This is a genomic window from Methanomicrobiales archaeon HGW-Methanomicrobiales-1 (genome assembly GCA_002839675.1).
In the GTDB taxonomy this organism is placed as follows: Archaea; Halobacteriota; Methanomicrobia; order Methanomicrobiales; family Methanospirillaceae; genus Methanoregula.
The window spans coordinates 286,626-344,296 of record PGYM01000003.1; the positions used below are offsets into that span (position 1 = coordinate 286,626).

Below are 57,671 nucleotides of genomic sequence, written 5' to 3' on the forward strand. Positions count from 1 at the left end.
TCCTCAAAAGTGGTTGAAGTCCTCTCGAACATGGGCGCCGTGATCCGGATCGAGCGCCTCCCCCACGGCGATTACGCGATTGGCGACCGCATCCTCGTCGAGCGCAAGACCGCGAGGGACTTCGTCGATACGCTGATCAACCGCGACCTGCTCGGGCAGGTAAAGGCGATGGCGGAATCGGTGACCCGCCCGGTGATGATCATCGAAGGCGGGGACCTCTATGCCCAGCGGGACATGCACCCGAACGCGATCAAGGGCGTGCTTGCGGCCCTGACGGTGGATATGGGTGTCTCAATCCTCTTCACCCGCGACGAGCAGGACACCGCCCAGATGCTCTTTGTGCTCTCGAAGCGCGAGGACGGGGAGCGGGGCGAGCGCAAGGTGCACCCGCACAAGTCCCATCACTCACAGAAGGAGGAGCAGGAGTATATCATCTCGGCGTTTCCGGAGATTGGTCTCCGGAATTCCCGGTTATTGTTAGCTCACTTCGGGTCTATCCAGGGGATTGTGAATGCTTCTGTTGAAGAGCTGGCAGCGGTGAAGGGGATTGGGGAGAAGACGGCTCAGAAGATTTTTGATTTGTGCCGGAGGGTGTACGGGTAGGGATTTTTCTTTCAAACCAAGAGGAATGATATTTTCTAAAAAAAAAGAAATTTTCAATGTGGAATTGATAGGACTGCACTCAGCACAACCAATAGAAGTGCCAGAACAATTGCTCCAGCTACTAATCTGATTGCTGAACTCATTCCTTCCTCTAGTGAAGTCAATACATCTATTAGCAAAACTTCCTCACGTTTACGTACTGATAGTCTCATCGTCAAGTGGCAAAGTTTATTTAATGGAAAACAGAAACGTAAGCGTTCAACTTTAGGTTCTGTATTCTCATGAATACTGAGTCCGAAAGGATGTGCCATGCATCCTTTCATCATCCTCCTGATTATTGCTGATATTTTTATTATTATATCATACTGTATTTTTGATGGTTATACTCATTCTCATACATGGGGAAAACAATCTATCCTTTTTATGAATGTCATAATGTTTATCATAATGGTTTTGAAATTACTTTCATGCAAGGAAAAATATTTTTACAAATTTTTTAATTGAAAATTTTTTATTTGATAATCAAAATTTTCTCTTAATTATGATGAACCCCTCCGCCCCCGCGGCGGTTTCAACGACTAAGAATAAAATCTCCCTGCCCCGCCGTGCCCTGAAGCGGCCCTGAAGCGGGGAGCCCTCCTTAGTATTCCACCATTTCAACCATTCTTATGATTATATTAGATCATATCCGGTTCACAGCAGGACACCCCCCCTCCAATCTAAGAGGGGTACCCCCCTCTCAAAAGTACGAGGGGGGGATACCCACCCCCCTCTCCAAAAACCGGGAGGGGGACCCCCTCCCCCCCTGTCTTGGACAAGAGGGGGTACCCCCCCATTTCCGGCATCCGCATGGCCCCCGCTTCCCGTGGAGTCCCGTCTGAAAACCCGGTTACCGGTCCGCGCCGGGAAGGGGGGTACCCCCCACTCAAAAGTTCGAGAGGGGGTACCCTACCCCCCTGTCCAAAAAATGAGGGGGGGTATACCCACCCCCTCTCCAAAAAGCGAGGGGGGGACCCCCTCCCCCCTTGTCTCGCGCAAGACAGGGTACCTCCCCCCCCTCCGGGTGCTTGTACCGGGCTATTGCTTCGCGTGGAGTCACGCCGGAGAGAGGTTTTTGTGAGGGGGGGTCATGAGGGTGGGATACCCCCTCTCTTCCGTACGAGTGGGGGGGACCCCCTCCCCCTCTCAAAAAATGAGGGGGGGTCCCCTGCCTGCCCTACCCCCCCTCTTGCCCGGGACAGGGTACCACCCCCTCCCCCCCTCTGAAATTTGAGAGGGGGTACCTATCCCCCCCGCTTTTGGATTGGGTACGCTTTCCGGAAATTTTTGAGCACAGTGATCACAGGAAATTGAATCCTTTGAACTTGCCCGGGTCGTTACCTATGCAAACCGTTAATGTGTCTGTAGTGAATCATGCATAGAACTTCAATTAAAAACGCGTGTGTTATCATGACAAAGACAAACATCGCTGAAAAAGGAGCCATCATCCAGAGAGACCTTGAGACATTCTCCATCTCCCCTCACATCCCCGGCGGCTTTGCCGACCCGGCCCAGCTGAGGAAGATCGCGGACGTGGCAGAGAAATATAACGCGAAATTCGTCAAGCTCACCGGTTCCCAGCGCATAGCCATCATCGGCATAAAGGAAGATGACCTGGACAAGGCCTGGGCTGAGTTTACCGATCAGTCAAAGGCCATCGGCCAGACCATACGCAGCATTAAGATCTGCCCCGGCACGCGGGCCTGCAAGAAAGCCCGGCAGGACAGCCCCGCTCTCGGGTTTGCCCTTGACAAAGAGTTCTATGGCAAGTCCGCGCCGGCCAAGTTCAAGATGGGCGTCTCGGGATGTCCCAACTGCTGCAGCGATTCGTGGATGAAAGATATCGGGTTTTTCGGCACCGATACCGGGTATACAGTAATCGCTGGCGGCAAAGGTGGAGGCAAGCCGAAAGTGGGCCGGGTAGTAGCAGAAGGCCTGACTGAAGACCAGGCATTAATACTGGCAAGGAAGGCGATCGCATTCCACCAGGCGAATGGCAAGTTCCGCGAGCGCCTGGGTGATACGATCGACCGGGTCGGTTTCGACACGTTTGCAAAAGCCGTGCAGTGAGACGTCCTGCGGGATGTCCCGGTCACCTGACCTTTTTTTTTAACCGTGACAGGGTGGTGAACAATGATCCCGGTACGGGCAAACAGTCCCCGATGAGATCATAACATCGTTTATCCGTGGTAACACCACCTGGATAATCATTCACCCGTGCCCCTGTCGATAACGATCTCATGACCCGTTGCTCAATCACCGGCCGCGTCGCACACATCGCACCCCACCATCGGGCTCACCGCTCAGCGACAGGCAATTGCTCCATCCGGTTGAAAAAAGTTTTATCCCTTCGGCGGGTTTTGGGGCCGTAACCACGAGAAGTATTATTTACTCCCCCTCATGAATAGTCTCCTTATACATAACCGGCGGAGTCTGCCTGCATGAATCGTTCCTTCCTGTCTGACCTGCAAAAAAGGCCGCATATACTTGTAGTAATTATTGCCGCCATTTCCATCACCGTCCTGATCCTGAACGGTTACGGGCTCATGATGGGAATAACCAATGTTCTCCCGCACCTGTTTTACATCCCGATTATTCTCACATCCTACTTCTTTCCCCGCCGGGGGATACTCTTCTCGGTTATCATTTCGGCAATCTATTGCAGTATGGTATTCATCATCAATCCCGTCATTTCCGGGGAACTGTTATCCGCAGGGGGGCGGGTCATACTGTTTGTCCTGATTGCTGCCGTTGTCTCGTTACTGACCATCCGCCTGCAGGAGAGTGCGATGCAGTTCCAGGGCGTAGCTGAGCGGAGTTCCGATATTATTATTCTCACGGATACAACCGGAACCGCGACGTATGTATCCCCCTCGGTTAAGAGAATCCTGGGCTGGGAACCTGCTGAAATGATCGGGAAACAACCCCTGGATTTTATCCCCCCCGATAATCTCAGCCAGTTACTGGCATCCGTCTCGGATATTACCGGAGATAGATCTTCGGTTGAGATTACGGTCCCGTTCCAGAAAAAAAATGGGGAATATTCGTTCCTGGAATTTTTTGGAGCACCGATCATTAAGGATGGATCGGTTGCGGGAATCCAGGTGATTGGGAGAGATGTCACGGAACGCAGTCGGATAGAAGAAGTTCACCGCGAAACCAACCGGCGTCTTGCAGAGATCATTGATTTCCTTCCGGACCCGACGGTTGTAATCAACAAGGCGGGCATTGTTGTTGCATGGAACCGCGCCATGGAGCAGATGAGCGGGATTCCGGCATTGGATATGATCGGCAAGGGAGGACATTCGTATACGGCATGGATTTCCGGGGACACGGGTTCTATCATCCTCGATTATGTCCTGCGACAGGATATTGAAGGAATTAAAACTGCGTATAAGAATGTCCATTTCGAAGGGAATACGGTCAAGACCGAGAAGGATATTACCCGTGTGGATGGCACTCACTTCTCGCTCTGGATAAGTGCAACCCCGCTGATTGACCAGAATGGAGAGATTACCGGTGCGATCGAGTCTGTGCGGGATGTTACGGACCAGAAAAAGATCCAGCGTGCATTGCAGGAATCGAATGCGTACCTGGATACGGTAATCAATACTCTTGCCGATCCCCTTTTCATCAAGGATCGCAGGCACCGGTTCGTCAAACTCAACAACAGTTTCTGCCAGTTTTTCGGGCATACCCGCGAGGAATTGCTGGGAAAAACCGATTACGATTTTTTCAAAAAAGAAGAGGCGGATATTTTCTGGGAGAAAGACGAGGAGGTCTTCCTGACCCATAGTGAGAATGAAAATGAGGAGGATGTCACTGATTCGCTGGGAATCACCCGCACGATCATTACCAAAAAGACCCTTTACTCCAATACCGCCGGCGAGGAGTTTATTGTCGGGATCATCAGGGACATCACCGAACGCAAACGGGCAGAAGCCGCTCTTCGCATCACCAATAAAAAACTCAACCTGCTCTCCGGTATCACTCGCCACGATATCAAAAATCAGCTGATGGCATTGAATTCCTACATCTATCTCAGCGAAGAGTCGGTTAATGATCCGGATGAACTGAAGAAAATTTTTGCAAAGGAGGAGATGATCGCAGAAGCCATTGCCCACCAGATCAGTTTCACCAAAGATTATGAGGACCTGGGGGTCAAAGATCCCGTATGGCAGAATGTAAGCACGCTTATCACGAGAGTGATCCCCCGGCTTCCGGTGCGGAATATCCGGATTGATGCCGGAGATCCGCATCTGGAGATTTTTGCTGATCCACTGCTCGAAAAAGTATTCTACAATCTTGTCGATAATGCCCTCCGGTACGGGGGAGAGCAGATGACTTCCATCCGGCTGATGAACCGGGAGGACAACGGGGTCCTGATCCTTACGGTCGAAGATGACGGGACGGGCATTTCTGCCGGGGATAAAACGCAGTTGTTTACCCGGGGTTTTGGCAAACACACCGGTCTTGGTCTTTACCTTTCCCGGGAGATCCTTGCACTGACTGATATCACCATAAGAGAGACCGGCACACCGGGTTCAGGTGCACGGTTCGAGATCACGGTGCCGAAAGGTACCTATAAATTCACACCGGCACCGTGATGTGAACCGGCAGAGATCCAGATTTTTTTACAAACTCCGGCACAGGGATCTTTCAGGAATAATCCCTGTAGTGGAGAAGGGACCCGATTCCCTGCTCCTGATGCAAATCACCACCGGTGTTGATAGTAGAGTTGACACGGAGAGCCTCGTATTGCAGCATTGAGGTGATTCACGATGCGGGTATCAGCAATGCTGCATCAGATCCCTGCATGAGCGTGTTCCCCAGGACGCTTGGGGATGTTGAAAATCTAAAATGTCCAAAAAGAGTGGAGAAAATTTACAGCCTGCAAAGAATCTCTAACGATTCCGTGCCGGCTTTTACCGCGTTCATCAGGAGAAGCACATTCTCGGGGTCCTTCTCGTTCTGGATGCGCTCGCAGAGGGAAAGGACTGTCATTGCCAGTTCATCGGTCAGCAATCCTCCCTCCTCATTGCAGGTGCAGGAATCCTCGTCGTGATCCCCTCCACAGCCACAGGTTTCGCCCTGTTCGTGGTGATGGGCATGGTGCGCATGGTGCGCTCCGGCCTGTTCAGCGGAAACCTTTGCATCGGAAATCATTGCGGACTTTTCGGCAGGTGCGTTCTCCGCACAGACGACACAGAGTGTCTTTCCCTTCACTTCAAAGAGCGGGCAGCCGCAGGTTTTGCAGGTCTTTTCGAGCATTTTACCCCCTTTGAGGAGGTATTCAGCCATAATTTCATCTTCTTTGCGCACTGGCATACAGTCACCGTCGATTTGATATTTAACCTATATATGCCGGTCCCACATATTAACTACAGGTACACAGGTAGGTGTTCCCATGCCAAACCCTGAAAAAACTATGGAAAACTGTATCCTGATGTTGCAGCACATACAGGAGGACAGCTCGATCCCCAGAAATATCCGGCGCGTAGCTGACGAGACCCGGACGCTGCTAATGAACAATACCAAGGCGATGGGCCTGCGCGCAGCCGAAGCCATTTCAAAAGTTGATGAAATCTCCAATGATCCCAACATGCCGATCCACGCCAGGACCCGTATCTGGGAACTGGTGTCCCAGCTCGAAACAATCCCGCTGGATTAAAAAAATCTCTTCTATTGTCTTTCTTTTTTCAGATTCATTTGCCATCGTCTTAACGTGTACCGGGTCATTATCGTAAAACCGATATACGGGCGGACCATACATCGTTATGAGTATGGCTTATGGCATTTGAATGGGATCCGATCCTCTTTGTCAACCTAGTATTGTGCATCATCATCGTACTGCTCGGTCTGCTCTGCTACCGGAGAAATCCCGAACCCCTTCCCTTGTATATCGGTGCCGCGTTCGGCCTTTTTGGCATCTCGCATGCCGCAACCCTGCTCGGGTTTAAGGTAGCGCTTACCCTCCCGCTCATCGTGATCCGGACCCTTGCGTATATCCTGGTAATCTATGCACTCTGGACCCACCTCCAGACCAGTCTCATTATCAAAGAGGGGCAGCAGGCCTGGGCTGAGTACTTCAAAGATGAGCTCCGCCAGCCTTCCGAAGATGCGAATGTTCCGGAACAGAAAAAGTAACGTCTTTGTTTAAATCCGGTATTCACGAAAAAGACCGTTTTTTTGCAGCGGGTGGAATGCCTCGTCCCGCATTCCCCGGGCCATGATCTCTCCTGTGCAGGATAAAATTACCCCCACTTCCTGAGATAAAAACCCAAGCACATAAATCCATTCTCTTCCCAGTACGGAACAGGAAGATTATGACGGGAGAAATTAACGGAAGTAACGGATCCCATCTCCTGAAAGGCAGGTTGGAAGCGTTATCGGATGGTATCTTTGCGTTTGCGATGACGCTCCTTGTCATCGGCCTGAGCGTGCCGGATAAGGCGACACTGGTATCCTCAAATGCCTATGCGCTTCAGGTTCTCCTCAACCTCTATTCCGGTTTCGTGCACTATGCTATGGCGTTTCTTATCCTCGGGGCGTTCTGGCTCAGCCAACACATGCAATTCCATTCCGTAAGGACTCTCGACAAGAGATTCATCTGGATTAACCTCGTGACGCTCATGTTCGTTGCCAGCCTCCCCTTTTCATCATCCTTTTCCGGTGCTTTTTCCGGTGTCACGGTTGGTGCAATGGTCTTTGAGTTGAATCTCCTCCTTATCGGTATGGGCATGTCCCTCCAGTGGTGGTACGCCACGGATGGCAACCGGTTGACAGAATCCACGCTGACACCGGCCTACATCCGGAAAATTCGTTTCCGGAACCTCGTTGTCCCCGCGGTTTCATTTGTAGGCATCCTGTTCGCACTGGCGGGAAACACCTGGAGTACAGCAATATATATGACGCTTCCTTTCGTCTTTTATGGTGTGGAGTACATTTCCGGGTGACGGGAGGGACGGGAGAACTCCGGGCCCGGATCCTCAGGAATTCCTGTGGGGCCCTCTGGGAACGGTATGCACCGGTGACTCCGGCAGAATGGTGAACCTGCGTATGAAACAAAAGAATTATTCACCCGCAAATCCTTGTTTCCTTCCACAATGAACGTTATCACACTTATTACCGCATTTGTGCCATGGATTGCGTTCAGCCTTATTGCTGATGCTCCCCTCGGTAATCCGCTGACGAGTCTGACCCTTGCCTTTATCATCGGTATTGTGCTTACCCTTCTGACGAGTTACCAGCAACTGCGACGGGGCTACATCCTCTCCGTTGTCACTATCGTGTTCTTTGTCGTGTTTTTCCTCCTTATTATCGGATTAAAACAATACTGGCTTGCGAACTACATCTCGGTACTCTCGATGCTGCTGCTTACGGTCATCTGCTGGGCAACGATGCTGTTCCATTTCCCCTTCACCCTCCAGTATTCAAGGGAAGGTGTGGAACCCGAGCGTGCCAAAAGTGCACCATTCATGCGGGTAAATTATATCATCACCGCGGTATGGGGAATTGCATTCACGCTCAGCTTTGCGATAGATGCCTTCCTGATGTTCCGACCTGATCCGGGTCTTATGTTCTGGGACAACCTGAAATGGGTCTTTATGGTAATTGCGATCGTCTTTACCATGTGGTATCCGGATTATGTCCATAAACAGAGGGCATTGAAGCTGGCTTCGGATATCAAAAAGACCGAATAAAAAAAGGGACTCATCTCATCCCCCATACCTTTTTTTGGCAGACTCAGGAATAATAAAAACGAAAAGTGTGCGGTCAACTCTGTGGTTTTAATCCCGCAAACCTCTCTTGAAAATTATCCTGTTTTTGTTTTTTTCCCGTTAACAATAGAATATTAAAAAAATCTTACCGCACTTCTGTTTTTTTGGATTTACCAGCTTTTCTTGAATGTCCCGTCACAGGTCCATGTCCGTCGCCACGACCGGGAACAGCCGGTGCGGATCTCCCGGAGCCCGGCATCCCGCATCAGGGTCCGGATCTCGGATAGGGGCATCCCATGCCAGGGGTTTGCCGGTTCGCGGATGATGAGCGTGCCTTCCGGCCGCAGGCATTTTGCGAGCGCACTGACGATATCTATCCTCTCCGTGGGCGCGATATCGTGGAGGACAAAGTGGATGATGACGGTGTCGAAATGGTTTTCGGGAACCGGCATCCGCGTGATATCGCCCTGCAGGTATTCGATGTTGGGAAAATCCTTCAGCCTTTGCCGGGCTTTTTCCATCCAGTACGATGAAATTTCCACACAGGTCAGGGCACCATCCGGGGTGAGCATGCTGGCGAGAGCACGGGACAGGCATCCCCCGCCGCTCCCGAACTCGAGTACCCGCTCCGAGCCGGAAAGTCCCAGATTTTTTACATACTTTGGGTGGTAAAACCGGGAACGGATCCGGTAATCGATCAGCTCTTCTTCGATGATCCTCAGGAGTGGGAAGTGAACGGGATCCATGGTGGTACCTTTATTCGCGTGATAATGCTTGGATTCACCCGGTTAAAAACCTGATGAACCGATAAGGAAAAAAGAGGTGTTGTTATGCTGGTTGGGGGAACTGCTCCGGAGTCACGAGCGAAACCGGTCGCTGGTAAATCAGGACATCCCCGGTTGAAGCGGTCATCGAGAGCTGTACGCCATCCACATTGTAGGCCATGATGTTTCCCAGGATATTCAGGTACATGGTTTCCTGGTTTGCAAGCGTTGAGCAGTACTTTTTACTGGAGGATACGTTGCTGATGCTTATCCCCAGCCCTTTCGGTGTTGTCTGGCCGGTGAAGGCGTACGATGCATAGTAGTTGTTGCAGCCATCATATCCTGTCAGGGTCCCGTCTGGCATGAATGTCAGGGAGATCTGTGTAATAGGCGTGGTCACTGCGGTACCGTCCTGGACTCCCATCCGGGTGACAATCCAGTCCCCTGCCAGATCGGCAGGTACTGCGGGTGTTGCCGGGGTAGTTACAACCATTGTCGGGGGCAGCGTAGCAGGAGTGGGTTGTGCTGCGGGCTGGGTGCTTGTGCAACCGGTAATCATAATGGCTGCAATCACTAAAAATGCCAGTAATACGACGAATTTTCTCATACGTGAAATGGGTATTTCCTCATATTTAAATTATCATCAGGAGCCACTCGTTCCGGGAGTTTTGAAGGGGAAAAAAGATTCAGAGATCCTTTACCATCAGGCAGATCTCACCCTCAAGCCCTTCAAAGACGGCACTTTCCCCCATGAGGAACGATGCATACGGGATCGAACCTGCCCGGGTAAATCCGCACTGCGAAAATGATCGGCAGGACCGGGGTCCGGTGCAATCGGCAACGACCGTCCGGAACCCCCGGTCCCGGGCGAAAGCAACCACGTGGCGGATGAGGGCAGTTGAGACCGAACGGTTCCTGAATTCGCGCCGGGTGCCCAGCTGGTAGACATGCAGGGCCATGCCGGGTGCAATGGATTCAACGTCCAGGAATTTTTCTTCCAGTGCACTGATGAGCTGTATGGTTGCATCAAACCGGGAGAGATACCCCTGCATCTCCGGCCCGAGTGCACTGAGTTCCATCGTGAGATCGTGACAGAAGATAAACCCGATCACGTCACCGCTCTTCTCGTCGCGTGCAATGAAACTCAGTCCCTCAGTCTCACAGAATTGCACATAGGTACGGGCAAATGGCAGGAAGTCCTTCTCAATAATCCTGTGCCAGCGGGTCGTGGGTTCGTCCCGGACAAAGACTTCCGTGTAGAGACGGGCCGCTGCTTCGACCGTGTCCGGGCCGAGAGGAATACAGGTGAATGGTGCCGGATCTTCCCGGGCGTTTTGCTGCCGGTGCGGCAGAATGTTGTCAGGACATATTCGGGTTTGATCGGCCATCTGTGTTTTAGTCTTTGAGCCGGCACTTTGCATAGTTTTCGGGGTTTCGTGCAGGGGGGTCCGTTTATGATCTGGTTCGCCACAGCGGGGAAGTAGAGTGACGGTTCAAAACCGCACGTATGGTCAGGAGATGGGTTTTTCCTCTCCCGATGACCCCCGGCACGCGGGAAAAATAGTTTTCATCTGAAGGGAATCTATAAAAAAAGTTAGAAGTTCGGTTCGCCCGAGGAGGCGGGATTATAGCGCCCTGCCGGTACCGGAGTCTGGGCGGGTAACGGGGTTGACGTGGGTACTGGTGTCACAACGGGTGTTGGAGTGGGCTGGATTTCGGATATGTGCATATGGTCGGTGCGTCCCGGCAGGTTGATGCGGTCAGGTTCATTATCCCCGCAGAACGTCACCATGTAGGAAGTCAGGGTATTTTCGTCTGCATTCTTGCACTGGAAGGTCGAGGCATCGTCATCATAGGCATAGCTGTACGATCCGATCAGATACTCGTGGAAGAACTGGGCAGTCTGCATATCCTTGGGCCATGTCGTAGGATCGCACTTGGTATTTCCGTTAATACTGTAATCCTGTGCTGATCCATAGGGTGGTTTACAGCAGTATTCTTTCCACCGGGGATCGAGGGGGTTTGGTGGCGAGGCCGCGGAACAGGCACTCCATATCGCCTTCATCGTGCCATCAGAAATCTTGGCAAGCCGGGAATAGCTCAGGCCGGTTGAGTTAAACAATGGGATCAGGTCAGTCTTTGTCCCGGCCTGCCCGCAGTCAAATTTCGCATGGTTTGCATCCAGGGGAATCTTCTGGCCGGTTCCCGGTACGAGTTCGATGAGCATGGGGACATTGAAGCCATCGACAATACTCACATCGTATGTGTCATGCCCATTCTCGTCAAAATTGATCTCCCCTTTCGTTGCCGGGGGGGTGACACCCTGTCCTGCGCACTGGGTCTTGCCCTTGCCATCGGTATATACTCGGCAGGTTTGCCAGCCGCAGTCCAGATCATCATCACTGCCCGTGCAGCCCGTGCGTCCCCAGAATGCTCCCTGCCAGTTCCTGACTACTGTGGAGGTATGCGTTCCGGTTTTTGCATCAAGTTTGAATCCTCCTCCGTCAACAAGAGGTGTTCCCTGATCGCATTTGAAAAAATTACCCTCGCCCTTTGGACCTGCACAGGCAAGTCCATCGCACTTGGTTGTCGGGTTGCAGCCAATAGCTGTTGTTCCGGTCCCGTCAAACATGCAACTGCACCCGCCATAGACCTTGTCTTTTCCTACAGGGTCTGGTCCGGGAGGTACACCAATAACTTTGTATTGTTCGCCACCTTGGATTGCAACCCAGACGGGATACGAACAATGGTTCTGCCACTGGATACTGTGATCCGCCGCACTGGCCGGGGTGACCAGAAGTGCTGCCAGGAACACGAGACAGAGAATTAGCATTTTCCTCATTTTTAAAAACCTTACCTTTTGAGATTGGCACCTGCCTTTTTGAGCATTTCGTTTTTTAATTGAAATGCCGTGGAAAAATGCCAAGAATGAAATATGGGAAGGGAAAATATCAACAGATCCTATGAAAAGAGCCGGTTTATCTGCTGTTGTTCTTCTTTGCGTTCTCCTCTTCCTCGGGGGGTGTATACAGGTGATTATCAATCCTCCCGGAACACCGGGTGTCGTGGCGCCGGTGGTCACAACAACTACGCAACTGCCCGTTGCCGACGATACACCACTACCGGTAGCAACAACAAATCAGAAAGATGCCTCCGTTGCTACCTCAACGCACGATCCCCGGTTCATTGTCCCGGTCGGCGATACCAGCCGGGTCGGGCACCGGATTTTCACTTTTAATTATGCTTCGGAATATGGCGGTTCACACGAGTATAACCTTAAGGTACCCATCAATATGTCGGTATACTATGGCGCAAAACAGATGAAGATCGGCTTGCCGGCCAACTCCATGAATCCTGAGGAGATCAAAGCCTACATCAACTCGTTTGAGTCTGACCCGGCAATGAATGAGGTCTATGATGATGTTTTAAAGGAGCTGCGGAATGCGCGCTACCGTGATGGGGGATATCTGTCGGACGATGAGTACCTGGAGCTCATCGTAGCTTTTGTCCAGCAGATACCTTTGGTGGAAAACCCATCTCCCTATCGCAAGTACCCTGTCGAGGTTATTTATGACAAATCGGGCGATTCAGATGAAAAAAGCCTGCTCCTGGTTAACCTGCTCGCCCGTGAAGGCTATGATGTCTCCCTGATGGTTTTTGAAGATGAGGGGTACGAGACCACCGGTATACGAGTCCTTGAACAGGTCCCCGATTCCTCTTTAAAGTTATTTTCCAACGGTAAAAAAGATTATATTTTCATTGACGCGAGCCTGCCTGCGTTTATCGGAAGCGTGCCGAGAAAACCGGTAGATTTTGAGAATGTCGATGACCCGACGATTTACCCTGTAGGGAATGGAACGAAGAGCTATGGTCCGGTGAATTATGTCTGGAAGGTTGTAGCAGATCTCCACCGCATGGCCGAGCTTGGCAAGATCGATAAAACCACGGTCATCAACCGCTGGGACAGGACCGGAACCTGCTCGTGGATCAAGAACTCCAAGTTGCTCAAGGACACCACGTGTTACTGCTGCGATATGTAAAAACTCTTTTTTAAAATCAATATCCCTGTTTCGTAATCATCTGCTTCCGTAGGACCGAACATGTTTCCATGCTGCGTGATAGTTGTCGAACCCGGTTTTATCCTCATCATATATGCCCATATCCTCGCGGTGGAACGGTATACGATCCTCTCCCACCGGACAGACTTTGAGGCAGATTCCGCAGGGAGAAATGGAGCGTTTGTGCAGGGCTTCGGATCGGGTGGCACACGTAATCTTGTCAGTAATTCCCTCCGGGTATTCCGGCCCCGGGATCGCGTTGACCGGGCAGGCATGGACACACCGCATGCATTGTGTGCAGAGTGATTCTTCCATGATGGGATCAGGAGTGATCTCTGCGGTCGTGAAGACGGAGGTGAACCGGACCCGGGGACCGAACTGCGGGGTCAGCAGCACATTATTGATCCCGAATGTTCCCAGGCCGGCGAGGTAGGCTGCATGGCGGTGGGAAAAGAAGACAACCGGTTTTTCCTTCAGTATCCCGATCGATCCGTACCCGTCCCGGGGGAGGCTGACCGAGGGAATACCCTGTGCGTTTAAGGATGCAGCAATACGGAACGCACTGGTGTCCAGCAGCGTATTGACTGTATGGTACAGTTCATGGTACCAGATGGAAGGAGCCGTCTCGACAATGGGAAGGCTGACCGGGATGCCGATGACAATCACGGTCTTTACTTCCGGCCAGATTGCCTGGGGCCGGAACTCGCGGGGAACCCAGGGTTCGAAGGGTAGTGTATCCCAGCGCTGGGCAGAAGCAAATCCCACGACTGGGATATCCAGTTCAGCACATTTGCCGCAGACCTGCTCCCTGATTATATTGCTCATTATTTTACTGTGCGTGGCGGGCGGGGATAATAACTTGTGCCGGATGAAATCTGCGTTATTCTCCGGTAACGGTGCAGATGACTGTTCTCTCCCGCCCGGCATTGACATCCAGTTCCAGCAGCACGATCTGTTGCCAGGTGCCGCATAACAGGTTACCGTTCTCAATAGGAATCGTCAGTGATGGTCCCACCAGTGCTGCCTTTACATGCGAGCGGCCGTTGCCGTCACCCCAGCGGGTATTATGGGCATAGTCTGCATTATCCGGAGCAAGAACGGACAGGGCTCGTTTGAGATCCTGCAGTACCCCGGGTTCGAACTCGATCGTGGTCAGTGCCGCTGTCGAGTGCTGCACAAAGAGATGGACCAGCCCCGTGCTGATCCCGCTCTCCGTCACGATTTTTTTCACCTGGTCCGATAGATCGATCACATCGCCTTCACGGTGTGTTGTTACGTGCAGGGTTCTGGTAAACATGGATACATCCCAACAGATCCTCTTTTCTCATCGGACAAAATTATTCCCCTTGTCCAAAGGAGATCCGCGTGTTCCTCTGGCAGGTGCCCACTCGCCAAACCACCGGTGCTCAAACAAGTATGCAGACCGTTCACTGCATGCCAGCAACCGGCTGCACCAAAAAGATCACGAAAAACTGATACGAAAAAAAAGAGATTATTCGGATTTTTCTGATCCGTTTGTTTCAGGAGCAGACGGTTCTGCCGTCACTTCTGAATTGTTCTCACCATTGTCAACTTCGGGCTGGACAATGGCGACACCCACGACCCGGTCTTTGTCATCCAGGCGTATGGTCCGGACACCTTTGGTTCCGCGCCCGATGATCCGTATCTCGCTGACCGGCATACGGATGACGACCCCTTCTGCGGTCATGACAATGATCTCATCGGTATCCAGGACAGCACGCGACTCAATCACAATGGCATTGCGTTCGAGCTGCATGTTCTTGACACCCATCGTGCCCCGGCCATGCCCGCGGAAGTCATCAAACTCCGTCCTCTTCCCGAACCCTACATCGGATATGGTGAGGAGGTGGTCCTTCTCGACTAACGTGAGGGCAACTATGGTATCCTCGCCCCGGAGTTTCATACCCCGGACCCCGGATGCATTGCGCATCACGGTGCGGACGGTCTCTTCATGGAACCGGAGACTGTAGCCGAAGCGGGTAGACAAGACGATCTCCTTAGAACCGTCAGTTGCAATGACATCGACTAACTGGTCGTTCTCCTTGAGCCGGATGGCATTGGTCCCGACTGAACGCGGGTTGGAGAATTCTGTCTGGGGGATCTTGATGACCTGTCCGTACCGGGTGGCAAACAGCATGAACCGGTCTTCCCTGAAGACCCGGATCGGGATGACCTTGGTCACGATCTCGTCTTTTAAGTTCAGGAGATTGACGATCGGTTTGCCTTTTGCAATCCGTGAGCTTTCGGGGATCTGGTAGACTTTGAGCCAGTAGACCCGGCCGATGTTGGTAAAGCAGAGCAGGTAATCTTTCATCTCTGCCGCAAAGACCCGGTCCACCCCGTCATCATCCTTGGTGGTCATGCCGGTGATCCCGTGACCGCCCCGCCGCTGCTTGCGGTAGGTATCGATGTCCATCCGCTTGATGTAGTTGGCGGTAGTGAGCGAGATTAAGACCGTCTTGTCCTCGATCAGGTCCTCGTTGGAGAGATCGCTCGTATCTATCGCGATCTCGGTTCTCCGGGCATCGCCGAATTTGGCCGCAATCTCACTGGTCTCGCGACGGATCTCGTCTTTGATGTTGGCTTCATTCGAGAGAATGGTCTCGAGCCGTAAAATCTCGGCTTCAAGTCCTTTCTTCTCATCATTGATCTTCTGCTGCTCGAGTGCTGCGAGGCGGCGGAGCTGCATCTGGAGGATTGCATTTGCCTGCAGTTCATCGAGCCCGAACTGGGTGATCAGGGCCAGTCTGGCATTGTCAACCGAATCGGATGCCCGGATGGCTTTGATGATCAAGTCGATCTTGGAAAGGGCGATAAGGAGACCGATTAAGATATGGACTTTATCCTGCGCTTTCTTTAAGTCAAACTCCGACCTGCGCCTGATCACTTCGATACGGTGGTGGACGAAGTTCTTTAGAAGGCCGTGGAGGTTGAGTACCTTTGGCTGGTTTTCGACAATCGCAAGATTGATCGCCGAGAAACTGGATTCGAGTGCGGTCAGCTTGTAGAGCTGGTTTAAGATGACCGCTGAGATCGTGCCCTTGCGGAGCTCGAAGACAACCCGGATGCCGTCTTTGTCCGACTCGTCGCGGATATCGGAAAGGCCGTCGATCCGTTTCTCTTTGACCATCTCGGCAATGTTGGTGATCCACTGGGCTTTGTTGACCTGGTACGGGAGTTCGGATACGATGATACGGTCGCCCCGGTTGCCCCCTTCACTCTCTTCGATGGTGGCTACCCCTCTGACGACCACGCGACCCTGCCCGGTGGTGTAGATGTTTTTTACCCCTTCGGTGCCCATCATGACCCCGCCCGTCGGAAAGTCGGGGCCGGGCATGACCTTCATGATCTCTTCAACCGGGATTTCCGGGTTGTCGAGGTAGAGGTTGACCGCTGCGCAGACCTCCCGCAGGTTGTGCGGGGGCATCTTGGTTGCCATACCGACGGCAATACCATCCGTGCCGTTGACCAGCAGGTTGGGAATCTTTGAGGGGAGGACGGTCGGCTCTTTCAATGACTCATCGTAGTTCGGGATGAACCTGACGGTATCTTTGTCGAGATCCTCTAAGAGCGCTTCTGCATACGGGAAGAGCCTGACCTCGGTGTACCTGCTGGCTGCAGCAGAATCACCATCAACCGATCCGAAGTTACCCTGCCCCTGTACCAGCATGTTGCGGTACGAGAAGGGCTGTGCCATCTTGACAATCGTGTCGTAGATAGATGCATCGCCGTGCGGATGGAACTTACCCATCACTTCACCGACCACCCTCGCACTCTTCTTGGTGGGTTTGTCGCTGGTGTTGCCCATCTCCCACATCGCAAAGAGCGAGCGGCGGTGAACGGGTTTGAGACCATCGCGGACATCGGGGATTGCACGCCCGATGATGACACTCATTGCGTAATTGATGTACGATGTCTTCATCTCGTGTGCGATACTGATAGGTTCGGTGCGGTGGGTTTCCGGGCCGCTTGCGGGGGGGACTTCAGATGTCAAGGTTGGTCACCTCCTTTGCATGGCGGATGATGAAATTTTTCCTGATCTCCACGTCCTTTCCCATCAGGGTCCTGAACATCTCGTCTGCCTCTAATGCATCCTCAATGGTTACCTGCTTGAAGACCCGGTACTCCGGGTCCATGGTGGTATCCCAGAGCTGCTGGGCGTTCATCTCACCAAGACCCTTGTACCGCTGGACAGAGACGCCTTTGTCGCCCATGGCGGCCGATACGATCTGCATCTCTTCTTCAGTCTGTACCCATTTCTCTTCCTTTCCTTTCGAGATCCGGAACAGGGGGGGCTGGGCGATATAGATATACCCGGCTTCGACCAGTTTGAGCATGTACCGGTAGAAGAAGGTTAAGAGGAGGGTACGGATGTGTGCGCCGTCAACATCGGCATCGGTCATGATCACGATATGGTGGTAACGGGCCCGTTCCTGGTCGAACTTCTCGCCAATCCCCGTACCGATTGCGGAGATGAGCGTCTGGATTTCTGCGTTCTTCAGGATCTGGTGCTCGCCGGCTTTTTCCACGTTGAGGATCTTTCCCCTGAGGGGTAAGATGGCCTGGAACTTGCGGTCCCGTCCCTGCTTGGCTGAACCGCCTGCAGAGTCACCTTCCACAATATAGACCTCGCTCTTGGCCGGGTCGCGTTCCGAGCAGTCGGCGAGTTTTCCGGGAAGTCCGGAACTCTCTAAAGAACTCTTGCGCCGGGCAAGGTCGCGGGCATTTCTTGCGGCTTCGCGGGCCTTGGCTGCCGAGAGGGCTTTTTCGATGATGATCTTGAGCACATTGGGGTTTTCGTCGAAATATTCGCTCAGTGCTGCATAGACCAGCGAGTCGACCGTGCCCTTGACGCTGCTGTTTCCGAGCCGCATCTTGGTCTGCCCCTCGAACTGGGGGTTTGCCATCTTGATGGAGACAACCGAGGTTAGCCCTTCACGGACATCTTCGCCCCGGAGGGTGATGGTTGAGTTCTCCTTGATCAGGCCGTTTCTCTTTGCCACCGTGTTGATCGTCCGGGTGATGGCGCTGCGGAAACCTTCGAGATGCGTTCCACCATCCTTGGTATTGACCGAGTTGACGAATGAGTATATCTTCTCGTCGTACGAGGTCGTGTACTGCATGGCGACTTCGATCTCGAGTTTGTTCTCCAGGTCCTTTTTCGAGATATCGATCGGAGACGGGTGGAGGCACTCCAGCCCGTCGTTTAAGTATTTGACAAACTCGACAAGCCCGCCTGCATAACAGTAGGTGGCGGCATCGCCGGACCGCTCGTCCGTGATGGTGATGCTGAGGCCCGCATTGAGGAATGCGAGTTCCCGCATACGGTGGGCGAGCACATCATAATCGAATGTAGTGGTCTCAAAGATGGTGGCATCGGGAACAAAGTGGATACGGGTGCCGTTCATCTTTGCACCGAACTGCGCAAGGAAGTTGAGGCGGCTCTCGCGCTCGGATTCGACCGGATCGATCTCCGGTGCAACCGAGAGATCCTGCTGGCCGCTTGCATGGGTATTTACCGGTACTGCTGTCCGGGAGAAGGGGGCTGGTTCCCCATACCACTGCTGGTACCGGGCAAGCAGCTCATTGAGGGACTCTTCCCGCGTAGAGAGCGGGGAGGTCATGATGCCTTTGGCAAAACGCATCTCGTAGACATTGCCGTCTCGGTAGACATGGGCGGAGAGCCAGTTGGAAAGTGCGTTGACTACCGAGACGCCGACGCCATGGAGACCTCCGGAGACCTGGTAGCTCTCCTTGTCGAACTTGCCTCCTGCATGAAGAACGGTCAGCACTACTTCAAGAGCGCTCTTGCCAGTCTTCTCCATCCGGTCGACCGGGATACCCCGGCCGTTGTCCTCCACCTGGAGGGAACCGTCTTTATTGATGATTACCGAGATCCGGCTGCAGTGTCCGGCAAGTGCTTCGTCGATGGAATTGTCCACAACTTCGTAGACAAGGTGGTGAAGACCCCGGGTATCGGTACTGCCGATGTACATAGCCGGGCGTTCGCGGACTGGTGTGAGCCCTTCAAGCACCGTGATATGGGATGCGTCGTACGTGTCTGTCAAGTAAAACCTCCGTTAAAAAAATGAAAAAAATAGTGTTGAAAATTCACAATAAATATTGGCTGTTCAATGACTTAAAGGATAGGCGTAAAAATAGGTTTCTTCTATATAAATGCTGCCCCCATTACCGGAACTGCCCGATTTCGGCATCCTTAATCCCCAGTTCACGGTCGATTGCAACGACGAGCCGGTTGAGGGTGAGGATCACTTCTTTTGCATCTTCCTTGTCCATATTGCCCGGCTGGTGCCAGATCACTTTCTTCCGGAGCAGCGTGGTGAGTTCTTCAACTTCGGTTCCCCGGAACTTCTCCGGAAGCGTGAGTCCCTCGACGTGATCCCCCACACCGTGCCATGCCTGTTCAGGAGGCAGGGCGAAGTGTTCTGCGATCAGCATGATGCTGGTGATAAATCCGTGCCCGAACTGGTTTGCCATGCAGAGATGATGGAAGGGAATAGTAAAAAAGATGACTTAGCACCGGCTCAGAAAAGGCTGGTTGCGGTCAGCCAGATGGTGAGCGGGACTGCGATGATGAATATTAGGGAGAGGGTGAGGAAGGCCCATTCGATCTGACGGAGCGGTTTTTTTGCAACAAAGAGATAACTGTCACGCCCGTAGCCCCGGCAGAGCATACTGGTGTATACCCGCTCTCCCTGCTCGTAGGAGCGGATGAACATGGTACCCATGGTATACCCGAGTTGTTGGAGCCGGTAGCGGTACGGGAGATGGCGATCGAACGCATCGAAACATTTGGTCTTTAAGGTCTCGTTGATCTTGCGGAACATGTAGGCAAAGACGAACAGGTACCGGATCATCATCCCGAGTGCAAGGGCAAACTCCGCGGGCAGTCCCAAACGGGCAGCCCCTTCGAGCATATCGTGCATCTTTGTTGTAGATGAGAGCAGGATAATAAACGATATACAGATAACGAATTTAACCAGCAGGATGAACGCAAACTCGATTGACTGGGCGTAGATATTGATCCCGAAAGGAAGGCTCATTACTACGGTGTAATCAGTGTAATATTTATTTTTTAAAAAGATCTGAAAGAAGATGATCATACCCCAGAGCGGGACAATGGTCATTAAGCGTTTTGCATAGACAACCGGAGACAACCGGGTGCAGCACCAGAGCACCAGGAAAAAAAGAAAGAAGATCGCCCCTACGGTATAGATCATGGTAGAGTAGGGCACCGCAACCAGTGCAATGATCGCGGCAAATGCGATGGCGATCTTCACGCGTGCGTCGAGCCGGTGGATCATACTGTCCTTGTAGGCATCCCGTTCTATCTGGAACAGCTCTTCGATCATGATCGCTTGCCAAAGGCGCGAAGCAGGGATTCTTCTGCTTCTGCATAAGTATATGCCATCGATACTTCGATACCGTTTTCTTTGAGGCTGCTGAGCAATCGGGGAATGACCGGTACATCGAGCCGGACTGACTGGAGCATTTCCGGCTGCACGAAGATCTCATCTACCGTACCGCTTGCAACGATCCGTCCTTTGTCCATCACATAGATGTAATCTGCAATTTCGGGAACAAGTCCGACATCATGGGTGGAGAAGATAACGGTCATCCCGTATTTTGAAGAGAGGGTGTTGATGAATTTGTTGAGATCCGCGACACCCCGGGGATCGAGGCCGGCGGTCGGTTCATCGAGCACGAGCACTTCCGGTTCCATTGCAATCACGCCGGCAATGGCAACCCGCTTTTTCTCGCCTCCGCTGAGGTGATGCGGCACCCGGTTTGCCAGGTGTTCAATGCCTACTACCTGCAGGGCTTCATGCACCCGGTGGTGAATGGTCTCGGCATCGAGCCCGAGATTCGTGGGGCCGAATGCTACATCCTGCTCAACGGTTGGGGAGAATATCTGGTCGTCTGGGTTCTGGAAGACGATACCAACAAATTTCCTTATCTCCCGGCTGTTCTGTTTTGTTATGGGTTCGCCACGGATAAGCACGGAACCGGATGTGGGTTTGAAAATACCGTTGAAATGCTTGAACAGCGTGCTCTTTCCTGCACCATTCGATCCGATCACTGCGATGCGGGCCTTTCGCGGGGCTATGAAATTGATGTTGTTTAATGCGGTGACTTTGCCGGGATAGACGTAGCAGAGATCGCGGGTCTCGATAAGGTGCATGAGTATAGGAAATAGGTTGAAAAATGGTAAAGTTCTGTTGGTTTTATTTTGCTGGTTTACCGGCAAGTTTGATGCCGTAGGCAAGGCCAAGCACCACGAGGAACGCAAGGATCGTGCCGACAATTATTGCAACCATGCCTCCCATCGATCCCATGGATTCACCCAGCGAGTAATCGGGCATCGGCGAAGAATACGAGAACTTTCCGGTCATGTCTTCTGCGATCTCAGCATCGGGAGGAGTGGGGCCGGTAAGGGTCTTCTGGCCCTGTACAATCAGGGCTGTACTCTCAAGACCATCCGGATCCCCGGATGCCATGAACACGGCTACAACTCCTATCAGGAGTGCAATGACAATACCTACGATAATGAATGTCTTGTTGTCCATCATGATGCGCCAGCCCCCCGGGCATCCTTTACTCCCGTATCCACCAGATCCGGCCTTGCCTTGGTTACCAGGTAGATAACCGCAACGGTTACTATACCCTCGATAACGCCGATCGCTGCATGGTACAGTCCCATGGCAATCAGGCCCTCTTTGAGGGGGAACGTTCCTGCAAGGAACATCTCAACTGCACATGCGAGTGAGGGGATCAGGCAGGCAAGCCATGCTGCTACGAACGCGGAGACGGGCATGCTCTTTGTTGCAGTCATTAGGCCTTTGAATGTATAGAACCCGACAAAACCGCCAATGACCCCCATGTTGATGATGTTGGCACCCATGGTTGTGATACCGCCATCGCCAAACAGGACTGCCTGGACGATCAATACGAGGGTAAGAATGAATACTGCAGCAAACGGCGAGCCGAGGATGATTGCGGCAAGCGCTCCGCCAACCAGGTGTCCGCTGGTCCCCATGGAGACCGGGAGGTTGAAGGACTGGAGGGCAAAGATGCCGGCTGCAAGCACGGCAATGAGCGGGAGTTTCTCCTCATTGAGATCTTTTCGTGCCCAACGGAGGGCGAGCGCTACAAAAACAAGGGCGATAATCCAGTAGATTGCGCCCTGCCAGATGGGAATGAATGCGTCAGGTATGTGCATGGGTTCACCGTGATTTGGTATTACGTTTCTAAAATATTGTAACACTCGGTAGTTAAAAAGTGTTGTTATTTGATATTTTATCGCACTCATGTTTTCTTTCATTTGAATAAAATGGTGAGAATGCCGGCATTCTTTTCATACAATAGAATTCGTGCCGCTCACATTTTTTTATCCGCTTTCATAATTGATGGTGCAGTGCCTGATTATTCCCATGCTGTTTTGTCTCACTGCTTCACACTTTCCTGAACATTTTTCAAAACCTTAAAAAGCTATACGCTAAGATATACACATCACTGAGGCTTTTTATGACAATGGACTCTGATCTCTCCCGCATCGGCATATCGCTACCCAGCAACCTGCTCGACAAGTTTGATGAGATTATCAACCAGCGCGGATATTCCTCCCGTTCAGAGGGTATCCGCGATGCGATCCGCACGTACATCACCTACTACAAGTGGATGTCGGATGTCAAAGGGGAACGTGAAGGGGTCATCACGATGGTATACGATCATGACCAGCGGGGATTGTTAGTCACGCTGACCGATATCCAGCACGAGTACCACAAACTTATCAAGGCCTCATTGCACTCGCATGTCACCCACAACCGTTGTCTCGAAGTGATTCTCGTGCACGGTGATGGATCCGATCTGAAGTTGTTTGCCGAGCGACTCATGTCGCAGAAAGGTGTCGAGTCGGTCAAGCTGACGACCATAACGGTGGATGAATAACTTTTTTTGTTCTTTTTACTTTTTTCCTTATTTTCCCAGACTCTGTGTTTCTGCCTCTAATTTTAAAAATCCAAATGTATTATAAAATTTTTCATTTTCGTAACTTTTAATGTTAAATGAAAATTTTTTTATAAGATTTAGTGCTACTTAGATCGAAATTCGTATGAAAAAAATTATGGTAAGCACCCTGATTATCGCGGCAATTCTAGTTGCCTTTCTCGTATCTGCGGGATGTGCAGCACAGAGCACCCCGCAAAACACTGCATTGACCACTCCTCAAAATACATTTCAGACAAATCCCGGGAAAATTACCGTCACCGATATGGCTAACCGGACCGTGGAAGTGAAAAAAGATCCCCAGAGGATAATTGGCGTGGGAGCCGGTGCCCTGCGGATGATATGCTACCTCCAGGCCGCCGATCTTGTGGTGGGAGTCGATGATCGCGAACAATTGAAGTACAATACCTCCGGATTCGGGATGCCATCCGGTATCGATAAACCCTACGATCTAGCAAATCCGGACATCGCAACAAAACCTTTCATTGGCGGAAGGGCCGGTGACCCGGAACTGATCGCGGCACAGAACCCGGACGTGGTCTTCTTTACATTCACCACCGGTAAGGATGCACAGACATTGCAGGAAAAAAGCGGCCGTCCGGTTATTGCCCTGACAACCGGTGATCTCGGCAAGAACAAGGATGTCTTCTACCAGTCGCTGAGGCTGATGGCTAAAATCCTCGGTAAAGAGGGGCGGGCAGAGTCGATTACATCGTACATTGACGGGACAATAAAAGATCTCAACGATCGGACTAAGAATATCCCGGCAGACAAACGTCCGCGAGTGTACGTGGGTGGTATCGCATATAACGGAGCACACGGCTTTCTCTCTACTGAACCCGCGTATGCACCGCTGCTCATGGTAAACGGCAACAATGTTGCATCTTCTGCAAGTGGCGGCGGACAGATGATGATCGACAAGGAAAAACTGCTGGACTGGAAACCCGATGTCATCTTTGTCGATGAAGCGAGTTATGCACTCATCAAAGAGGATCTCAAAGACCCGGTCTACCAGTCGCTCCCGGCAGTGAAGAGCGGCCGTGTGTACGGTGTCATGCCCTACAACTGGTACGCCAACAATTACGACACCGTTCTCGCTGATGCCTATTATATCGGAAAGACGCTTTACCCTGAACAGTTTGCCGACGTGGACCCTGCACAGAAAGCCGATGAGATCTACACGATGCTTGACGGAAAACCGGTGTACGGCGATATGAAGACGCTCTTTGGCGGCTTTGTGCCGTTCTCAACACTGGTGAAATGAGGATGCGGCGATGTGCGATAATACGCCCCCGGTTTCTGATCCTGCGGCAGTGCCGGGTCTATTCCCGGCAAACCCGCTCTCCTTTCTCGACAATGCGCTTACGGGATTACGGCAGTATCATGCGGTGATGACAGCCCTCGATCTCGGGTTGTTCGAAATTCTCCGTGAGCCAAAGACCGGGACGGAATGTGCCTTTGAACTGGGATGCAAACAGGAGATCATCACCCTCCTGTGCGAAGGGCTGGCCACGTTTGGCCTGCTGGAAAAGACAGGAGATAAATTCCGTAACAGTGAGATAACGCAGCAGTGTCTTATCAGGGATGCCCCACTTCCGCAGCAGCATGCCATTGCCTTCCAGAAAAAACTGGCGGGCTTCTGGTCAGATCTCCCCCGTATTGCAAAAGAGGGTCCGGTCACCTGTGACCGTGCGCAGATGTTCCGGGATGTGATCATCCCCTCCATGGCGGAGAACTGCCGGTGCGGACTTCTCCAGCAGGTGACTGCAAGCGTTGCAGCGATTCCGGAATTTCCTGCTGCCCGACAGCTGCTTGACCTGGGCGGGGGGCACGGCCTGTACTCGATTGCGTTCTGCCAGAAAAACCCCGGGCTGAATGCGATAGTCTTCGATCTGCCTCCCGTAACCGGTGCCACGCGGGACTTCATCAACCGGTACCATGCCGATCGGGTGAGTGTCATGCCCGGGGATTTCTTCATAGATCCCATCGGCAGCGGGTATGATATCATCTTCTCATCGTCCAATCCCGGCGGAAAGGTACCGGGGCTGATCCCAAAGATTGCCGGAGCACTCAACCCGGGTGGCCTGTTCATCAACAAACAGGCCATCGATGATGCACCGTATGATCCATGGCTCAGCCTCGAATGGAATCTCTGGACCTTCGAAGGTGTGCAGAAACAGGCGACCCGGTACGTCTTTTCCAACAGCGTCCCGTTTGCGGAATATAACCGGTTGCTGGCGGACCATGGATTCGTGGTGCGGGAAATTGTACCGATCGATGCACAGTCAGCCATGACCATCGCAGAAAAGGTGCGGGTATGACCATCCGGACTTCCGGGCGGACAAAAAATGCATCTTGATATCAGTGCCGTTAAGGAACCCGGGGCCTATACCGGCTACATCCGGAAAAAGATCCTCTTCCTTGGTGCCTGTATGGGAGCCCTGGTTCTCCTGGCATTCGTATCCGTGGGTGTGGGGAGTGTCATGATCCCCTTTGCCGATGTGATCCAGACGCTGGTGTACCACTCCTCGGGAAATGCAGAGATGATCGTCTGGAACATCCGGCTTCCCCGGGTGCTTGCTGCGGTTGTCTGCGGGACTGGTCTTGCGGCGGCGGGTGTTGTGATGCAATCCGTTTTGCGCAACCCGTTAAGTTCCCCGTACACGCTGGGTGTCTCGCAGGCTGCGGCATTCGGTGCAGCGGTTGCGATCACCCTGTTTGGTGCAGGCACTCTCGGGCGCCTTGTCTCTGATGCGATTGTGGTCAATAACCCGTACCTTGTCACCATCTGTGCATTCATCGCATCACTGATAGCAACGTCGGCAATCCTGCTCGTAGCAAAATACCGGAGCACGTCGCCTGAGGTAATGATCCTTGTAGGTGTCGCACTTGCGGCATTGTTTACGGCCGGGACAACATTCCTCCAGTACTTCTCCAGCGCCGAACAGATCGCTGCGATCGTCTTCTGGACATTTGGCGACGTAGGGAGGGCAACATGGACGGATCTTGCGATTATGGTTGCCGTAATCACGCCTTGCCTTATCTATTTCATCATCAAACGATGGGATTACAATGCACTTGACAGCGGCGATGAGACGGCAAAGAGTCTTGGAGTCAATGCAGAACGTGTGCGGACTGTGGCGATGTTCCTTTCATCGTTAATCGCGGCAGTCGTGGTGTCGTTCCTTGGCATTATCGGATTCATCGGTCTCGTCAGCCCGCACATGGTCCGACGTATAATAGGCGATGACCAGCGGTATCTTCTCCCTGGCTCCTGCATTGTAGGGGGGATCATTCTTCTCGGTGCTGATACCGTGGCCCGTATCATCATTGCACCGGCAGTGCTCCCGGCGGGAGTGCTCACTGCATTTCTCGGAGCCCCGCTCTTCCTCTACCTTCTGATAAGGGGGAACCGGTCATGATCCTGAACGTAGAGAATCTCTCGTTCCGGTACAACAGCCATCCGGTTCTTGAAGAGGTCTGCTGCGAGGCCCGGCCTGATGAGATCGTCGCGATTCTCGGGCCGAACGGGGCCGGTAAAACCACCCTGCTGCGCTGCATGAATGCCATGCTCAGGCCAAAGACCGGTACCGTCATGCTTGGCGAACAGGATATCCTCTCATCTTCCCGCAGGGAAATTGCGCAGTTGGTTGCCCATGTTCCCCAGCATATTGAACCGCCACGGGTCACCGCGTTCGATGCAATCCTGCTCGGGCGCCGCCCGTGGATTGGGATGAAAGTGTGCAGGAATGATCTCTTAAAAGTCCAGGCAATCATCGAGCAGCTCAACCTGTCCAGTCTCGCGCTCCGGCACGTGGATGCAATGAGCGGTGGGGAGCTCCAGAAAGTTGCCATTGCCCGTGCACTGGTGCAGGAGCCCCGTGTGATGCTGCTCGATGAACCGACCAGCAGCCTTGACCTGAAAAACCAGCATGAGATCATGCGGTTCATCCGCTCGGTTGTCCACACGCACCATCTCACTGCACTCATGACCATGCACGATCTCAATCTCGCGTTACACTACGCTGACCGTTTTGTCCTGCTCAAAGAGGGCATGGTCTTTGCAGCCGGTGGGGAAGAAGTGATCACGCCAAAACTGATCGAAGAGGTGTATGGCGTACCGGTTTCCATTCAGCGCTGGGGAGGGAGGAATGTGGTTGTTCCGCATGCTGATGCAGATTATCCCCTGGAATCACCAGGGATTCCTGCAGGACGGTGATGGGTATGTGATCCCAATGAATTATCTCACGAAATTTCGACAAAAAATCGCCTCAAATATCCATCTTATATTTTTGCACGTCTTTTCCTTAATGGCAAAAGAAAAACAAAGAAATCCATTCCTTAAAAAAGAATCAACTACTTGCGTGATCTAATGACCCAATCCATAAAATCCTACAATGAAGCCGTTGCCTTTCACGGGCATGCCTGCCCTGGACTTGCTCTCGGCTACCGGGCTGCAGCGTACGCGATGGACGCTCTCCGGGCCGGCCGCTCTGACGATGAAGATCTTGTCTGTATTGTAGAAAACGATGCCTGTGGCGTGGATGCAATCCAGCTGGTTGCCGGATGTTCGGTGGGAAAAGGCAACCTTATCCTCCATGACTTTGGCAAGCATGCTTACACCTTCATCGACCGGAAATACAACCGGGCTATCCGCCTTGTCCAGAGACCGGAACCGGTTGGCCAGCGCATAGACCCGGTGGCCTCAGCACTCCGGGAAAAAGTGATGGGCGGGACTGCAACACCCGCAGAGCATAAAGAGTTCCACGAGCGACAGGTAGGGGTTATCGATGCGATCCTTAAGATGCCCATCGATGAACGTTTCATCGCAAAAGAAGTCAAACCAGAGATTCCCGTGCGGGCAAAGATCTTCGCATCCGTGCCGTGTGCGAAATGTGGCGAGATGGTTGCCGAGCACCGTGCCCGGGTTCGTGACGGGAAATTTGTCTGCATGCCCTGTGCCGGGGAGTATGGCCGGGGATGGTAAATCCCATCATTCTTCTTTTCTCCATATCCTGAATTACGTTTTTGGCTACCCCTCAATCCTATATCCTATCTGAAATTTTGCCCGTACCGATAAGGTTATTCCCCTTAAAAAGACATTTCCGGTAAGAATCCAGTCGACAGGTATGAGACAACCTGCCGTAAGTTCCACGAACCAAAGGAGAACGTAAATGCCCACAATCGAGACGCATGGCCTGACAAAATATTACGGTGATCTGTGCGCCGTTGATCACCTCTCCCTTTCGGTTGATAACGAGATCTTCGCCCTCCTGGGTCCCAATGGTTCAGGTAAGACAACAACCGTGCTGATGCTCACCACGCTGCTGCGCCCGACAGAAGGAACTGCAACAGTGTGCGGTTATGATTGCGCCACTGAAGGGGATATAGTCCGGAAAAAGCTCAGCTATGTTCCGCAGGAAATGGCAGTTGATATCCGGCTGACCGGGCGGGAGAATGTTGTCTTCTTTGCCAAACTTTACGGCGTCCCTGATCCCCGGGGGCAGGCAGATGAGGCGCTTGCGATCATGGAGCTGGCCGACCGGGCTGACGATCTGGTGAAGACCTATTCGGGCGGCATGCGGCGAAGGCTGGAGCTGGCTCAGGCGCTCGTGCATGAACCGGCCGTGCTCTTCCTGGACGAACCCACGCTCGGGCTCGATGTGGCAGCCCGGAAAAAGATCTGGGAACACATACGGGAACTCCGTGGTCGGGGCATGACAGTCTTTGTCACCACGCATTACATGGATGAGGCCGACCAGTTTTGTGACCGGGTGGCGATCATCAGCAGTGGGAGCATCAAGACTATCGGGAATCCAAAGGACCTCAAGGCCCAGCTGATGAAAGACGTGATCACTGCAAAGATCTCTGGTGAATTCACTCCTTTTGAACTGGGTGGCACCCGCTATGTGGGAAGGAAAGATGACGAAGTCTCGTTCACCGCGGAGAATGGCCGCGAGGCACTGCCGCTTATTGCAGAGTCCCTTACCGCCCGGGGCATGAAAGTCCATGCACTCTCCCTGCATGAACCTACTCTGGACGATGTCTTTCTCAATGTCGTGGGGAGCAGTGATGAGCCCCACTCGTTCAATGACCGGCAGTTCAGGGTCATGCTCCGGAGGCGAAAATGAAGGGCATCTGGTATTACATGGAACGTGACCTTGTGAAGTGGGCCCGGGGCAGGGTTGCCGTCATCACCCTGCTCGTTATGCCCGCTGCATGGCTCATCTTTGTCGGTCTTGCCCTGCCGGTACGGTTCACCGGCAATTACCTTGATTTCATCACGCCCGGCATCCTCGTCATGACCATGCTGGCCTCGTCCCTGCAGGGCGGTTCGCTGCTGATGTTTGACAAGATCCTGGGATTTTTAAACAAGTTCCTCGCTCTCCCCTCGCCCCGGGAGAATATCCTTTTCGGGAAGATCCTGTTCATCACGATCCGGGGGGTCATACAGGCAACGGTCATCCTGCTCATCGCGATCCTGATTGGGGCAACGATCCTCTCGCCAGTCCAGTACGTGATGATCTACGTGATCCTGATCCTCTTTGGCATTCTCTTCTCGGGACTTGCCACCACCATTGCGCTCTATATCGATGATCACGACTCTTACGCCGCAGTAAATACGCTCATCTCGATGCCGCTCTTTTTCATGTCCAGTGCACTGATGCCTTACAGCGTCATGCCCTCATGGATGCGATCCATTGCAATGGTCAACCCGCTCAGTTTTGCCATCGATGCGATCCGGTCGGTAGGTATGGGCGAGATACCCCTGATGCAGATGGGACTGCTGTTTGTGGCAGGGTGCATCGTGCTTGTCATCTGCGTGCGGGTGTTCCGGAATATGACGGTGTAGCGTGTTTCGCTGATTAGCGGGTCAGAAAAGATCTCTGGAGAAATTAAATTCTATTTTTTTTTGTTTGTTCTTTTGAGATTATGGGTGTGACCCCCTCTCTCCCCCAGAGGGGGGGCAGCCCAAGAGGAGCACCCCCTTGACCCCCAATTATCCAGTGGATTTTTCATAATATCGTGATGCTGACGGGTTCCTTCAAGTGAGGAATTAATCTGCCTTTATATTTATTTCAAGAATGAATCGAGATGGAGCAATTGGAATCACTAATTGTCTATTCTCTAAATCGACAGAAACCGCCGCGGGGGCGCCCCTTTTTGGGCGGCGGGGTTCATCGTATCAGGGGGTATGGGGGCATAAGCCCCCATCTTAAATTATGGAATGTGAATTGAGACGGTGACGAAAATCTATCCCGTTTTCCGTCCCATCAAAATTCCTGCTCCCACAGCAATTATACAAACTCCGATTCCCACCGGCACACGGGGAGTAGGAGTTGCGGTTGGTATTGGGGAAGGTTCGGGTTCCGCAGTAGTCGGGACTGGGATGGCAGTTTCCATAATTGTCAGAATTACCGGTGTCGGCAGTGTAGCAGGAATTGGTGTTGTTGCAACAGTATCGAATCCCACCGATCCACGATTCACGGTCTCAGTTCCCCGCTGTACCTGGATATTGTTTTTTGCCACGGACTGGGAATTTTCTACCTTGACCGAGTAGGTTCTCAATGCGGTATTCGATGAAGTCTGGAATGCAACAATGGCTTGCCCGTTATTATCAGTGGTGACCAGACCGTAATACTGCGTATTGGACATCGATGCAGTTGAAGGGGCTACATCATCGATGATGGTGCGTCCGCCCCCGTTATTATACTGGTATGATCCGATCACGTACGGACCCCCGGGTGGATCTTTCTCAATTTTTGCCTGGTAGGCAACGAGAACGGGCGGCTGGTCACCGGGCTCCCCGCTCATCGTGTACGTCCGGGTCAGCCAGACATAGTAGGGAGTGTTGGGTGTTCCGGTAACGGTGATGGTAAACCGTGAGCCGCGGGTGAGACCTGTTTCATCTGCAGAAACAAGGGGAATGAGGAGAAATGATGCCATGATAACGGCTGCGATGAATAAAGCGGTGCGCTGCCGCGAAGTGTCAGGACGCTTTTGCTGGTGCATGGTCGCTCATGAGAGTGATTGTCTGATTGACCCAAATAATTTTGGTTTTTTTTGATGAGCATAGCAACTGCGTTCTCTTGCACCCGGACAAAATGGTGTCCCCCGTTTCACTATGGGAAAATAAAAGTGCCAAAAAATCGTGCTTACCAGCAGAAAACAACTAAAAAAAAGAAAAATAATTAACCGTGAAAACACTTAGAAGCGGGGCTTCCGGTGTTTCGGGAGGCAGTCTCTGCAATAGACGGGCCTTCCCTCAGTTGGCTTGAACGGTACTTCGCATTCCTTTCCACAGTCTGAACAGACTACTTTTGTCATTTCACGGGGACCGAAGTCGCGGGGACCGCGGTTGCCACCAAAATTTGATGATCCATACATAATGATTACTCAAACAGTCTTTTTTATAAACTGTACCTCAATATTGTCCTCCCGAGTATAATAGTTTCTGCTTTGGGAGAGCCTCTGGATTGACATATATACTGAATTATAGCAGTTCAGCATTTTGCCGGTACATACTCCTTGGTACCGTCATATCGAACCGTGCCCCTGCCCCTGGTTTTCCGGTCTCTTGTATGGTGATTCCGGTTATGGAAAGAATCTCGCGGATCAGAAAGAGCCCGAGACCCGAATCTTTGCCAAACCCCTTTTTGAATATATGATTCTTGTCTTTCTGCGCAATGCCGGTCCCGTTGTCCTCGCAGGAAACGATCAGGTCGTCGCCAGATACTGCACAGGAAAATGTTATCCGGGTCACATGTTCTCCGTGCCGGAGGGCATTCTGGATGAGATTGTAGAATACTTTCCCGATCATCGCATCTGTAAAGATCTCCACGCTGTTGCAACCTGCCGTGACGGTAACTTCATGGGAGTCCAGCTGTTCCGCGGCGCTTTTCGCAATAACTCCCACCTTGTACCATCCCGGGGCCTGGGTGCCGATCTCCTGGTAATCCTTGGTAAAACCTATCTGGTCCTGGATCGACATAGATGTCCGCTCAAGGTGCTCAAGGGATTCCCTGAGTTGGGGATCCGTTGAATGATCCTTTGCAAGATCGATCTCTGCCAGCAGGGCAAAGATACGGTTCGAGATATCATGCCGGGTGATCTGCGAAAGGAGAGAGAGTTTCTTGTTTGCGCTGCTGAGCGCCTGTTCCACTCTCTGGCGTTTCTCTATGTCTTCTGTCAGACTCTCGTTGACCTCGGAGAGCTCGCGGGTTCTTAGGGCAATCCGTTCTTCAAGACTGACCATCAGGTCTTCAAGGTTTTTCTGTGCCTTCCGGCGCTCTACCACTTCGGCTTCCAGGTGTACGTAATTGGAACGGATCTCCCAGACGAGGAGCGAAACGATTACGATCATCAGGATAAAGATGGCACGATTTGAAATATCCGAGGGCACCACCCGGATAATTCCTGCGTTCAGGCTCCCTATCATGATTGCACCCGTGATCAGCACGGCAGTAATGAACGGGGCATAACGGTACGTAAGCCATACCGACATCAGGAGGGGCATGAAATAGAGGATCCAGATAACAAAACCGAGGGGCAGGAAAAGATCTACGATGAGAATCCCTATCCCAAGGCAGATCATCGTAATTGTGATGATCCGTTCCCATTCTGCCGGAGTTTTTCCCAGATCTCTCATAAGCCGTCCTGATCTATTATTACGATATGTCATGGTGGTACTGCTTATAATAAGTTCTTTTTTTTTAGATCTGCCGGAGCGGCTGGGACCTGATCGGGGCAAGCACTGGCAGCATACCCGCTCTCCGGTACGATGGGCATTGAGGTGCGGTTCACCCCTGCCGTGGGACTTGAGTGCGGGGGAGATGTCGAAGAAGGCGGCGGGTGGTTCGGTTTTGCTCCTGAAGGCAACCCGTTGCTCTACGGTGTTGTGCCGGGTGTCCTGCTGCTCGGGATTATTATAGCCTTCCGGTATTCCGAATTTAACCTGTAATGGGAAAAATAATCAGGGAAATCTGTGGATTTGCGTTTTCCTTCCCGATACAGGAGAAAACTATTTCTGTAATTAAAAAATACGCATTATTAAATGCACTCTCTCCTGTATGTCGATGATGAAGAAGACCTGCTGGATCTCGGCAGGATTTATCTTGAACGGGGGGGAGAATTTTCTGTTGTCACTGCAGATTCAGCCCTTAAGGGATTGGATCACCTGGCATCACACCCGGTAGATCTCATCCTTTCCGATTACCAGATGCCGGGTGTTGATGGTCTTGAATTTCTCAAGACCGTACGGGAAAAATACCCGGAAACCCCATTCATTCTCTTTACCGGCAGGGGTCGCGAGGAAGTGGTGATCGAGGCAATCAATTACGGGGCAGATTTTTATCTCCAGAAAGGTGGCGATCCCAAAGCCCAGTTTGCCGAGCTTAAGCACAAGATACGAACAGCAATTGAACGCAGGAGTGCAATCAATGCGCTCAGGGAGTCAGAGCAGCGTCTATCCGATATCATTGATTTCCTCCCGGATGCTACCTTTGCAATCGATACCGGTGGCTGTGTTATTGCCTGGAACAAGGCCATCGAGGAGATGACGGGAGTTGCAGCGCCGGAGGTACTGGGTAAAGGAGACTATGAGTATGCATTGCCGTTTTATGGTGTCCGGAGACCCGGGCTCGCTGAGCTTATTGTAAAAACTTCTGAAGAGATCACCGGGTACGAGTTCACTCCCCTAAGCCAGGAAGGTGGTGTCCTTATCGCCGAGACATCAGCAAGCCGGCCCAGGGGAAAAACCTGCACCCTTCTGGGAAAAGCTTCTCTCCTGTATGACAAAAATGGCAATATCGCCGGTGCTATTGAGTCCATCCGTGATATTACTGAAAGTAAACTTCTTGAAGAAGCCCTGCGTAAGCGTGAAGCTGAACTCAATGGTATTTTCTGGGCCACGCCGGCGGGGATTGGGACCATGGACAACCACATCTTCCGTGAAGTCAATGCCTATCTCTGTGCGATGACCGGTTATCCTCATAGCGAACTTATCGGCAGCAGTGCCCGGCTGCTGTATCCTTCCGATGCAGATTATGAGTACGTTTTTACGGAAATTGACCGGCAGATCTCATCCAACGGCATCGGCACGATAGAAACCCGGTGGATACACAAAAACGGGTCCATAAAAAATGTCCTGCTGAGTTCAGCACCATTAATTCCCGGGGATATTTCAAAAGGCGTGATTGTATCTGCCATTGATATCACCGAACGTAAAAAAGCAGAATCTGAACTTCTGGCTGCGTATGAAAAGAACAAGGGCCTGATGGACTCTGCCAACGATGCAATTTTTATCGCCGATATCGGGACCGGGGTACTCATCGATGCAAATAATAAGGCGCAAAAGATGATCGGGCGGACACGCCTGGAAATCCAGCAGATGCATATAACCGCGCTCCACCCGGAGAAGGATAAGCAAACCTATCATGATTACTTCGACCAGCACTGCCAGGAAGGATCCGGAGTGCAGGAAGAAGTCATCATCGATCGTGAAGGCCGCGAGATCCCGGTCATCGTGAGTGCAACCCGGCTGGATATCGGCGGGCGCTCCTGCCTCATGGGGATCTTCCATGATGTATCCGAAATGAAAAATGCACAGGATGCCCTCCGGTTAGCCAATAAAAAACTCAACATGCTCGCCGAGATCACCCGGCATGATATCAGGGACAAACTTACGGTTCTGGGCGGGTACCTCGACCTGTTGAGAGATCCCCCGCAAAAGACGCAGTACTCGATGTATATCTCCAAACTCAAACAGACCGTCACGACTATCAGTGAAAACATCGAGTTTACCCAGTTATACGAAAATCTTGGTATTATGCCTCCCGTATGGCAGAATGTCCACGATCTTTTCTTTTCCACCTGTGCGCAGATCGATATCAAAAAAATCCGTGTGCAATCCGATATCAGTGGTCTTGAGATCTATGCCGATCCGCTGCTTGAACGGGTCTTTTATGCCCTGGTGGAAAACAGCATGTTATACGGGGCAGGTGTATCGGTTATCCGGTTATCTTCCCGGGAAACCCCGGAAGGCATCGTCATCAGTGTTGAAGACAACGGCATCGGCATTCCCCCACAGGATAAAGAGAGGATCTTTTCCAAGGGGTTTGGCAAGAACACCGGGCTTGGCCTTTTCCTGGCGCAGGAGATCCTCTCCATTACCGGGATCTCCTTTAAAGAGACCGGGGAATACCATCGCGGTGCACGGTTTGAATTTGGCATTCCGCATGGCAAGTACCGTCATTCCTCCAATGCGCAGACCGACCGTTGCTTCATCTATACCAAAGACCAGGCCTCACCCGTCTCCTTTAAAGAAAAGATTTACAACGGCCTCCTGAACCGGAAAAACTGATGGTGCATCTTTTAAAAAAATGACCGTATCCCCGACATGACCAGGGGCCTGAGCACGTTGATCATCGCGGGGTTGAGGATCAGTTTTTTTACGAGCATTCCCGGCCGGTCCATGTCGCCATGCTCTATGATTGCAGAGAGGATGGATGGTTCTTTGAGTGCCTGAACAAGCTGGTCCATATCATCTGTGGTTATTTTCCGGCGCATACCAAAGAGCCGGAACCCGAGATCAAGTTCACGTCCCAGATCATCCTGCCAGCGCCGTTCATATTCCGCGAGAGCCATATCGGAAAAAGCATCCCGCTCGCAACACCTGATTGCCGTTGCTGCGGCGTGCCGGGCCGAACGGATGCCGGTATAGATTCCCCCGCCGCTCGTGGGCTTGGCAAACCCTGCGGCATCCCCTACGAACAGGGTACGGTGGCCGTACGTTTTGGGCATCAGGCCGAGCGGAAGGGTGCCGGTGACCAGGTGGGTGACCGGGCCTTCGAACTTTTTCATGAGTGCTGCAAACCGTTCCTTTACCAGCGTCTGCCCACAGAGACCCACCCGGGTGCGCCCGGGGCCGGTGGGAATGGACCATGCAAAGAATTCCGGTGATGCATCCGGGTAGATCTCTACAAAACGGGGATCGCTGTCATGCAGTACATCTGCCTGGATGCCGGAAAGGTATACTTTTGCACGTTCCATGCCGTACAGCCTGGCAATCGTGCTTCTCGGGCCATCGGCTGCGATCAGGATCTTAAATGTGTGCTCCTCGCGCCCGTATACACCCCGGGTGAGTACCGTGTTTTCCCGCACACCATACACGCTGGTCTTTAACCGGAATTCAGCCCCGGCATCGGCCGCGTTTCCTGCCATCTCCCGGTCAACAGCAGCCCGGTCAACGACGACTGCTTTCTGGACCTTTGCATCGATGAGGAGTTCGGTGCCACTGCCCGTGACGATCCGGGCACCCGAGACCCGGTTCATCACCGGCTTTTCCGTGCACCTGCACTCGGCAAAGGCTGCATTGGAAAGAAGCCCGGCACACTGTACCGGGTAACCGATGGTACCATGCTCCTCTATACAGAGGGTTTTGAGCCCCTGTGCTGCGCAGGCCTGGGCCGCGGCACTTCCTGCCGGCCCTGCTCCGACAACGATGACATCGTAAGGCATAGGAGATTGTAACTGTGGCAAAAAGGGAAATGATTATTGTGACTCTATTTCCCTTCTTTTTTTTTCATGGACCCTTACAGATGTGCTGCTCCTGCGTGTCATAGGTCTCATCCTTGACGTACCATCCCAGCAGGATTGAAAAAAGACCAAAAATCAGCGCAAAGGTACCCAGCACGGTCAGAAACAGATTTTTCAATACGTCCGGGAAGTACCAGATCAGTCCGCCGAGCAGCAGTCCGCCGGTAATAAACATCCCTGGAATGAGAATATATTTTGTTTTCGGTTGCGTGAGCGCGAGAGTTATGTCAAAGAAACCCGAGTAAACCGCAACTCCTGCGATAAGCAGGAGGAAGATGATCGCAACAATCGCAGGGGCAAAGAAAGAGATTGCACCGACAACCAGCAGCCCTGCAGACAGGGTAAACCAGAACATCGAATCGTCACTTTTTGATGTGATTGCAAGGAGGAGGAACCCTGCGATCCCTACCGCGAGCAGCACCCAGAACAGGGCATAAAACGTTGCAAGGGTGATTTCCGGCACCAGCAGAGCAAGGAGGCCAAAAATAATACCAACTGCTCCCTGGATGATGCATGATATTTTCGTATCCATGATTTATCACCAGATTACAAGGGACGATGAAGTCCCGGAGTTATATTTCCTATAAGTGTTCCGACTACAAAATCTATCCTATCAAGTGCCCGGTAAAAAAGAATCAGTCCAGGTTTTTGCCGAAATCAAAAAACCTGATATTAAAGCTTTTTTCGATTATGTACAGGATGCCGAAGAACAGGACTGCATACAGGATAAAGCTGACAACGAGCCTTACCCATCCGCTCAACCCGGTCACCGCGATAATCGCATTTGACAGGTAATCCGCAATAAGGATTGAACAGAGAATCCCGATAAAAAAAACCGCCCATTTTCTGACCAATGATATATCCATAATCAGTATTGGCTGCCGGAGTATTAATACATAAAAATTATGGCCCCGGAGAAATGCTAAAAAAATCCTGAGTCTCTTAAGGGGATTTCATCCCGGAATATTTTCCTGTACTGATTCTTCGTGCTTAAAGGATATGCCCTGCCGAAATGGTTATCCCGTTACCCGGTAAAATCAGGATATGACTGCCAGCACTGCCGGTACCGGGACAGGGAACCGGCATGTTATGATCCTTGCAATTTTCGCCATCGCGGTGGGCATGGCGTTCCTGGCCATCTTTCTCTTTACGATCTCTGCAAAACCTCCGGTGGTAACCCAGGATTCTTATTGGATACTCGAGTCCTATCACGATGCGACCGGGATCCTGATACCCGTAATCGACAACACCGAGGTTACGGCACGGTTCGGGGATGATGGCATTCTTTCCGGCACCGCCGGTTGCAACCGCTATTCTGCCGCATACCTGGTACGCGGAAAGCAGCTTGCCATAACACCGCCCCGGGTCCAGACCCAACTGTCCTGTCTGGTGCCCGGGATCATGGAACAGGAATCCGCGTTCCTTGCAGATCTTCCCTCTGCTGCATCATTACAGACCGGAGGAACGAAGATGAAAGTGCTGAATAATGAGAGCAGGGTTATCCTCTCGTTCCGGCAGGGATAATTTTTTTTTGAAATTGTGGCGGGAACCGGTTTTTGCCGCGACGGTAAAATCACGGGTTTCCGGACGGAACTTCACGGAGATACCCGTTATATCCCTTTCAATAATTTTTCCGGATCAGTTCCCCCCTCACTTTTTTGATAGGAAACTCTCCTCATCAGAGAAAAAGAAAAAAATTAAAGAATGATAACGGGAATCCGGATCACCTGCATCCGGCTCGTTACCCGACTTCACGATTTTATCATCACACGAAATTGTGTGGGGGAACCGGAATTCCGTTGACGGTCATATACGAGATGAAGAACCAGGCTGCAAGCAGGATAAAGACAATGAGCGGGATGATGACGGCAATCGCAACCGCAAGGATTGCTTTACCGGTGCTCATCTCCTGGAGCTCGCGGATTCCGAGTATGCCAAGGGCCAGTGACCAGAGCATGAAGATGAACCCGATGAAGGGTATCCACCCGAGGAGGAGCCGGGGGGTGTGCCCGTAGATGATCGCTTTGATGGTCTGCATGATCCCCTTGCGCCCGCCAAGAAGGTACACCCACAGGTGGAGCCATGCGGCAAAGAGCAGGGTCAGCACAAATCCGGCGGCAAGTGCCATGAAAAATACTATGAACGGGACGGCAATACCCCCCGGCATTCCGGCAAACCTTGGCATGGTCTCAATCCCGACTGCGGCAATAATTGCGACGAGGATAGAATGGAGCAGGAGAAGTACGCCGAAATAGGTAAACACAGCACCTGGTTCATCGGTGCGTGACTGCTGGAATGTCTCGACGGGGCTCAACAGGAGCCCCTTTATCTTGGCAACAATGATGTCAATCATTATTCAATGATTGTCATACGAGGAATATAAATGGGGTTGTCCGGTTTACAATGATCGTTATTGGTACCCGCAAGCGGAAACGTTCATCCCGTAATAATTCACATATCCACTAAGAAAATGAGCCCTATCCCATCCGCCGTCCCATGCGTACGTCCCGCCGAAATCGTCCGGTCCGGCCCGGAACCGATGAATGCCCGCACAGGAAGGCTGCCTCTTGTCCGGTGAAATGGACCTCAAGTTAGAGGCGCTTTCGAAGTATATCGTTACGAGCCCGTCATGGGCCCGTTCTTTTGTCCTCATTCTCATCCTTTCCGGGTGCGTTGAGATCATGGCAATCCTGGGAAGCGGGGATTCCTTTGCATACCTGACGCTCTTTCCCGTTGCTGCCTACCTTCTCCCGGCACTCGCTGCCCTCGCCTTGACCCCGCGCCTTGCCAGCTGGTTTTCCGGAAAACTTGACTACGGGTGGTCGGGGCTTACGGCAGCTATCGGTCTTATCATCTCGCTTTTCATCTCGCTGTCGCCGGTCCTGCTGGTCAGCTCCACGTTTCCGATCTTCTTTGCCGTCTCGCTCTCCCTCGTCTTTACTTTCCGGATGCTCCTTCTTGCCGCAGTTGTCGATTACCGGCTCCGGAGGGTCGTGGTTCCTGCTCTCGTTCATTCCGGTCTTGCAGTCGTGGGTGCAGCACCGTTTCTCGGTCTTGAGTTTGTGCAGCTCTCAATCCTCCTCCACATCAGTTTCGCGATCGGCGTCTTTGTTTTTATCAACGTGATAGAGCGCCCGATGAAGGCGAACTTCAAAGTCGGCCCTCTTGAACTGGCCAATGCATTCCTCGCCCACCTCTCCGAAGGAAGCCACAAGCTCGACGATTTTTTCCGGAGCATCGGCGAGAGCGTGGTCGTGCCCCAGGTCTCCCTTGTCCTGCAACGTGAGGGGAAAGAGGAGATCTTCTTAACGGTCCCCAATGTCCATCCCGGCCCTCTTGGCGAGATCGGCGGGAGCAACCTGCCCAAGATCCTTCACGGCATGCTCGGCAATGCCTCGATGGTCTTCCATGGCTCAGCTTCGCACGACTTCAACCCGGTCGATGAGGTTGAAGTGAGAAAAGTGGGTGACGCGGTCCTGCTGGCCCGCCCGCTCTCGTGCTCCAATACCGGCTGCACGAAGTCAGCGAGATACCGGTGCGGGTCGGTAGATGTGCTCGCCCAGGCATTCGGGGACACGATCATAGTTGTTGCTACCCGGTCACCGCTTGTAACTGAAGATCTTGATTTCTCTGTCGGGTTTTCGATCATGAAATCGGGAGAGAAATATTTCCGCCACGCGGGTTTTGTTGATGCCCACAACTGTATGGATGCACTGGAGGACGGGGTCTACCCGGCAACGGAACTTGCCATGGAGTACATCGGCGCAGCAGAAGATGCGTTTGCTGCAACCGCACAGGCAGAACAGGTCCGGTTCTCTGCCGGCTACGCTGCACGGGCGCTCCCGTTCTCGCGGCAGGAGGGGTTCGGCGATCTCGGCGTCCAGGTTCTCGTTGTTGACGCGGGCGGGCAGAAGACCGCGTACTTACTCTTTGACGGCAACAACATGCAGACCGGTGCCCGGGACGAGATCCGCCGGAGACTGCTCACCTGCGTTGACGAGTGCGAAGTCATGACAACCGATACCCATGTTGTCAACACGGTATCAGGCCGGAACCAGGTGGGGCTCAGGATTCCTGTGGATTCCTTTTATCCGCTTGTCAAAGAGGCGGTCATGGAGGCCCTTGCCGATGCTGCTCCCGCCCGCTCTGCTGGTGCAACCGCGTGGTGCCGGGGGATCGTGGTCTTTGGTTCGCAGCGCATCTCCCAGATTGCGTCCACGGTCAACGGCATGATGGGGTTCATGCTCCCGGTTGCAATCATCATCCTGCTGGGCGCATTCCTGACAACCGCGATGGCGTATTACGTGCTGGTGTATTAGGTAATTTTATGACCGGGCCGGTCGGATACCGGCGGAACCCATACGATTTTTCCTTGGTTTGCGGGGACATAGCTGATGCTTTTCCTTTTCGCTGCCGCAAAAAACTTTTGCCAGGGATAGCAAGGGAATATTTCTCCTTGCAAAAAAATTTAAAAAAATTAATCGTATCTCCTGAAGAGTGCCGGGTTCTGTTTACGAATCCACCAGCGCCGGACGAGAAGTACACAGATGACTATGATCACGATTACCGCAACCCACGCCAAAATGGTGACCAGCGTGATTCCCTGCGTTGGGAAGAAGATCTCTATACCCGACGAAAAGGACTGCGGCGCTGCTGCGTTTACCGTTGTCACGGGAACCGGGAGCATTGTTGCAGGACCGGTGTTCAGCGCAGTCGCAGGTTCGGTCACGGCAGTATCAGCCGCTTTTCCCGGAAGATCTAAAAACGTTCCGGCCTGTGTCACGTTGCCAGCACCATCAGTCGCGCCCGGTAATTTCACGGTGATGGCAAAGTAGGAGAAGCCCGGCGTTGTTGTCACATACTGGTACCGGTCTGCCAATGATTGATCCAGCCTTGTTGGCAGCTCGACCCACTGGTTGTTGGTATATCGCATCATCACGATCTGGTCCGGTAAAACAGCGTGCGTGTCAAGCCATGATTTGCTCACGCTGAACGCGATATCTGCATGGTCGATGGCATCCGGGTTGACCCAGTTCATCGTGATGAGCTCGTACCCGGCCACGGCCCGGCCGGTCAGCTGGAAAGCGGTGGCCGGGATTGTCGGCTGGACAAGACACTGGGTCTGCCCGATCTCCCGTGATGGCGTAATCGAAACCGATGAAACCGATGCCGGAGCCGAGGGTGATGCCGGACTGAATGCAAAGACGGCAACTGCACCGGCCCTGGCACCCGGGAGGATCACCGATTGCGGGGCTGTTGAAGAAGCGTCGCGATTGTCACCGTCGCCCGGCGCCGGAGCAGGCTCCGGCCGGGTCATCGTCACCGTGAAGGAAGTCTCGGTCTGCGTTACCGGTGTGCCGGATGCATCAACCCCCGCAAGGCTGATCGTGTAGGTGCCGGGTGACGGCAGCTCCGCGACTTCGATCCCGAACTCCCAAAGCGAGTTGAACCGCGTCTGGCTGCCGGCCGTGTAGAGCCGGGACAGGTTCACATCATGGAAGCCCGTGCGAACCAGCGTCCCGGCAGCATCGGTGATTGTGCAGTTGATCCGGGTGATCCGGTTGTTGATGGTGTACCGGTACGGGGTTGCGGTGGCGGTGACAGCTGAGGCGATCGGTTTGGTGACTCCGTAGACGACAAACTCCTTTCCCTGCGGAACGGTTACGCCCCCGCCGGGATTCAGGTTCAGCGTTTTTTGGGTTGTGGCATCGTTGGGATCGTACAGGTTTTCCGCGCTCGTGCCGCCGGGCGAAACGATCTCGGCCCGGTACAGGACCAGCCGCTGGTTTGTTGCAAAGGGGGTCGCAGTTCCGTCCAGAGTTCTTACGCCGGAAGATATATCGTTGTACGTGATCTGCGGCTCTCCGATGTTATGGTAGATGAACGTGGTATTGGGACTATCCCCCAGGCCGAATTTCAGGATTGCCGCAAGCTCGACACCGTACGTTGCGCTGCCGGAGTTCAGGTTATAGATGAACATGGAATTATTCGCAACGGCCGGGACATCAGTAAGGGTCCCCGGGCGATCATTGACCACTTCGATCCCGTTGTTCGGTGTCCAGCGCTTGGGAGCTTCCCACCAGATGTTGCTGTTGTCGGGGTCGGTGAAATACCCGGGGAACCAGTCGAAGTAGATGCGACGGTCGTGGACAATTGAGTACTGGATAAGTGCGTTCTTGTTCGAAGTCGGGCGGAAGGTCCCGAGAATGGCACTGGTCCGGTTCAGCGAGATCGTCTTGTTCACTTCAAGCCCGGAAAAAGATCCGGAGAGCCCGGTTACTTCGATCGTATAATTGCCAGTGGTCAGGTCTGCGAGCGGGGCGCCGGTGCTGTCCGTGTAATTCGTATCGAATCCCTTCGTCACGCCCCCGAGTATCATCCCGAGGTAGTAACGGTTAGTCACCACCACTTTGTTGCCCGGGTTGAGAATCCCGCCCGGCAATTCCATGAGGTCCGGTACCATGGCGCTGTTTTTCCGGGTGCAGGAACCGGTCACGGTGCAGTACGTCTGGTTGAGGACGCTCTCATTGGTAATTCCCGTGACCGGGTCGACCCGGCTCTGGATGACCCGGACCGGAGTTCCGGCAACGGTATCGCCCGGGTAGAGTTCGATCCGGATATCGCCCGGGTTTGTTACGGTGTTGGTAAATATTCCGTACACGTAAAAGTCGCGTTCCTCGGCAAGGAGCGTTTCATTTGCGCTCGGCTGGGTGATGACAAGGTCCTGGACTGCACTCACTGCCGGCAGGGACAGGAACAGTACTGCCAGTAGTAAACAGAACGCGACCCGGTTCATATATTGAGAATGTCCCGCCAGTGTTCATAACCCTTATTATTTAATCCGGCCGTACGTGTCGGGTCTGCCCCGGTCAGGCTGGATCTGCCGTGTGGGGGTACGGAAAAAAGGTGCTTTTTCCGGGTTCGGGTATTCCTGCCCGGGACCTTGGGAGACCTGCATTCCCTCGACCCCCATTCTCCGTCGGAGGCCCGCTCCACGGGCATGAGTCATGACCCCCAAATTGACATGAATTCATGGAAAAACGACACTATTGTTTTTGGAAAATTGCATATCGGGCCCGGTTTGGCTGGATTCCCCCGTTAACGGGCTCTAAAAAAACCGCTAATAGCATCAATTGGATGGCCGATCGTTTTTCGGATTAAGGGTAGTTAATGGAAAATGAAAAAAAGGGCTTTTTTGGGGCTCGAAACGGAGGGACTCCTCGTCTGACTACGGCGTGAAATGAGTGGGTTATGATTTTGCAGAACCCTGAGTGACCTGTACTTTTCCAAACCCTGTTCTCCGTCGAAGACTTCTGTTTCATGAAGACGTCCCGACCCGCATTTTAGCATGAATTGGGGTATTTCCAGTACATCAGTTTTCAGAAAACCTCGAATTGCGCCCTGTTTGGCTTTATTCGGCATAAATCGGGCTCTAAAAATATCCCCTGATATCACCTTTTAGATGGCCGATCTCATGTCGGATTGGCTGAAGTAGGTGGAAAATGAAAAAAAGGCCTTTTTTGAGGCTCGGTCCCAGGACATCTCACGTCAGATAACGACGTGAAATCCACCCGGGATGGGGCACTTCCGAGCCTCATGGGGCAGACTATCCCTCTCAACCCATAAGGGTTCAAATTCGCCCCGGATTGTTCCATTTACCCATACCCGACCGGCCTGTTTCGCGTTTTTTCCTGTACGTTCTTTCCGGAAACCCTGTTTTTAGCCTCTGATGGGGAAACGGGGGGATTTACAGCGAGAAAAACCGGCCTATTTGGTGCAGTTTGGATTGAGGATCTCAGGTTGCCCCGGTGTGCAGAGCATCGGATGCAAAAAAAAGGCAAAAAAACCCCTGTTTTCCGCAAATGTTAAAAATAATTCTTTGACGAGCCTGCCGAAATTTTATTGAACGATTTCCATAGTTCCGGATTTTTTTCCCATCGCGAAAACGATCGCAATCAGATTTTTTTTAAAAAGGTACGGGACCCGGTATAGATTGAAATTTTCCGGTCACGGCCGGATTATTTTTCCGGGCTAAGGTCCGGCCTTTTTTTTATTTTGTCCGTTGAAAATTGTCCGGCAGGAAATAATTGAGGGTACACGATTCTGCGGCAGGGTCAGGAAATTAATGGAAAATTTTCCAGACCCGGTGCGATTCATCGGTCAGCAACTTTTCAACTCAAGTCTGGGGGTCGATGAAAAATTTTTCAGAAACCCCGGATATTTCCACGCTCATTCCCAACTTCCATCGATCCATGCTTTCAGAATATCAAAATCCCGCTTCATCGTTGCCCTGCTCAGCGCCTGCGCCCGGGTCAGCATCCTTTCCTGGACAAAATCATATTCGCAAAGAATCCGGGAATTCCTGAGCAGGGTTGCCCGGATCGGGTGGTGCCGGTATATCACGCTCTCCTGTTTTCGGAAATACCATTTGATCCTCTGGAACGTAAGCCAGTCAAGTTTCATGGCGAGCGTGGCATGGAACCGGAAATCTTCGGCATTGTCCAGATCATATTTCCGCAGCGAGCAGTAAGGGGAGATTGCCTGAGACAACTGGTAGCGGAATTGTCTCAGGGTCTCATCAGGAGTGATCGTAACGAAAACAACTCTCGTGTCGTCAAAAAATCCGTAATGTCCCACCTCATATTTCGGGATCTCTTTCTGGCTCGTACAGATTCTGGTGAAATCTGCGATGAGTTTGTTTTCATCCGTTGTCGAAAAAGGCCCGGCCAGCGTGATATGCGGGGTCACCAGTTTATCCCCGAGATTAAATTTTTCCGCAAGGTGATTGCTTAGCGTGCGGATCTGCTGCTTCACCGACCCCATCAGCCGGATATCGATCAGGTAGTGAGTCATATCCCACCCCTTTGAACAACTGCCAATCCGGCAACCGCAGGGAAAATATTCAGATTATTTTTCCAGGAATCTGTCAAGGTAATTGCGATAATTTTGCATCTCCGGCACGAAATAGGTTGAGTAGTTTAAGGAAGGAGTCCGGCATCGCCAGAGCCCTTTACAGCAACCTTCCGTTGGATTACAACTCTGCAAATCCCGTTCCCCAACACTAAAAAACTAGCAGCATGATACTATTCATCAGGACATTCCTATGGAAGCACGGAGCGAAAGAAAGGACGGGATTGTGATCTTTTATGTATCGGGACGGCTCGATGCGTTCGGGGCCCAGCAGATGGATACCTGGACCCGTGAGGCACTCCACGACGACGACAAGGAACTGGTAGTGGACATGGCGGGCACGGGCTACCTGAGCAGTGGGGGGTTGCGGGTTTTTAACGGCCTGAAAAGGGAGATGAAGCGGAGGAACGGGCGGTTTGTGCTCGCAGCAGTCGGGGAATACCCGAAAAAAGTAATTGATATGGCCGGGTTCGCTACGGTCCTTGACATCTTCCCCACGGTGGATCTTGCGGTTGCAGATATCATTCACAAGCGGAAGAATCCTACGCTCTTCAATGAAATTTTTTATAAGAAGATCATGGGCGAAGGCGTGCAGCTGACCGTAGAACCCGGCTGGATGACAGCGCCGCCGGTCCTGCGGGTAATCGGGGATCTCAACAAGGTTCTCTATTCGCGGATCACGGAAGCCGATATCCGGGCAAAAAAATTCTCGGAGATCACGTACTCGCTGGGTCTCGGTGCTCTCGGTGCGGATGTAAAAGAAGCCATGCCCCTGATGGGCGAGATGATCACGCTCCACGGCTCTATGGTCTGGCTCCCGACCGATGGCAACAACACGCCGGATTTCTTAACCCCGCTCGACCATGACAGCGATGTGGTAGTCTATACCGGGTTCAATGTCACGCTCGACGGCCCGTTCAATGAATATTTCACGCTCGAAACCAGCAAGCCCGATGGCATCAGTATCTCGGATATCTACAAGACCATTTTTGCGTCCTCAAAGGAACGCGTGCAGAGCTATCATGGCGTTGTTGCCGTCACCATCTGGGGCGTGCTGGCCGGGCTTGCCAGTTCCGGCCTGAAAAAATCCCCGGTCGCGACTTCCGCTCCGCCCGGTGGCGTCTCGATCATGGACCCCTCGCAGCTGCACCAGTGGATTGCATCCGAAAGCGTGCCCTCGCATAAAGGAGAGACGCTGGTGAGTTTTGGCATCGGTGTCGATCTCACCGCTGACCTCACCTATTTCTCCGAAAGCCAGCTCTCCTCGCTCTACTATGCCAATCCGCTCAACAAGGGAGCGGCAAAAGAGATGTACCTGCACAATCATGGCGTGGTCTTCAAAAATGTGCCCTACGATGCCTCGCTCGACCTGAACACGCAGGTAAAAAAGATTGTCACGGACGGGGAGTTCTCCGATATGCGTCACCTGCTGGACAGCACGCGGCTGACCAAGGCCAAGATTGGGATCTCTTATATCCAGGATATTGTCCGGGAAAGCTGAGGCTTTCCTTTTTCCCGTACGCTTCTTTTTCCGTTCAGAAAATTTTCAAAAACTTTTTACTTTCTCCAAATGGGATTACCCCTGCTTTGGGCGGAATACACGATAGGGGCTGATGCCCCCATACCCCATCAGACCATCTTCTTTTTTACCAGCACCAGGATATTTTTCCCGTCTTCATACCGGTACATGATATCGTCCATTACCTGACGGATTAAAAATACACCCAGCCCGCCGATCTTTCGTTCTTCGATCTCAACAGAAATATCCGGCTCCGGGATGGTTAAGGGATTGAACTGTGGGGCATAATCCTCGATCTGTATTTCGGCAAGCCCCTGGGTTGTGTGGATGGAGATGACAATCTTACCCGGGCCTTTTGCATACCCGTGCACGATCACGTTGGTGATCGCTTCTTCGACTGCCAGCTGGGTATCGAGAATATCCTCCTCAGAAAACCCGTGGACACGCATGGCCTGGTCAAGTGACTGGGATACTTCCGGAATTGCATGGATGTTGGCATCGATTGTGCAGGAATGTGTCGGTTCCATCATTTCACCCGTATAACCATAAGCGTAATATCATCCGATTGTGCGTAGCCCCCGGTAAACGAGTGCACCGATGCAAGGATAGCAGTCATAATATCCGGTGCCGGGAGTTTCCGGGATGCCCGGATCACCTCATGCAGCCGCACTTCTCCAAACATTTCCTGTGCTGCATTCTCCGCTTCGGTTATGCCATCCGTGTAAAGCACAATGACGTCTCCTGCCTTGAGCATAGCGGTCTGTGCAGTATACGCTGAATCCGCCATCGCCCCGATCGCAATGCCTGTTGCCTCGAGTTCAGTAAGCCGGCCATCCTCCGCATGGCAGATGATCGGTGGGTTATGGCCGGCGTTCACGTACGTAAGTGAACAGTTGTCCGTCCCGAGAATGCCGTAAAAGAGGGTGACAAACATTCCCCCCCGGGAATCGTTGGCAATGATTGAGTTTGCACTGCAAATCGCCCGGGCGGGATTGTCTACGTACCAGGTCGCATTCACCCGCACCACGATCCGCGAGAGTGCCATGTAGAGTGCGGCGGGGATACCCTTACCTGAGACATCGGCGATCATGATCCCCATGGTCCCTTTCTTAAGCGGGATAAGTTCGAACGGGATTACATCGAAAAAATCGCCCCCGACTTCCTTTGCCATCACGCTCTTTGCGGCCACTTCAAATCCCTCGATCTGCGTGATCGTGTCGGGAAGGAAACTCTGCTGGATCTCGGCTGCGATCGCAAGTTCGGTATTCTTTCGCTCCATCTCCCGGAGCAGGGTATCGCGCTCAGCTCCCATCCTGCGTTCATTCTGGAGATTTTCGATAATGAAGGCAAAGATGAACATCCCTGCTGCATTGGCAAGGATCATCGGCAGAGCCACCATGGACACGACACCCAGTGCCTGGTCGAACGGCCGGCAGATGGCAAGAGTGAGCAGCATGTGCAGCCCTTCCATGAGGATGGCAAAGAGCACGGCAATTTTCATACCGCAGAATTTCCGTTTGCAGGCAAGCCAGATAAGCCCGCCAAAGAGCCCGGCAAGGATCGTTGCAGTGGTGCACGGAATGACCGTAAACCCGCCAAGACTCCAGCGATATGCAGCTCCAATCAGCCCGGCACCAACACCAACAACCGGGCCCCCGATAAGACCGGCAACCATCGGCCCTAAGTCCCGCACGTTGATGATTGCGCCAAGCACCTCAACGCCACTGATCGTACCGAAAACCGAGAGGGCGCCAAAAACCAGGATGAGAACAATCTGCGTTTTTATGGCAGGATGGCCATCGAGCACTTCGATGAAAAGTTTCCTCCGGGTCAGGAGGTAGGCAACGACAACAATCACGCAACTCAGCTGGAGCAGGACCAGCAGGGATGAAAAGATTGTTGCGTCCATGAAATCTCAAATACATTATTGCACACCGGCTCTTTTAATGGTCGCGTCCTGAATGAAACGAGGACGCTAAGCAGCGGTGAGCAGTTTTCGGACAGGGATAGCATTATCTTTAAAAAACACCAAAAACACCGGTATCATTCTCTGGCTACATTTTACCAGACAAGAGGGAATATCGTGGAAATTACAACCGTAACCCGTGACGGGGCAACTATCCTTTCGATTGCCGGTAGAATAGATACCGCGACTGCACCGGCACTTGAACAGGCGATCAACAAAGAGATAGAGGGAGGGAACCGGAAGGTCCTGCTCAACTTTTCCGGAGTCACCTATATCAGCAGCGGCGGTCTCCGGGTGCTGCTGGCAACGGCGAAAAAACTCAAGAATCCCGGTGACAAGTACGCCCTGTGCAGCCTTGCTGCCGAAGTGCACAAGATCCTCAAGCTTGCCGGGTTCACGTCCATCTTCTCGATCTATCCTTCTGAGGGCGAAGCGCTTGCCGGGTGGTAACAACACTCCCGTTTCCCTGGTCTGGCAGCCGGCGCCTGGTGCCACCGGGGCACAGCACTATCCCCTTATCCGCAAGATCGATACCATCTCTTCTAACTCCTACCTGATCCGGACCGGTGATGTGATCCTGCTCATCGACCCGGGCGGCATTGCGGAGCAGTCGGCACAGCTGGCACAGGTGATCGAAGAGTGCCGCGAGGAACAGGATCGCCCGGTCTTTGTCTTTTTGACCCACGCCCATCTCGATCATTTCCTGGGCACGCAGTCGGTTCCCGCTTTTGCCCACACGGGAGCAGCTGTCTTTGCCGTGCAGGAGGCAGGTGCGGCAGCGCTTGAACGCGGGGACGCAAAGCTGACACAGGCCGCGCTTCTGGGACAGGAGATTGCTCCGGTCAGGGTGGGCCTCCCTCTCCTGACCAAAGCCCGTTCCGGTTCACGCGGTGTCCCGGTATCCATGGCCTTTTCCAACGGGGCCACGGTCACTATCACCCGGGAGCAGACTGATGGCGGCCTTGCCGAAGAAAGGATCTGCTTTGGCCCGGGGGCTGCTCTTGACATATACCATACACCGGGCCACAGCCCGGACAGCATCTGCCTCCGGATGGGCAAGCTGTTGTTCATCGGCGATGTGCTCTTTGCGGCAAACCCGGGCATTGCCGGGATCTGCGGGTGGGACCAGGAAGCGCTCATCCGATCGCTCGATGGCATCAGGGCGCTCCTTGCCGGTGGCGGCATTGATTTTGTCCTGCCGGGCCACGGGAGAGTGATCGCGGCTGCGGATGCGCTGAGGATGTTTGAAGCCATCCGCGCCGATGCGCTGGCACTGGAAAACATTGCCGAGCTGAACCATGAGCGGGCAATAGAGGCCGCTGCGTTTGCCGAAGAGTGCATGGAACAGGTCAATGAGCTCTTCACTATCATGGCCGGACGGCTGTACTATGTCTCGTACGTGATGGAGGAACTCGGGGAAGATGACGTGGCCGCCGAGGTCAGTGCGCTTATCAAGGGGGATGTGATAGACGAGTTGCTCGAAGCCTTCCGCTCTTTTGCCGACGAGCACCATAAGGGCGGCGGGGTCTCGATCCATCTCGCCCTCAAAGCAGGCCAGGTGATCGCAAAACTCGAACGATCGTTTGACGGCGCGCAGCTTGCGCGTATCATCGACCCGGCGCTGGTCCAGCGGGCCGCACGGCTGCTCTCGGATTACACCACTATGCTCCGCGGGTTCTGCCCTCCCCGCGAACTCGCGGAATGCGATCTTGTCAGGCATCTTGAAGCGCAGGTGACCGGCCTTACGGTTCCCGCCTGCTCGGATGACGATCTCTTGTCATCGGCAGACGATGATTCGGCCTTTACCGGCCTGCTCCTGCAGCGGATCGGGATGCAGCCGCTTCTTGCGGATGTTGCCTTTACCTTTTCTGCGGGTGAGAAACATATCCTGGTTGCTGTGGATCACGATGACCTCACGGACCTGGTCACGTATATTCTCGAAGATCTCGTGGGAACCGGCGCTGCTGCGATCGCCGTTCAGGTCAACCGTGACGGCAATGATGCCACGGTCACGCTTGCGGGAACCGGGTGTACCGATTCGGGTGCAGTAAAAACCGGCAGGGGTTTTCTCGGCCGCCTCTCCGACCGGGCTGGCGGGGCACTTTCCTGGACCGATGATGGCCGGACGCGTGAGTATACTATCAGGATCGATGGATTGATCTGAAGGTACAGGTCGGTCGCCAAAATTCAGCTCCCATCTATCCCACGGACTCTCCGCAGCATGTTATACCAAACCAGGAATACTCTCTATGACTGAAAAGCACTCCCGTCCAACAACCGGCAACGGCAACCCGCCGCTCATTGAATTTGAAAATGTCACCGTAATAAAAGGTGACAAGGATGTGCTCCGCTCCCTCTCGGTTACACTGCAGGAAGGCGAACATATCGCAATCATCGGCCCCAACGGTGCCGGGAAATCCTCGTTCATCAAGGCGGTGACCCGGGAATACTACCCCCAGCCCCATGATAACGTGGTGTTCCGGGTGCGGGGCGAGGAATTCTGGGACGTCTTTGCCATGCGGTCCTTTATCGGGGTCGTATCCAATGACCTGCAATACACGTATACCCGGGAGGTTTCAGGCAGGGAAGTCATCCTGTCGGGTTTCTTCTCCAGCATCGGGCTCTTCAACCATGTGGTGACGCCGGCAATGGAGAAGAGAACCGATGAGATCCTGGAATTTTTGGAGATCGGGCACCTGCAGGCACGCTTGATGACGGAGATGTCATCCGGTGAAGCCCGGCGGTTCCTGATAGGGAGAGCGCTCGTGCACCGCCCGGCCGCCCTCATTCTCGATGAACCCACTAACAGTCTCGACCTGCACGCTCTCCACACGTTCCGGAACCTGGTGCGGAAGATCGCGCAATCCGGCACCGGCATCATTCTTGTCACGCACAACCTGCACGACATCATCCCGGAGATCACCCGCATCATCCTCATGAAAGACGGGAAGTTTATCGGCGATGGTAAAAAAGAAGAGATGCTGACCGATAAGAAAATCGGCGGGCTGTTTCATGTTCCCGTCCACGTTCGGGAAGAGAATGGCTGGTATTACGCAACGGGATACTGAGTAATTCCCATTTTTTAATTCTCGTACAGGAAATATTTCCTGGTAGACACGGCCACCGACTGTTCCGGCTAAAAAGCATATTGCCCGGTACAACGCACAATATACGTACCTGTTGAGGAATCATGGGCGACCCGTACTTATCCAGCGACGAATCCCTAATCCTGTCCACGCACAATATCCGCATCGGAGGCGTGTCTTTGGACCTGATGCTCACGAGCCGGCGTCTCATCCTTATCGATAATTCCGTTACCCCTTTTAAGCTCCGGACAATTCCGCTCGAAACCATCATCACGGTAGTGGCCGGCACAGATGTGAAGGGGGACCCGATCATTACTCTTTCTCATATGGACCCATCCGGATCCGGCGCCCCTTTCCCGGTGGACTTTTTCTTTACCCGGCAAAAAGGTGGATCGAGGGTAACGGAATGTAATGAGTGGGCAGCAATCCTCAGTCGCTACGCGGCCGGAGCCCGGGAGGGAGCACGTTCCGCCGGCACTCTTCCGTATGACCCGGTAAAGGCCATCCAGCCACGGATGTCAGCCACGTACGGGATCGAGACGTTCAGCCCCAGGAAACCCGTCATGGGGGAATATGCTGTACACGCTGAACCAGTCACCGCTCCCGTACTTCCGGAATCCCCGGAAGTTGAGGATCTGCCTGCTGTGACTGATGAACCCCCTCAAAGGGTACATGCGGAGATGGCTGAATCCCCCATCCTTTCCCCCGTCCTTCCCCCGGACCTTGAAGACACGGGCCGGCCAGATCCTGCACTCAATGGGGCAGAGGAAATTATCCTCACACCGGCAGTTCCTGAAGAATGGGCAGAATCACCGGCTCCGACTGCTCCTGAGGTTAAGGAATCGGATGAAGTGCTTCCCGTTCATGAGCCCGCACCGGAACCTGTACCTGTACAAACCGTGAATGATTCTCCTCCTGAGGGAATTACGGAACCCGAAAAACCGGTTACTCTGCAACCTGAAGAAAAACCCGTGAGGGATGAACCCCGGGCAATCACTGATACGGAAAGGATCTGGGCAGAAGCAGCCCGTTCTGTGATATCTTCCCCCTCTTCAATTCCCGTCATATCATCCGATGAGCCAATCCCGGTTACCCGCCCGGGCGAAAAGAAACCGGAGGATGAACCGGAAGCTGCGGTTAGTATCATTGAAGAGCCGGTTGCAGGGATTAAAGAAGAACCCCGACCGGAATCATTCCCTGTCATAACCCCGAAATCCCCCCCGGCACTCCCGACAAAATCTCATTCTTTGCTCCCAATCGCAGCGATTGTTGTTATTATCCTTGCAGTGCTGGCAGGAGCGGTTATTATCTCGTTCTCCCCAAAGGAAACGGCTGAGCCATCCCTGCCGGTTATAATCCCGGATGTTACTGTTCTGCCAGTTACAACTTCCCTCCCAACCCCGGTACCAACGGATGGTGTCTGGGTGCGCATCGATTATCCGGGTACATTTATCGGGGAGGTTGGTAACCCCGAACTCATGCATCCTGTTTCCGGCACGGGTGTCCGGTTCTACAAAATACTCTGGAGTGATCGCGCAGTCGAAGCATCAGCCCAGAAGCAGGAAAATTCGGGGGATACTCTCGCAATCGAAGTGTACAATAACGGGACCATGATCAAGCGCGGTTCAACCCGGGCTCCGATGGGCAGTGTAAGTATCCTCATTGATCCCACTACGGGCAGACCTCCGGGGATTGGTTCCCAGGATATACCCTGACTTCCATGATCCACGATGCGAAATTTTCAGCAGGTACCCTGGCCTTCCGGTTCCCTGTACCTGAAGCGGTCCCGGTAGCAGAAGCCCTCTGGGTGATGGTGAGCGGCAACCGTGTTGCGGTAACGAACGGAAATACCCCCACGATATTTTCTGAAAAAAATCCCGCTGGTTTCCCCTGCCCTGTAGAGCGGGTCCAGTATCTTGGTCACCGTGAGACAACTCCCTGTTACGCAGCAGAGATCGCTCAGGGTACAACGCTTCCCAAGCCGTGGAAATATTCCGGCGTGCGGGAACTGTTCGGGCAGGTCCCGGATGACGAACTCGCCATTGCGGCCCTTGCCGTCCAGATAATCGACTTTGACCGCACCACGCAGTACTGCGGACGGTGTGGTGCAAAAACCCGGCAGCTGCGGACCGAACGGGCGAAATTCTGTTCGGATTGCAACCTGATCACGTATCCCCGGCTTTCACCGGCTATCATTGTCCTGGTGCAAAACGGGGACCAGATCCTGCTTGCCCGCTCACCCGGGTTCCCGACCGGCCTGCACAGTACCCTTGCGGGGTTTGTAGAGCCCGGTGAGAACCTCGAGCATGCAGTCAGCCGGGAAGTTTTTGAAGAAGTAGGGATTGCGGTAAAAAATATCCGCTATTTTGGCAGTGAACCGTGGCCATTTCCTCATTCGTTCATGATTGGTTTTACGGCAGAATATGCCGGCGGAGAGATCACGATTGACAACAAGGAGATCGTATCGGCGGGATGGTTTGATCGTGATCACCTGCCCCAGATCCCTTCACGCATGAGCATCTCGCGGGCGCTCATTGACAACTGGATGGAACGCCGCCCGGTATCCTGAACTTTGATAACGGGTATACCGGACTCTTCCCCGCGGCAGACTGCGGCACCCTATATCGTTCCGGAGATCAAAGGGTAGTGTAACAATGGCTATCGACCAGATCCCGATTGGCAGGTTCTCGCTTATTACCCGTCTCAGCCAGAAAGCGCTCCGGCTCTATGACGAAAGAGGCCTGCTGGTGCCGCAGGAAAAAGACCTGTGCACCCGGTACCGGTACTATACCGGTTCCCAGATCGCCCGGGGTGTCTCCATCAAGACCTTGTGCGAACTGGGTTTCCCACTATCTGAGATTGAAACCCTCCTTATGGCAAAGGAGGCCAACGATACCGTAACAATCCATGCACTTTTCCAGAAGCGCAGGACCGAGATCCGGTCTGAGGTCAGCAGGTTACAGGAGATCGAGGCAATTCTTGAAAACCCGGATGCCTCGCTGGAGTTGATCTACATGTCCTTAAATGAACCCGTAGTAAAAGAAATTTTACCTGTTCGCATTGTTGGCAACCGGGGTAATGGTCCGTACGGTGAAACGATCACACGACTGATAACCGGGCTCTGTTCCCAATTGTTTTCTGATGAAAACCAGAAAAACGGGCTGAAGATCACCGGGCCGTTCATGACGCTGTACCACGATCGTGAGTACAGAGAAAAAGATGCGGATATGGAGTGTGTTGTTCCGATCACCGGCAGGATTGCACTCAGTGAGCCGTCCATGGAGGTCCGGACCCTGGCCGGGGGAAAATGCGTATCCCTTATCTATAAAGGACCTTACGCCGGTCTCCATGAGGCCTGGGCCCGGATTGGTGCCTATGCAGAAGAACGGGATTTTGTTATTACCGGCCCCCACCGCGAGCTGTATCTCAATGATCCCTGCACCATTCCGGAAAATGAACTGCTGACCGAGCTCCAGATCCCCATTGATCCGGCCCTGCACAGTACCTGTGCTTGACCCCCCCCTATTTTTGCAATTTTCGCGTGTTTTTGCTGCAGTAAGGCACTGGACAGCTCTTTTCGACCAGAAGTGCTATAATGCAGTATATAAAATCATATATTCAGGCATAGAGTACCGTGAACGTTTATCCATGCGAGAGATGGCGATGAAAAATTCTCAGTCAGATGGAAACGAAAATGTCATAGATATTTTCGTTCTGGGTCGGAGTGAAACAGGGACACTGGAACTCATTAAGCAGCTTGAGCGCCAGGATTACCAGGTAACCCTCTTTACCGATGGAACCCAGCTCCTTGATACCCTTCACTCAGGAAAGCCCAACCTGATCATATGTGACACGACCTCCTTCGGGCAGGAGGCGTACGATTGCTGTCGGCAGATCAAATCTGATGACTATCTCTGGATGATTCCGGTTATTATCCTCACCCGCGCATCATCCGTAGGGGACCTGTTAAACGTTCTTGACAGCAATGCAGACAATTTCATCGCCCATCCCTGTGACAGCCCCTACCTGCTCTCGCTGATCGAAGAAATGCTCCTGACCCCTGTTGAGCAGCAGACCCTGGACCAGATCAAAACGCAGTTCAAGATCCAGCACGAAGGCCGGGTCTTTGTGGTCACTGCTGATCGCAGGAAGCTGCTGGAATTCCTCATGTCCGCATTTGAGATTGCCGTCAAAAATTCTGAAGATCTCGCTGCTGCCAATGCCGAATTACAGGCAACCTCCTCACGGTTAACTACGATAGAAAATGCAGGCCTCGAGAACATACGGCTCATCGGCACGCTCACTGCAAGTATCCGTACAAAAGAGCAGGACGAGCGCACACTCAAAGGGGATCTTGAGGAAACTGAACAGGCCCTCGATGAAAAGACTGCAGAAGCCGGACAACTCTCGCGTGACCTGGGGGATGCCAGGGCGCTTCTTGCCACTGCTGAAGAACAGATCCGCATACTGCTTGCGGAGAAAGAAAAAACCGATCTCGCTTCCCAGTCGGAAATCTCTCTTCTGGCCGGGCAGGTATCATCCCTTTCGCAGGCTATCACTGTAAAAACAGCGGAGCTGGATGCTGCACAACAGGCACTGGAAGGAGAAACGACCCGTTCCGGCCAACTCGACCTTGCGGTAAAAGAGTCTGGTGCGCAGGCAGGACAGCTCAAAGCGACCCTCCAGGCCCTCACTCTTGAACACGAACAGCAGGCATCTGCCCTGGCTGCCGAAAAGAACCGGGCACAGGCTGCAGAAGAAGAGGCCCGTTCGACACTTCAGGCAAAAGCGCAATCCGAACAGGAACTGACACGACGCTGTGAAGAGCACAAGGAGATCGCCCGGCAGCAGGATGAAGAGATTCTCCGGTTAAAAACCGGGCTTGAGGCTGAAACTGCAAGGCGCACGTCAACAGAGGCACAACTTGAAACTCTCCGGCATGAAGGGGAGCAGTCAAAAGCAGCTCAGGAAATTGCCAAGGAGTCGCAACAGCGCCAGATCGATGAGCTGCAGGCACAGAATGATACGGCGGTTGCCACCCTCTTTTCCCAGGAACGCGAATTAAAGATCCTCCGGGATGAGCTGATAGTTGCCCGCACCACGGGCGAAAAATCCGCAGCAACTGCAGCATCTGTCACTGCAGCTTTCAATGAGACCCGGGTAGAGATCGAAGAGCGTGAATGGAAGATCCAGTCCCTGGAAAAACAGATTGCTGATATTAAGATCCAGAAAGAAACAAGCGATGAGAAAATCCGTGCTCTCACGGCCTCGCTTGAGAGTGTCCAGTCGGCCCTGGACACGGAAAAAGAAGAGCATGCAGCGGTTAAAGAACGGTCACAGGCAGCGATCCGCGAGCGGGATG

General features: G+C 52.9%; 54 protein-coding genes and 1 pseudogene (2 of these 55 cut by a window edge). 29 read left to right on the plus strand and 26 right to left on the minus strand.

All coding sequences use genetic code 11. From position 1 onward, the window contains the following. The 4 genes from CVV30_10850 to CVV30_10865 form a co-directional block, all read left to right on the plus strand. Nucleotides 1-603: the 3' portion of a Hef nuclease gene (locus CVV30_10850; GenBank protein PKL68402.1), read on the plus strand. It extends 1,644 nt beyond the left edge of the window; only the last 603 of its 2,247 coding nucleotides appear in the window; its start codon lies off the left edge, out of view; its stop codon occupies nucleotides 601-603. 309 nt (nucleotides 604-912) lie between these two features. Next, nucleotides 913-1,107 (plus strand): hypothetical protein, encoded by a 195-nt coding sequence (locus CVV30_10855; protein PKL68403.1) that lies wholly within the window; start codon nucleotides 913-915, stop codon nucleotides 1,105-1,107. A 945-nt stretch (nucleotides 1,108-2,052) separates the two neighbouring features. Then, nucleotides 2,053-2,712, plus strand: a complete 660-nt coding sequence (locus CVV30_10860) for an NAD(P)/FAD-dependent oxidoreductase (GenBank protein ID PKL68404.1) — start codon at nucleotides 2,053-2,055, stop codon at nucleotides 2,710-2,712. A 371-nt stretch (nucleotides 2,713-3,083) separates the two neighbouring features. After that, entirely contained in the window at nucleotides 3,084-5,249 is a 2,166-nt protein-coding gene (locus CVV30_10865; GenBank protein PKL68405.1) for a hypothetical protein, read from the plus strand. Nucleotides 5,250-5,526: 277 nt separating this feature from the next. Here the strand turns inward: CVV30_10865 and CVV30_10870 are convergent, their stop codons facing one another. Then, on the minus strand, nucleotides 5,527-5,970 hold the full coding sequence (locus tag CVV30_10870; GenBank protein PKL68406.1) for a hypothetical protein: 444 nt from the start codon (nucleotides 5,968-5,970) through the stop codon (nucleotides 5,527-5,529). Nucleotides 5,971-6,049: 79 nt separating this feature from the next. On the opposite strand from CVV30_10870, the gene CVV30_10875 reads away from it, so the two are divergent. From CVV30_10875 to CVV30_10890, 4 genes and pseudogenes are all read left to right on the plus strand, one after another. Beyond that, nucleotides 6,050-6,313, plus strand: a complete 264-nt coding sequence (locus CVV30_10875; GenBank protein PKL68407.1) for a hypothetical protein — start codon at nucleotides 6,050-6,052, stop codon at nucleotides 6,311-6,313. Between the two features lie 119 nt (nucleotides 6,314-6,432). Next, nucleotides 6,433-6,672, plus strand: a pseudogene (locus CVV30_10880) (hypothetical protein). A 296-nt stretch (nucleotides 6,673-6,968) separates the two neighbouring features. Beyond that, entirely contained in the window at nucleotides 6,969-7,598 is a 630-nt protein-coding gene (locus CVV30_10885) for a DUF1211 domain-containing protein (GenBank protein ID PKL68408.1), read from the plus strand. A 150-nt stretch (nucleotides 7,599-7,748) separates the two neighbouring features. Further along, complete coding sequence (locus CVV30_10890) at nucleotides 7,749-8,345, plus strand: hypothetical protein (protein PKL68409.1); 597 nt, start codon at nucleotides 7,749-7,751, stop codon at nucleotides 8,343-8,345. Nucleotides 8,346-8,533: 188 nt separating this feature from the next. On the opposite strand, the gene CVV30_10895 is transcribed toward CVV30_10890, so the two are convergent. The 4 genes from CVV30_10895 to CVV30_10910 form a co-directional block, all read right to left on the minus strand. Next, a complete protein-coding gene (locus CVV30_10895) occupies nucleotides 8,534-9,109 on the minus strand; it encodes a hypothetical protein (GenBank protein ID PKL68410.1) in 576 nt (191 codons plus the stop codon). A gap of 82 nt (nucleotides 9,110-9,191) precedes the next feature. Next, a complete protein-coding gene (locus CVV30_10900) occupies nucleotides 9,192-9,734 on the minus strand; it encodes a hypothetical protein (protein ID PKL68411.1) in 543 nt (180 codons plus the stop codon). 79 nt (nucleotides 9,735-9,813) lie between these two features. Further along, a complete protein-coding gene (locus tag CVV30_10905; protein ID PKL68412.1) occupies nucleotides 9,814-10,548 on the minus strand; it encodes a hypothetical protein in 735 nt (244 codons plus the stop codon). A 173-nt stretch (nucleotides 10,549-10,721) separates the two neighbouring features. Continuing rightward, nucleotides 10,722-11,969, minus strand: a complete 1,248-nt coding sequence (locus tag CVV30_10910; protein ID PKL68413.1) for a hypothetical protein — start codon at nucleotides 11,967-11,969, stop codon at nucleotides 10,722-10,724. A 121-nt stretch (nucleotides 11,970-12,090) separates the two neighbouring features. On the opposite strand from CVV30_10910, the gene CVV30_10915 reads away from it, so the two are divergent. Next, complete coding sequence (locus tag CVV30_10915; GenBank protein PKL68414.1) at nucleotides 12,091-13,167, plus strand: hypothetical protein; 1,077 nt, start codon at nucleotides 12,091-12,093, stop codon at nucleotides 13,165-13,167. Nucleotides 13,168-13,203: 36 nt separating this feature from the next. On the opposite strand, the gene CVV30_10920 is transcribed toward CVV30_10915, so the two are convergent. The 9 genes from CVV30_10920 to CVV30_10960 all read right to left on the minus strand — a co-directional run bounded on the left by CVV30_10920 (nucleotide 13,204) and on the right by CVV30_10960 (nucleotide 22,447). After that, nucleotides 13,204-14,010 carry an epoxyqueuosine reductase gene (locus CVV30_10920; protein ID PKL68415.1) on the minus strand — a complete coding sequence of 269 codons (807 nt, stop codon included), beginning with the start codon at nucleotides 14,008-14,010 and terminating at the stop codon, nucleotides 13,204-13,206. Nucleotides 14,011-14,065: 55 nt separating this feature from the next. Further along, nucleotides 14,066-14,482 (minus strand): secondary thiamine-phosphate synthase enzyme, encoded by a 417-nt coding sequence (locus CVV30_10925; protein PKL68416.1) that lies wholly within the window; start codon nucleotides 14,480-14,482, stop codon nucleotides 14,066-14,068. A 195-nt stretch (nucleotides 14,483-14,677) separates the two neighbouring features. Beyond that, nucleotides 14,678-17,200, minus strand: a complete 2,523-nt coding sequence (locus CVV30_10930; GenBank protein ID PKL68417.1) for a DNA gyrase subunit A — start codon at nucleotides 17,198-17,200, stop codon at nucleotides 14,678-14,680. Beyond that, on the minus strand, nucleotides 17,190-19,274 hold the full coding sequence (locus CVV30_10935) for a DNA topoisomerase IV subunit B (protein ID PKL68418.1): 2,085 nt from the start codon (nucleotides 19,272-19,274) through the stop codon (nucleotides 17,190-17,192). Before CVV30_10935 ends, CVV30_10930 begins: the two co-directional genes overlap by 11 nt. A 121-nt stretch (nucleotides 19,275-19,395) precedes the next feature. Next, complete coding sequence (locus CVV30_10940) at nucleotides 19,396-19,704, minus strand: hypothetical protein (GenBank protein PKL68419.1); 309 nt, start codon at nucleotides 19,702-19,704, stop codon at nucleotides 19,396-19,398. 47 nt (nucleotides 19,705-19,751) lie between these two features. Further along, on the minus strand, nucleotides 19,752-20,579 hold the full coding sequence (locus CVV30_10945; protein ID PKL68420.1) for a cobalt transporter: 828 nt from the start codon (nucleotides 20,577-20,579) through the stop codon (nucleotides 19,752-19,754). Further along, entirely contained in the window at nucleotides 20,576-21,409 is an 834-nt protein-coding gene (locus CVV30_10950; GenBank protein ID PKL68421.1) for an ATP-binding protein, read from the minus strand. The genes CVV30_10945 and CVV30_10950 overlap by 4 nt, the downstream gene beginning before the upstream one ends. A gap of 43 nt (nucleotides 21,410-21,452) precedes the next feature. Beyond that, the gene (locus CVV30_10955; GenBank protein PKL68422.1) at nucleotides 21,453-21,797 is read right to left on the minus strand and encodes a cobalamin biosynthesis protein CbiN; all 345 of its coding nucleotides are present in this window, start codon (nucleotides 21,795-21,797) and stop codon (nucleotides 21,453-21,455) included. Continuing rightward, complete coding sequence (locus tag CVV30_10960; protein PKL68423.1) at nucleotides 21,794-22,447, minus strand: cobalamin biosynthesis protein CbiM; 654 nt, start codon at nucleotides 22,445-22,447, stop codon at nucleotides 21,794-21,796. The genes CVV30_10955 and CVV30_10960 overlap by 4 nt, the downstream gene beginning before the upstream one ends. 305 nt (nucleotides 22,448-22,752) lie before the next feature. Between CVV30_10960 and CVV30_10965 the strand changes: the two genes are divergently transcribed. The 8 genes from CVV30_10965 to CVV30_11000 all read left to right on the plus strand — a co-directional run bounded on the left by CVV30_10965 (nucleotide 22,753) and on the right by CVV30_11000 (nucleotide 30,085). Beyond that, entirely contained in the window at nucleotides 22,753-23,175 is a 423-nt protein-coding gene (locus CVV30_10965; GenBank protein PKL68424.1) for a nickel-responsive transcriptional regulator NikR, read from the plus strand. A gap of 163 nt (nucleotides 23,176-23,338) precedes the next feature. Continuing rightward, nucleotides 23,339-24,496, plus strand: coding sequence for a hypothetical protein (locus CVV30_10970; GenBank protein PKL68425.1), 1,158 nt, complete (start codon nucleotides 23,339-23,341; stop codon nucleotides 24,494-24,496). Nucleotides 24,497-24,506: 10 nt separating this feature from the next. Beyond that, a complete protein-coding gene (locus CVV30_10975; protein ID PKL68426.1) occupies nucleotides 24,507-25,553 on the plus strand; it encodes an SAM-dependent methyltransferase in 1,047 nt (348 codons plus the stop codon). Between the two features lie 27 nt (nucleotides 25,554-25,580). Further along, nucleotides 25,581-26,654: an iron ABC transporter permease gene (locus CVV30_10980; protein ID PKL68427.1), complete on the plus strand. Its 1,074-nt coding sequence runs from the start codon at nucleotides 25,581-25,583 to the stop codon at nucleotides 26,652-26,654. Further along, nucleotides 26,651-27,451, plus strand: a complete 801-nt coding sequence (locus tag CVV30_10985) for an iron ABC transporter ATP-binding protein (protein PKL68428.1) — start codon at nucleotides 26,651-26,653, stop codon at nucleotides 27,449-27,451. Before CVV30_10980 ends, CVV30_10985 begins: the two co-directional genes overlap by 4 nt. Nucleotides 27,452-27,604: 153 nt before the next feature. Then, nucleotides 27,605-28,219, plus strand: coding sequence for a formylmethanofuran dehydrogenase (locus CVV30_10990; GenBank protein PKL68429.1), 615 nt, complete (start codon nucleotides 27,605-27,607; stop codon nucleotides 28,217-28,219). A gap of 187 nt (nucleotides 28,220-28,406) precedes the next feature. Then, nucleotides 28,407-29,363, plus strand: a complete 957-nt coding sequence (locus CVV30_10995; protein PKL68430.1) for an ABC transporter ATP-binding protein — start codon at nucleotides 28,407-28,409, stop codon at nucleotides 29,361-29,363. Then, the gene (locus CVV30_11000) at nucleotides 29,360-30,085 is read left to right on the plus strand and encodes a multidrug ABC transporter permease (protein PKL68431.1); all 726 of its coding nucleotides are present in this window, start codon (nucleotides 29,360-29,362) and stop codon (nucleotides 30,083-30,085) included. The genes CVV30_10995 and CVV30_11000 overlap by 4 nt, the downstream gene beginning before the upstream one ends. 401 nt (nucleotides 30,086-30,486) lie before the next feature. Here CVV30_11000 and CVV30_11005 read toward each other — a convergent pair whose 3' ends face one another. From CVV30_11005 to CVV30_11015, 3 genes are all read right to left on the minus strand, one after another. After that, nucleotides 30,487-31,245, minus strand: coding sequence for a hypothetical protein (locus tag CVV30_11005; GenBank protein ID PKL68432.1), 759 nt, complete (start codon nucleotides 31,243-31,245; stop codon nucleotides 30,487-30,489). 195 nt (nucleotides 31,246-31,440) lie between these two features. Then, nucleotides 31,441-31,620: a DNA-directed RNA polymerase gene (locus CVV30_11010; GenBank protein ID PKL68433.1), complete on the minus strand. Its 180-nt coding sequence runs from the start codon at nucleotides 31,618-31,620 to the stop codon at nucleotides 31,441-31,443. Between the two features lie 106 nt (nucleotides 31,621-31,726). Continuing rightward, on the minus strand, nucleotides 31,727-32,914 hold the full coding sequence (locus CVV30_11015; GenBank protein PKL68434.1) for a hypothetical protein: 1,188 nt from the start codon (nucleotides 32,912-32,914) through the stop codon (nucleotides 31,727-31,729). 99 nt (nucleotides 32,915-33,013) lie between these two features. On the opposite strand from CVV30_11015, the gene CVV30_11020 reads away from it, so the two are divergent. Then, a complete protein-coding gene (locus CVV30_11020; GenBank protein ID PKL68435.1) occupies nucleotides 33,014-33,193 on the plus strand; it encodes a hypothetical protein in 180 nt (59 codons plus the stop codon). A gap of 93 nt (nucleotides 33,194-33,286) precedes the next feature. Then, a complete protein-coding gene (locus tag CVV30_11025) occupies nucleotides 33,287-35,593 on the plus strand; it encodes a hypothetical protein (protein PKL68436.1) in 2,307 nt (768 codons plus the stop codon). A gap of 11 nt (nucleotides 35,594-35,604) precedes the next feature. Here CVV30_11025 and CVV30_11030 read toward each other — a convergent pair whose 3' ends face one another. From CVV30_11030 to CVV30_11040, 3 genes are all read right to left on the minus strand, one after another. Beyond that, nucleotides 35,605-36,750, minus strand: coding sequence for an NAD(P)/FAD-dependent oxidoreductase (locus CVV30_11030; protein ID PKL68437.1), 1,146 nt, complete (start codon nucleotides 36,748-36,750; stop codon nucleotides 35,605-35,607). A 64-nt stretch (nucleotides 36,751-36,814) separates the two neighbouring features. Continuing rightward, nucleotides 36,815-37,360 (minus strand): hypothetical protein, encoded by a 546-nt coding sequence (locus CVV30_11035; GenBank protein ID PKL68438.1) that lies wholly within the window; start codon nucleotides 37,358-37,360, stop codon nucleotides 36,815-36,817. Between the two features lie 103 nt (nucleotides 37,361-37,463). Continuing rightward, entirely contained in the window at nucleotides 37,464-37,694 is a 231-nt protein-coding gene (locus CVV30_11040) for a hypothetical protein (GenBank protein ID PKL68439.1), read from the minus strand. A gap of 178 nt (nucleotides 37,695-37,872) precedes the next feature. On the opposite strand from CVV30_11040, the gene CVV30_11045 reads away from it, so the two are divergent. After that, on the plus strand, nucleotides 37,873-38,352 hold the full coding sequence (locus tag CVV30_11045; protein ID PKL68440.1) for a hypothetical protein: 480 nt from the start codon (nucleotides 37,873-37,875) through the stop codon (nucleotides 38,350-38,352). Between the two features lie 241 nt (nucleotides 38,353-38,593). Here CVV30_11045 and CVV30_11050 read toward each other — a convergent pair whose 3' ends face one another. Beyond that, the gene (locus tag CVV30_11050; protein PKL68441.1) at nucleotides 38,594-39,181 is read right to left on the minus strand and encodes a hypothetical protein; all 588 of its coding nucleotides are present in this window, start codon (nucleotides 39,179-39,181) and stop codon (nucleotides 38,594-38,596) included. 214 nt (nucleotides 39,182-39,395) lie between these two features. Between CVV30_11050 and CVV30_11055 the strand changes: the two genes are divergently transcribed. Beyond that, nucleotides 39,396-41,147, plus strand: a complete 1,752-nt coding sequence (locus CVV30_11055) for a DUF2070 domain-containing protein (protein ID PKL68540.1) — start codon at nucleotides 39,396-39,398, stop codon at nucleotides 41,145-41,147. Nucleotides 41,148-41,305: 158 nt separating this feature from the next. On the opposite strand, the gene CVV30_11060 is transcribed toward CVV30_11055, so the two are convergent. The 3 genes from CVV30_11060 to CVV30_11070 all read right to left on the minus strand — a co-directional run bounded on the left by CVV30_11060 (nucleotide 41,306) and on the right by CVV30_11070 (nucleotide 45,681). Beyond that, the gene (locus CVV30_11060) at nucleotides 41,306-43,624 is read right to left on the minus strand and encodes a hypothetical protein (protein PKL68442.1); all 2,319 of its coding nucleotides are present in this window, start codon (nucleotides 43,622-43,624) and stop codon (nucleotides 41,306-41,308) included. Nucleotides 43,625-43,995: 371 nt separating this feature from the next. Next, on the minus strand, nucleotides 43,996-44,250 hold the full coding sequence (locus CVV30_11065) for a hypothetical protein (GenBank protein PKL68443.1): 255 nt from the start codon (nucleotides 44,248-44,250) through the stop codon (nucleotides 43,996-43,998). A gap of 807 nt (nucleotides 44,251-45,057) precedes the next feature. After that, the gene (locus tag CVV30_11070) at nucleotides 45,058-45,681 is read right to left on the minus strand and encodes a hypothetical protein (protein ID PKL68444.1); all 624 of its coding nucleotides are present in this window, start codon (nucleotides 45,679-45,681) and stop codon (nucleotides 45,058-45,060) included. A gap of 250 nt (nucleotides 45,682-45,931) precedes the next feature. On the opposite strand from CVV30_11070, the gene CVV30_11075 reads away from it, so the two are divergent. Next, nucleotides 45,932-47,239 (plus strand): anti-sigma factor antagonist, encoded by a 1,308-nt coding sequence (locus CVV30_11075; GenBank protein PKL68445.1) that lies wholly within the window; start codon nucleotides 45,932-45,934, stop codon nucleotides 47,237-47,239. Between the two features lie 128 nt (nucleotides 47,240-47,367). Here CVV30_11075 and CVV30_11080 read toward each other — a convergent pair whose 3' ends face one another. Both CVV30_11080 and CVV30_11085 read right to left on the minus strand, forming a co-directional pair. Next, nucleotides 47,368-47,787 (minus strand): ATP-binding protein, encoded by a 420-nt coding sequence (locus CVV30_11080; GenBank protein PKL68446.1) that lies wholly within the window; start codon nucleotides 47,785-47,787, stop codon nucleotides 47,368-47,370. Further along, entirely contained in the window at nucleotides 47,784-49,166 is a 1,383-nt protein-coding gene (locus tag CVV30_11085) for a stage II sporulation protein E (protein ID PKL68447.1), read from the minus strand. The genes CVV30_11080 and CVV30_11085 overlap by 4 nt, the downstream gene beginning before the upstream one ends. Before the next feature lie 174 nt (nucleotides 49,167-49,340). On the opposite strand from CVV30_11085, the gene CVV30_11090 reads away from it, so the two are divergent. The 7 genes from CVV30_11090 to CVV30_11120 all read left to right on the plus strand — a co-directional run. After that, the gene (locus CVV30_11090; protein PKL68448.1) at nucleotides 49,341-49,673 is read left to right on the plus strand and encodes an anti-sigma factor antagonist; all 333 of its coding nucleotides are present in this window, start codon (nucleotides 49,341-49,343) and stop codon (nucleotides 49,671-49,673) included. Continuing rightward, nucleotides 49,579-51,387 (plus strand): hypothetical protein, encoded by a 1,809-nt coding sequence (locus CVV30_11095; GenBank protein PKL68449.1) that lies wholly within the window; start codon nucleotides 49,579-49,581, stop codon nucleotides 51,385-51,387. The genes CVV30_11090 and CVV30_11095 overlap by 95 nt, the downstream gene beginning before the upstream one ends. Before the next feature lie 85 nt (nucleotides 51,388-51,472). Continuing rightward, nucleotides 51,473-52,291: a molybdenum ABC transporter ATP-binding protein gene (locus tag CVV30_11100; protein PKL68450.1), complete on the plus strand. Its 819-nt coding sequence runs from the start codon at nucleotides 51,473-51,475 to the stop codon at nucleotides 52,289-52,291. Nucleotides 52,292-52,413: 122 nt separating this feature from the next. Then, on the plus strand, nucleotides 52,414-54,024 hold the full coding sequence (locus tag CVV30_11105; GenBank protein ID PKL68451.1) for a hypothetical protein: 1,611 nt from the start codon (nucleotides 52,414-52,416) through the stop codon (nucleotides 54,022-54,024). Between the two features lie 5 nt (nucleotides 54,025-54,029). Beyond that, the gene (locus CVV30_11110) at nucleotides 54,030-54,878 is read left to right on the plus strand and encodes an NAD(+) diphosphatase (protein PKL68452.1); all 849 of its coding nucleotides are present in this window, start codon (nucleotides 54,030-54,032) and stop codon (nucleotides 54,876-54,878) included. Between the two features lie 85 nt (nucleotides 54,879-54,963). Continuing rightward, nucleotides 54,964-55,824, plus strand: a complete 861-nt coding sequence (locus CVV30_11115; GenBank protein PKL68453.1) for a MerR family transcriptional regulator — start codon at nucleotides 54,964-54,966, stop codon at nucleotides 55,822-55,824. Between the two features lie 133 nt (nucleotides 55,825-55,957). After that, nucleotides 55,958-57,671, plus strand: partial view of a hypothetical protein gene (locus CVV30_11120; protein PKL68454.1) — the 5' portion only. The gene runs 1,280 nt beyond the window's last position; 1,714 of the gene's 2,994 nt are visible here — the first part of the coding sequence; it begins with the start codon at nucleotides 55,958-55,960; its stop codon lies off the right edge, out of view.

Bases quoted from the DNA above. Each gene is read 5' to 3' on its own strand.
- CVV30_10855 (PKL68403.1), top strand. From the start codon at position 913: ATGCATCCTTTCATCATCCTCCTGATTATTGCTGATATTTTTATTATT.
- CVV30_10860 (PKL68404.1), top strand. From the start codon at position 2,053: ATGACAAAGACAAACATCGCTGAAAAAGGAGCCATCATCCAGAGAGAC.
- CVV30_10865 (PKL68405.1), top strand. From the start codon at position 3,084: ATGAATCGTTCCTTCCTGTCTGACCTGCAAAAAAGGCCGCATATACTT.
- CVV30_10870 (PKL68406.1), bottom strand. From the start codon at position 5,970: ATGCCAGTGCGCAAAGAAGATGAAATTATGGCTGAATACCTCCTCAAA.
- CVV30_10875 (PKL68407.1), top strand. From the start codon at position 6,050: ATGCCAAACCCTGAAAAAACTATGGAAAACTGTATCCTGATGTTGCAG.
- CVV30_10885 (PKL68408.1), top strand. From the start codon at position 6,969: ATGACGGGAGAAATTAACGGAAGTAACGGATCCCATCTCCTGAAAGGC.
- CVV30_10890 (PKL68409.1), top strand. From the start codon at position 7,749: ATGAACGTTATCACACTTATTACCGCATTTGTGCCATGGATTGCGTTC.
- CVV30_10895 (PKL68410.1), bottom strand. From the start codon at position 9,109: ATGGATCCCGTTCACTTCCCACTCCTGAGGATCATCGAAGAAGAGCTG.
- CVV30_10900 (PKL68411.1), bottom strand. From the start codon at position 9,734: ATGAGAAAATTCGTCGTATTACTGGCATTTTTAGTGATTGCAGCCATT.
- CVV30_10905 (PKL68412.1), bottom strand. From the start codon at position 10,548: ATGCAAAGTGCCGGCTCAAAGACTAAAACACAGATGGCCGATCAAACC.
- CVV30_10910 (PKL68413.1), bottom strand. From the start codon at position 11,969: ATGAGGAAAATGCTAATTCTCTGTCTCGTGTTCCTGGCAGCACTTCTG.
- CVV30_10915 (PKL68414.1), top strand. From the start codon at position 12,091: ATGAAAAGAGCCGGTTTATCTGCTGTTGTTCTTCTTTGCGTTCTCCTC.
- CVV30_10920 (PKL68415.1), bottom strand. From the start codon at position 14,010: ATGAGCAATATAATCAGGGAGCAGGTCTGCGGCAAATGTGCTGAACTG.
- CVV30_10925 (PKL68416.1), bottom strand. From the start codon at position 14,482: ATGTTTACCAGAACCCTGCACGTAACAACACACCGTGAAGGCGATGTG.
- CVV30_10940 (PKL68419.1), bottom strand. From the start codon at position 19,704: ATGGCAAACCAGTTCGGGCACGGATTTATCACCAGCATCATGCTGATC.
- CVV30_10945 (PKL68420.1), bottom strand. From the start codon at position 20,579: ATGATCGAAGAGCTGTTCCAGATAGAACGGGATGCCTACAAGGACAGT.
- CVV30_10950 (PKL68421.1), bottom strand. From the start codon at position 21,409: ATGCACCTTATCGAGACCCGCGATCTCTGCTACGTCTATCCCGGCAAA.
- CVV30_10955 (PKL68422.1), bottom strand. From the start codon at position 21,797: ATGATGGACAACAAGACATTCATTATCGTAGGTATTGTCATTGCACTC.
- CVV30_10960 (PKL68423.1), bottom strand. From the start codon at position 22,447: ATGCACATACCTGACGCATTCATTCCCATCTGGCAGGGCGCAATCTAC.
- CVV30_10965 (PKL68424.1), top strand. From the start codon at position 22,753: ATGACAATGGACTCTGATCTCTCCCGCATCGGCATATCGCTACCCAGC.
- CVV30_10970 (PKL68425.1), top strand. From the start codon at position 23,339: ATGAAAAAAATTATGGTAAGCACCCTGATTATCGCGGCAATTCTAGTT.
- CVV30_10975 (PKL68426.1), top strand. From the start codon at position 24,507: ATGTGCGATAATACGCCCCCGGTTTCTGATCCTGCGGCAGTGCCGGGT.
- CVV30_10980 (PKL68427.1), top strand. From the start codon at position 25,581: ATGCATCTTGATATCAGTGCCGTTAAGGAACCCGGGGCCTATACCGGC.
- CVV30_10985 (PKL68428.1), top strand. From the start codon at position 26,651: ATGATCCTGAACGTAGAGAATCTCTCGTTCCGGTACAACAGCCATCCG.
- CVV30_10990 (PKL68429.1), top strand. From the start codon at position 27,605: ATGACCCAATCCATAAAATCCTACAATGAAGCCGTTGCCTTTCACGGG.
- CVV30_10995 (PKL68430.1), top strand. From the start codon at position 28,407: ATGCCCACAATCGAGACGCATGGCCTGACAAAATATTACGGTGATCTG.
- CVV30_11000 (PKL68431.1), top strand. From the start codon at position 29,360: ATGAAGGGCATCTGGTATTACATGGAACGTGACCTTGTGAAGTGGGCC.
- CVV30_11005 (PKL68432.1), bottom strand. From the start codon at position 31,245: ATGCACCAGCAAAAGCGTCCTGACACTTCGCGGCAGCGCACCGCTTTA.
- CVV30_11010 (PKL68433.1), bottom strand. From the start codon at position 31,620: ATGTATGGATCATCAAATTTTGGTGGCAACCGCGGTCCCCGCGACTTC.
- CVV30_11015 (PKL68434.1), bottom strand. From the start codon at position 32,914: ATGACATATCGTAATAATAGATCAGGACGGCTTATGAGAGATCTGGGA.
- CVV30_11020 (PKL68435.1), top strand. From the start codon at position 33,014: ATGGGCATTGAGGTGCGGTTCACCCCTGCCGTGGGACTTGAGTGCGGG.
- CVV30_11025 (PKL68436.1), top strand. From the start codon at position 33,287: ATGCACTCTCTCCTGTATGTCGATGATGAAGAAGACCTGCTGGATCTC.
- CVV30_11030 (PKL68437.1), bottom strand. From the start codon at position 36,750: ATGCCTTACGATGTCATCGTTGTCGGAGCAGGGCCGGCAGGAAGTGCC.
- CVV30_11035 (PKL68438.1), bottom strand. From the start codon at position 37,360: ATGGATACGAAAATATCATGCATCATCCAGGGAGCAGTTGGTATTATT.
- CVV30_11040 (PKL68439.1), bottom strand. From the start codon at position 37,694: ATGGATATATCATTGGTCAGAAAATGGGCGGTTTTTTTTATCGGGATT.
- CVV30_11045 (PKL68440.1), top strand. From the start codon at position 37,873: ATGACTGCCAGCACTGCCGGTACCGGGACAGGGAACCGGCATGTTATG.
- CVV30_11050 (PKL68441.1), bottom strand. From the start codon at position 39,181: ATGATTGACATCATTGTTGCCAAGATAAAGGGGCTCCTGTTGAGCCCC.
- CVV30_11060 (PKL68442.1), bottom strand. From the start codon at position 43,624: ATGAACCGGGTCGCGTTCTGTTTACTACTGGCAGTACTGTTCCTGTCC.
- CVV30_11065 (PKL68443.1), bottom strand. From the start codon at position 44,250: ATGCCGAATAAAGCCAAACAGGGCGCAATTCGAGGTTTTCTGAAAACT.
- CVV30_11070 (PKL68444.1), bottom strand. From the start codon at position 45,681: ATGACTCACTACCTGATCGATATCCGGCTGATGGGGTCGGTGAAGCAG.
- CVV30_11075 (PKL68445.1), top strand. From the start codon at position 45,932: ATGGAAGCACGGAGCGAAAGAAAGGACGGGATTGTGATCTTTTATGTA.
- CVV30_11080 (PKL68446.1), bottom strand. From the start codon at position 47,787: ATGATGGAACCGACACATTCCTGCACAATCGATGCCAACATCCATGCA.
- CVV30_11085 (PKL68447.1), bottom strand. From the start codon at position 49,166: ATGGACGCAACAATCTTTTCATCCCTGCTGGTCCTGCTCCAGCTGAGT.
- CVV30_11100 (PKL68450.1), top strand. From the start codon at position 51,473: ATGACTGAAAAGCACTCCCGTCCAACAACCGGCAACGGCAACCCGCCG.
- CVV30_11105 (PKL68451.1), top strand. From the start codon at position 52,414: ATGGGCGACCCGTACTTATCCAGCGACGAATCCCTAATCCTGTCCACG.
- CVV30_11110 (PKL68452.1), top strand. From the start codon at position 54,030: ATGATCCACGATGCGAAATTTTCAGCAGGTACCCTGGCCTTCCGGTTC.
- CVV30_11115 (PKL68453.1), top strand. From the start codon at position 54,964: ATGGCTATCGACCAGATCCCGATTGGCAGGTTCTCGCTTATTACCCGT.